Source organism: Nocardiopsis sp. KDC1DS13DA1, from assembly GCF_055632325.1.
The window spans coordinates 278975-335623 of sequence record NZ_JBVMUY010000005.1; the positions used below are offsets into that span (position 1 = coordinate 278975).

The following is a 56649-nucleotide window of genomic DNA, read 5'->3' on the forward strand; positions in this document are numbered from 1 at the left end:
GGGCGTCGGCGGGGTGGATCTCCTCGGCGAGGTAGGCGACGGCGGCCGCGGGCACACCGCCCAGGGCCGCCCCCTGGAGGGTGCGCAGGACCAGGAGGGCGGGAAGGTCGGCGGCCAAGGGCGCCAGGACGCCCAGGAGGGTGGCCGCCAGCAGGGAGAGGGCGATGACGCGCGCCCTGCCGATCCGGTCGGCGGCACCGCTCCACACCAGTGTGAACCCGGCCAGCCCGCCGGTGGCCAGGGAGGCGGCCAGGGCGGCCTGGGCCGCGGAGGCGTCGAAGCCCGCGGCGATGGCGGGCAGGATCGGCTGGACCGACCAGAGCTGGGCGAAGGTGGCCACCGCGGCGGCGACCATGGCCACGACGGTGCGCCGGTAGGCGCGGGTGCCCGCGCGCGGACGGGAGTCGTGGGCGGGCACGGAGGCGCTGGTCGGGGACATGCTCCCACGCTAGGAAGCGGCGTTTCATACGTCCAATGCATGTGTTGGGGTTGTTTCATACTGAAACGTATGGATACTTCGGAAGCCCTGGTCAGGGTGCTGGCGCCGCGGCTGCGCATGGTCGCGGCGGTGGCCGAGACCGAACACGTCACCCAGGCCGCCGAGGCCCTGGACATGCCCCAGCCGACGCTGAGCCGCGCCCTGGCCCGGCTCCAGGGGGAGTTGGGCATGGACCTGGTCGAGCGCACCGGGCGCGGGGTGCGGTTGACCCGGGCCGGTCGTCTGCTGCTGCCGCACGTGCGGCGGGCCCTGGACGACCTCCGGGCTGGTCTGGCGGAGCTGACCGACGCCGAGGAGGGCCGGGTGGCGCTGACCTTCCTGCCGACGCTCGGCGTGGAGGTGGTCCCGGCGCTGCTGCGCGGGTTCCGGGCCCGTCACCCGGGGGTGCGGTTCACGCTCACCCAGGAGGCGTGGGCGGATTCGCTGCGGCGGGTGTCCGCGGGCGGCGCGGACCTGGCGCTGACCTCTCCCCTGCCGTCGCGTCCGGGGTTGGCGTCGGCGACGCTGCACACCCAGGCGCTCCGGCTGGTGGTACCCGAGGGGCATCCGCTGGCCTCCGCCACGGGCGGGGTGGGGGTGTCGGAGGCGGCCGGTGACGAGTTCATCCTGCTCAAGCCGGGGCGCGGGGTACGGCACCTGACCGACCGGCTGTGCGACCGGGCGGGGTTGACCCCCGCGGTGGCCTTCGAGGCCGACGACATCGCGACCGCGCGCGGGCTGGTCGCGGCGGGACTGGGGGTGTCGGTCCTGCCCGCGCGTCCCCGGGGCCCGCTGGGCGGGACGGTGGAGTTGGCGCTGCGGGGGGCGGACACCACGCGGCCGATCGGGGTGGTGTGGCCGCGGGAGGGGGCCGGGGGCGGGTACGAGCCTGCGGCGGTGGCGCTGTTCCGCGACCACGTGCGCCGGGTGGGTCCCAGCCTCATCCCCGACCTGACGGGCTGAGCGGCCGGAAAACGCGTTGCGGGCCGGTCGGGGCGGGGCCAGGATGGCGGTCATGCCGACCGACGACGCACACACATCGCGCGCACGCCCGGTCGCCCTGGTCACCGGGGTGGGTCGGACCGCGGGGATCGGCGCGGGGATCGTCCGCCGCCTGGCGGAGTCGGGGTGGGACATCGCCTTCTCCTACCTGTCGGCCTACGACGACCGCATGCCCTGGGGGGCCGAGGCGGGCGCGGTGGCGGCGCACCTGGAGGCGGTGGCCGCGCGCGGGGGGACCGCCGTGGCCGTGGAGGCCGACCTGGCCGACCCCGGGGCGCCGGACCGGCTGTGGGACGAGGTGGAGCGGCGGACGGGGCCGGTGAGCGCACTGGTGATGTGCCACTGCGAGTCGGTGGACTCGGGTCTGCTCGACACCCCCGTGGACAGTTTCGACCGCCACTTCGCGGTGAACGCGCGCGCCACCTGGCTGCTGGTCCGCGGGTTCGCCGAGCGCTTCCGCGGCGGGCACGGCAGTGGCCGGATCATCGCCCTGACCAGTGACCACACCGTCGGGAACCTGCCCTACGGAGCGAGCAAGGGCGCGCTGGACCGCATCACGCTGGCCGCCGCCCGCGAGCTGGCGCACCTGGGGGTGAGCGCGAACGTCATCAACCCGGGGCCGGTCGACACCGGGTGGATGGACGGGCCGACCCGGGCGGCGTGCGTGGAGCGGACGCCGTCGGGGCGCCTGGGCACCCCGGCCGACACCGCGGATCTGGTGGAGTTCCTGTGCTCGCGTCGCGGCGGGTGGATCAACGGGCAGCTGCTGCACAGCGACGGCGGGATCTCCGCCTGAGGCGGGCCGGTGACCTCCGGTACGCGGCGCCCGCGACCTACCCGACGGTCACGGTGGCCTCCATGCCCATCGCCCTGTGGTCGCCCACCGAGCAGTAGAAGGTGTACGTGCCCGGCTCCAGGGTGAGGGTGGCGCTCTGACCGGCGCCGCCGTCGGTCACGGGGATGACCTGCTCGTCGTCGAGCTCCTCGACGACCAGGTCGTGCCGGGCCCGGCCGGCGTTCTCGAAGTCGATCCGGATGGTGCCGGCGGGCAGGGTCTCGGGGATGCCGTCGAAGGACATCTCCCGGGCCGTGACGGCGATCGTCCGCACGGCGTCGCCCTCCTGTGCGGTGCCCTCGGCGACCGTGTCCTCGGCGCCGGCGGGGTCGGACGCGCTCTCCTGGGACGCGGCCTCCTCCGGGGCGGCGGTGTCGGTGCCGTCGTCGGAGGCACAGGCACCCAGGCCGATGGCTCCGGCCGCGGCCAGGGCGATGAGGCTGAGGCGTTGCATGTCACGTCTCCTCGTGGGCTGGCGATGGGGGCGGCGGCGGGGTCCGTTGGTCGCAGTATGCTACGGGACGCTCACACGGGCGGCACGCCCGTCAGGGTTCTTCTCGGTGAACGGACGGATCCTCGGATCTCACACGGCGCGCGCCTTGACGACGTAGATCCCATCTGCCGGACGGCGGCGCCGACCGGAACCGGAGGAGAACGGGGAACGCGGGGGCCGACCGACCCCCCGTCCACGGCGTCCGGCCAGGCGCCGCGGGGGCGGGCCCGCCGTCCGGGCCAGGACGGGACCCGGACCTCGCACACGCGCCCCCGCGACGGTGCCCCATCCTGGGCGAGCGAAGATCACGATGTCAACATCCGGACAGTCCGCGCCCGCTTCCGGCTCGCCGGGCGCACGACCCCGGATCGGAGTGGGACCGAGACTCACCTGGCCCTTACTCCCGATCGTGAACGCCGTACACTTTTTCCTGTTCGCGAGCACGGTTGCGGGGTGGGGCATGCGCAGGGCACGGCGGCGCGGTTTGGCGCACGAGGCGGCCGACCGTATCCGCGAGTCCATCCTCGAAGGGCGGGTGGCGCCGGGCTCGGCCCTGCGCGAGGTGGAACTGGCCGCCTCCCTGGAGGTCAGCCGCGGATCGGTCCGCGAGGGGCTGGCCATCCTCGAACGCGAGGGCCTGGTGCGCAGCGAGTGGCACCGCGGCACCCGCGTCATCGAGTTGACCGCCGACGACGTCAACGAGGTCTACGCGGTGCGGGCCGCGCTGGAACGCCTGGCCACGGCGCTGGCCGCCCAGCGGATGACGCCCGAGCGCACCGCGGAACTGCACACCCTGGTGGACGCCATGGAACGGGCGCTGTCGGTGGACGCGGACGTGCCGACTTTGCTCGCGCTCGACCTGGCCTTCCACGACCGGATCTACGACACGGCCGCCAACAGTCGGCTGACCACCTCCTGGCGCGGCCTGCGTTCGCAGGTGCACCTGTTCCAGGTGGCCCGCACCCGGCTGGACCGCGAGCGCTACCGCAGCTCGGTCGTCGCCGAGCACCGCGCCCTGGTCCGGCACCTGGAGGGCGGCGCCACCGACGTGCTCGCCCGGACCGCCGAGGAGCACGTCCACGCGGCCCGTCGGGCGCTGTTGGAGGTCCTGCCGGGGGTGGAGCCCGCCGAGGGCGGTCCGGGGTGACACCGGCGGGGACACCCCGGGTGGATGCCGCACAACACAGTCTGGATAGGCTAACCTAACCTTTGCATGCGGGGTCTCGGGGCGTGCTGTCACGTCCCGACCCGTGCGTCCGCAGGTCCGTCGGCAGCCCAGACTCGATTGGAACGAAGAGCGTGCGTCTACCCACCGCCCCGGACGGTCGCCGTGGTTGCTCGGCCCTGGCCCGCTACACCGGTGAGCAGATCGCCGGAACCGCGGGCACCACCGGCGGTTGGCTGCTGGTCGAGCACTCCGGCCCCTGGCGCCACCCCGCGTTCGCCAGCCCGGGTCTGGACAAGGCCGTCGTCTCCCGGCTCGCCGAGCGCATCGCCGGCCGCGGCATCAAGCCCCAGCTCATCAAGCGCCCCGGGGAGGGCGGACGCGGCGGCCAGGCCGGGCGGCCGCGCCGCGCCTACTACGTCCACACCAGCCGGACCACGCCCTGGGCACGCATGGTGGAGTTCGAGGACCTGGCCGAACTGCTGGAGTACGACGTCACCGCCGTGGAGAAACCCGAGCCGCCGGAGTTCGGCGTACCGGTGGAGCACAGCCTGTACCTGGTGTGCACGCACGCCAAGAAGGACCCGTGCTGCGCCGTGCTGGGGCGGCCGGTGGCGGCGGCCCTGGCCGGGGGCTCGGCCGAGGTCTGGGAGACCACCCACGTGGGCGGTGACCGCTTCGCCGCCAACCTGGTGGCCCTGCCCCAGGGCTTCTACTTCGGCCGGCTGGACCCGGAGTCGGCGGTGCGCACGGTGACCGCCTTCGAACGCGGCGACGTGGTCCCCGGGAACTACCGCGGACGGTGCACCGACTCCTCCGCCGCACAGGCCGCCGACGCCGCGCTGCGCTCCAGGCTGGGTACGGTGGGCGTGAACGCGTTGACCCTGCTCGACGAGGAGCACGACGAGGACGGCGTGCGGATCACCCTGGGCCACGGCGGCGGCGTGTACACGGTGTCGGTGACCGTCGAAGAGGGGCCGGAGTGCCCCACGACGTGCTCCGCACTGTCCCCCAGCCGCCCCGTCCACCACCGCGTCACGGAGATCACCGAGGGCCGCGTCGGCGCCTCGTCCTCCTAGCGGGTCCACGACGGCGGACCCGGGCCCCTTCCCCGGCCCGGGTCCACCCCTTCCACGACATGAAGAGTTCTTCAATTGACCATATGATGGCACCAATCTCATCATTCTTCTCGAAGGCCCCACCATGCACAGACCTCTCTACCAAGCCAAGGCGGAGTTCTTCCGCATGCTCGGCCACCCGGTCCGTATCCGGGTCCTGGAACTGCTCCAGGACGGGCCCAAGCCCGTCCGCGACCTGCTCGCCGACATCGACGTCGAGGCCTCGAGCATGTCCCAGCAGCTGGCCGTGCTGCGGCGTTCGGGGATCGTGACGTCCACGCGCGAGGGGTCGAGCGTGATCTACGCGCTCGCCGGTGCCGACGTGGCCGACCTGCTGCGGGCCGCGCGCCGGATCCTGACCACGCTCAGCAGCGAGCGCGAGGAGCTCCTGTCGGACCTGCGCGAGTCCGATGTCTGAGCACGTCGACTCCGTTCCACCCGCCCACGCCCGCCCGGGCGTCCTCCGCACCCTGTGGACGACCACCCTCGGGTTGCTCCCCCAGCGGTCGGACTACACGGCCATGCGTCGCGGTCCGGGCCGCGACCTGCTCGCCGGGGTCACGGTGGCGATCGTGGCGCTGCCCCTGGCCCTGGGCTTCGGCATCTCCTCGGGCCTGGGCGCGCAGGCCGGGCTGGTCACCGCGATCGTCGCCGGGGCCCTGGCCGCCCTCCTGGGCGGCTCCAACCTCCAGGTGTCGGGCCCCACCGGCGCCATGACCGTGGTGCTGGTGCCCATCGTGGCCGCCCACGGACCGACCGGAGTCCTCATGGTCGGTTTCATGGCCGGTCTGTTCCTGCTCGTCCTGGCCTGGGCCCGGGGCGGCCGGTACATGCGCTATGTCCCGGCCCCCGTGATCGAGGGGTTCACCCTGGGCATCGCTGCCGTCATCGCCCTCCAGCAGGCTCCTTTCGTCCTGGGGCTGCCCCAGCCCGAGGGCCACGACGTGCTCTCCGGGGTGGTCGCGCTGGTCGCCGACTTCGCCGCCGCCCCCGACTGGACGCCACCGCTCATCGCCCTGGGCGTGGCCACCGTGATCCTCCTGGGCTCGCGGTGGCGGCCAACCGTCCCGTTCTCCCTGTTGGCGGTGGCCGTGACGACCTCCCTGATCCACCTCACCCCGTTGTCGGCGCCGGTGATCGGCGAGCTGCCCCGGGGGCTGCCCGCCCCGTCGCTGGGCTTCCTGGACCTCGCCTCCGCCGGCCCGCTGATGACCGCCGCCCTGGCCGTGGCCGCGCTGGCGGCCCTGGAGTCGTTGCTGTCCGCGAGCGTGGCGGACGGGATGCGCGTCGACGAACGGCACGACCCCGACCGCGAGCTGTTCGGCCAGGGCATCGCCAACCTGGTGGCGCCGATCTTCGGCGGCGTACCAGCCACGGCCGCGATCGCCCGCACCGCGGTCAACGTGCGCTCGGGCGCCAACAGCCGCCTGGCCGCGATCACGCACGCCGTGGTCCTGGCACTGGTCGTCCTGGCCGCGGCGCCCCTGGTGGGGCTGGTCCCCACAGCCGCGCTGGGCGGGGTCCTGCTGGCCACGTCCGTGCGGATGGTCGAGGTCGGGTCGATGCGGGCGATGATGCGCTCCACCCGCGGTGACGCCGCGGTGCTGGTGCTGACCGCCGCGGCGACCCTGGTCCTGGACCTGGTGACGGCCGTCCTGCTGGGCATGGCCGTGACCGGTGTGCTGGCGCTGCGCGCCGTCGCCCTGAACGTACGGCTGGACCAGGTGGCTCTGGAGGAGGGGTTGCCCGAGGAGCACCTGGAGGAGGAGCGGGCCCTGCTCGCCGAGCACATCGTCGCCTACCGGCTCGACGGCCCGCTGTTCTTCGCAGCCGCGCACCGGTTCCTGCTGGAGCTGAGCGAGGTGGCGGACGTGTCCGTGGTGATCCTGCGGATGTCCAGGGTGACCACGGTGGACGCCACCGGTGCCCTGGTCCTGAAGGACGCGATCGAGCGGTTGGAGCGCCGGGGCGTCACGGTGCTGATGTCCGGGGTGCGGGCCGGCCACTCCCAACCGTTGGAGGCGCTGGGGGTGGTGTCCCGGCTGAGCGCGGAGGGGCGGGTCTTCGACGCGACACCCGAGGCGATCGAGTACGCGCACGGCCTCCTGAGGGAGCGGGGGACCCTACCCGACGCCGAGGCCCCGTCCTCCTGACACGGAGGGGGAGGGGCCGCGCGGCCCCTCCCCCTCCGGTTCGGTTCCGGTGTCCCGGCCCCCGGCTCAGCCCCAGAAGCCGAAGCTGTACAGCAGCCCGTTGGTGGCCGCGATCGCGGACAGGGCGAGCACCGATCCGGTGACGAACGAGGTGCGCAGCGAGCGCACCAGGTACTCCGCGGACACCAGGTTGTTGAACAGGAAGTACCCGAGCATGGTCGCGTGCCAGAAACCGTCCATGCTCAGCGGCTCGAACGCGTAGGGCACGCCCGTCCACACCCCGGTCTCGGTGGTGAACCACGACCACGCCAGTGCCGCTCCGTAGCCGACCGGGATCTGCACGAGCGGCAGGACGAGCAGCGGGATCAGCTTGACGAAGCCCCACACGCCCGGCTGGTTGGCGGTGCGCGCCTCGGCCTGGGCCCGCTGTGCTGCGTGCCGCTCGGCGCGCACGCGCTCGCGGTGGGCGTGCTCGGCCTCCTGCTGGCGGCGTGCCTCCTGGTGGCGGCGCTGCTGCTCCTCGTACTGGCGGCGCTGTTCCTGCTGGCGGTGCTGCTCCTGTTCGCGGTACTGCTCCTGCTGGCGCTGGCGCTCCTGCTCGGCGAGCCGGCGCTCCCGCTCCGCCCGCTGCTGGGCCTGCGCGTGGTGCTGGGCGTCGGCGGTGCGGCGGCCTCCGTACAGGTCCGCGTAGGGGTCGTCCGCGCCGGGAGCGCCCTGTCCGTAGTGGGCGGTGGGCGGGCTCCCGGGCGGCTGGGCCGTCGGCGCGCCCTGTCCGTAGTGGGCGGTCGGCGGGCTCCCGGGCGGCTGGGCCGTCGGCATGTGCTGGGTGGGCTGGTACCCCTGCTGGCCGTACACGGCGGTGGCGCCGCCGCCCTCCGCCGGTTGGGCGGGCGGCGCGATCCGGGTCGCCTGGTCGTCACCGAGGGCACCCGCGGCGCCGCCCGCGAACGCGGCTCCCCCCGCGCCCAGTACCTCGGTGCGCTGGTGGCCGCCGGTGGACCCGGGGTCCCCGGGCGCGGCCAGCGCCCGGTTCACGGCCGCGGTCCTGTCCCGTACGTCCGCTGTCGCGGCCGGGGGCAGCCAGGAGGGCCCGGCGTGCACGTCGCCGAGGTGGTCGAGGATCTCGCCGGGGCCCGGGCGCCCGGCCGGGTCCTTGGACAGGCAGGCCGCGACCAGATGGCGCAGCGCCTCAGGGACCGCGGACAGGTCGGGGTCGGCGCTGACGATCCGCATGACCATGGTGGGCATGCTGCCCTCGCCGAAGGGCCCGGTACCGGTGGCCGCGAAGGCCAGTACCGCCCCGTAGGCGAACAGGTCGCTGGCGGGGGTCAGCGGCTTGCCCTCCACCTGTTCGGGGCTCATGAAGCCGGGCGTGCCGATGACCGACTGCGTGGCGGCCGTGCCGTCGGTGGCGCGGGCGATACCGAAGTCGATGACCCGGGGGCCGTCCTCGGCGAGCAGGACGTTTCCGGGCTTGAGGTCGCGGTGGATGAGGCCGACCCGGTGGATCTCGCCGAGCGCCTCGGCCAGACCGGCGGCCAGGACGCGGACGCTGGCCTCGGGGAGCGGTCCGTGGTCGCGGACCGCCTCGTCCAGGGGCAGGGAGGGGACGTAGGAGGTGACCAGCCAGGGCACCTCGTCGTCGGGTCCCGCGTCGATGACGGGTGCGGTGAAGGCACCGCTGACCTGACGCGCCGCGGTGACCTCGCGGGCGAAGCGCTGGCGGAAGGAGGCGTCGGCGGCCATGTGCGGGTGGATGCGCTTGATGGCGACGGCCCGGCCGCCGGCCGACCGGCCGAGGTAGACCTGGCCCATCCCCCCGGCGCCCAGACGGCTGACCAGCCGGTACCGGCCGACGCGCTCCGGGTCGTTGCTGTCCAAGGCGCCCAACGTCCTCATCCTCCGACTCTGCCGCTCGCGGAGGCCCCAGTCTAGGGCCGTGTCGGGGACGAAGGGGACACAACCGACCCCCGCGCGGCGGGCCCGGGAACGCGACCGGGAAGCGGGGGACGCGAACGCCGGTTTCGGCGTGTGGTGGAGCGGCAACGACCCGGACGGCGGTGGAGTTCCCCCACGTCCGCGTTCGGCCATTTCCGGGGTATGGCTGAGCGGCGCGGGTTCGCGCCCCTAGTGTCGTGTACGTCACGAGAGGACCACAGCCATGCGAATGTCCGACTCCCTCCGTTTCGACGCCCGGCTACGCACCGCCACCGCCCTGTCGTGGTTGGCGGCGCAGTCGGGTGACCACGCCAACCGTCTCCTGCACTGGCCCTGGCGGGAGAACCCCTACCCCACCTACGCGCGGTTGCGCGGCGGGGGCCCGTTCGCCACCAGCCGCCTGGGCTTTCGCGTCACGCACACGCACGCGACCGTGGGGCACGTCCTGTCCGACCGGGCGTTCGGCGTCGAACTCCGGGAGGGGTTCGGCCAGCGCGGCCAGTTCGGCGTACTGGACCTGTCCTTCCTCCAGCGGGACCCGCCCGACCACACCCGGCTGCGGAAGATGGCGCGGCCGGCGTTCGCGCCGCGCCGTGTGGCCGGATACCAGGCGGAGATCGAGAAGATCGCCGATGCGCTGCTGGACTCGGCGCTGGAGCGGCGCGACTTCGATCTCATGCGCGACTACGCCCAACCGCTGCCGATCGCCGTCATCTCACGGCTCCTGGGGGTCGCCGAGGCCGACAACGACGCGTTCGTGCGGATCGGCACCGTCATCGGCACCGCCCTGGACGGCGCCCGGTCGGCCCGCCAGCTCCGGGAGATCCGTGAGGCCGACGGCGAACTCGACGCGATGTTCGCCCGGATGGCGGCCGACCGGCGCGCCCGTCCGCGTGAGGACGTGGTGACGGCCCTGGTGGCCGAGCACGACGGCGGCGGGCTCTCGTCCGCCGAACTGGCGTCGATGTGCCGTCTGCTGCTGGTCGCCGGGTTCGAGACCACGGTGAACCTCATCGGCAACGGGATGATGGCCCTGCTGCGCCACCGGGAGCAGTGGGACCGGCTCGTGGCCGACCCCGACCTGGTCGACGGCGCCGTGGAGGAGATCCTGCGGTTCGACTCCCCGGTGCAGCTGACCTCGCGGTGGGCCCGGGAGGACACCGAGGTGTTCGGGCAACCGGTGGCGCGCGGCGAACAGGTGCTGTGCCTGCTCGGCTCGGCCAACCGCGACCCCGCCCGGTTCACCGACCCCGACCGGTTCGACATCACCCGGACCGACGCGGCCGACCACCTCTCCTTCTCCAGCGGGGCCCACTACTGCCTGGGGGCGCCGCTGGCCCGCCTGGAGGGGCGGATCGCCCTGCGCGCCTTGGCCGAACGGGTCCCGGGTCTGCGGCCGACGGCCCCGCCCACACGGCGGCCGACGATCTCGGTGCGCGCGCTGTCCGCCTTCCCCGTCACGGCCGGGGCCCGGTAGCCGTGGGCGGGGACGTGCGGCGCGGAGCCGCCGGGGGGCGGTTCCCGTCACGGGGCGGCGCGGTGGCGCTGGCGGTGCTGGCGGGCTGCGCGGTGGTGTTCGTCGTGGCGGCGGCGCTGGCCGTGACGCTGCCCGAGGACGGCGGGCCGGAGGGCCGTTCCCCGGCCCTGGCCGCCGTGCACGGAGTGGACCTGGGGGTGGCGGTCGCGGTCGAACCGCTGCTCGGCGACGGCGGGTACCGGGACGTGGTGACCGGGAACTACACGTCGGTGACCGCGGAGAACACGATGAAGTGGGACTCCGTGCAGCCTGAGCGGGGGGTGTTCGACTGGAGCGGCCCGGACGCGGTGATGGACTTCGCCGAGCGCGAGGGCCTGCGCGCGCGGGGGCACACACTGCTGTGGCACAACCAGTTGCCCGCGTGGCTGGAGCGGGGCTCGTTCGGTACGCAGGAGCTGCGCGGGATCATGCGCGAGCACGTCGGGGAGCTGGTCGGCCGCTACGAGGGCCGGGTCACGGCGTGGGACGTGGTGAACGAGCCCTTCACGGACGAGGGCCCGGACCTGCGGGAGAACCTGTGGTACGGGGTTCTGGGCGAGGACTACGTCGCCGAGGCCCTGTGGGCCGCGCACGAGGCCGATCCCGGGGCGCGGCTGTACATCAACGAGTTCGGGATCGAGGGCGGCGGGCCCAAGACCGACGCCCTGTACGCGCTGGCGGAGGACCTGGTGGACCGGGGCGTGCCCCTGCACGGCATCGGGTTCCAGGGCCACTTCGTCCACGGCCAGGTGCCCGAGGACCTGGCCTCGACCATGCGGCGCTTCACCGACCTGGGGTTGGAGGTGGCCGTCACCGAGCTGGACGTGCGGGTGCCCGAGCCGGTCACCGACGCCGAGCTGGGCGCGCAGGCCGAGGAGTACCGCCGCGTGGTCGGGGCCTGCCTGGACGTGCCCGGGTGCGTGGGGGTGACCGTGTGGGGGGTCGACGACGGGCACTCGTGGATCCCGGAGTGGTTCCCGGGGTACACGTCGGCCACCCCGTTCGACGCTGACTACCGGCCCAAGCCCGCGCTGGAGGGGATCGTCGAGGCGCTGTCGCGACGGCCGACGCCGCCGTCCTCCGGGTGAGGCCTCCGGCGTCCGCCCGGAGGGAGCCGGGCGGACGCCCGTCGGGGGTCAGCCGAGGGGGCGGACCCGCAGCTCGCGGCGGGCCGCCGAGTGGTCGCGGGGGCGGTCCAGGCTCTCCACCGCCAGGAGCCGGTCCCCGGCCAGACAGCGCACGCTGAACGGTCCGGTACCGGGGTCGCCGCTCAGCTCGGTCGTGTCGTGTCCGGCGGACAGTCCGGCGATCCGCAGCGTGTGACGGTACTGGTCCGACCAGAAGGTGGGCACCCAGTCCCCGGCGGTGTAGTCCCCGGGGTCCTCTCCCGTCAGCCGGGCGGCGACGTGGGCGGCCGAGGCCGCCGCGTGGTCGGCCGACTCCAGCCGGAGGCGACCGTCGGCTCCGCGCGCGGGGAACGCCGCCACGTCACCGACAGCGCTCACCGAGGGGTCGCGCGTGGTGCGCAGTGCGCCGTCCACCGCGACGCCGCCGGTGCCGTGGTCCAGCTCCAGGCCCGCGGCCTCGGCCAGACCGGTCTCGGGGCGCGCTCCGAGGCCGACGACGACCAGGTCCGCCGCCAGCACCGTTCCGTCGTCGAGGCGGACCAGCCGGGCCGGGCCGCCGCCGTCACCGGCCGCGACGTCGACACACCTGGTGCCGGTGAGTACGCGGACCCCGTGTTCGCGGTGCAGGCGGGCGACCGCCTCCGAGGTCACCGGCGTACACACCCGCCCCAGGACCCGGGGACCGGCCTCGACCACCGTGGTCGGGCATCCCCTGTCCCGGGCGGCCGCCGCGACTTCCAACCCCACGAAGCCGCCCCCGACCACCACGACGCGCACGCCGCGCAGGAGCGGTCGCAGTAGGGCGCCGTCGGCGACCGTGTGGACGGTGTGCACGAGTCCGGGCCGCCGCGCCCACCGCCGGGGGACCAGCGGGTGCGAGCCGGTGGCCAGCACGAGGTGGCGGTAGGACACCGTCGCTCCCCCGTCCACGGTCACCGTCCGCCGGGCGCGGTCGACGCCGCCGACCCTGGCCGAGACACGGACCCGCACACCCTGTTCGGCGAGCCAGGCGGGGGTGTGCATCGCCAGCCGATCCGCCAGCTCCGCCTCGGGGGCGGCGGTGTCCGCAGCTCCGGTGAGTGCGTCCTTGGTCAGCGGCGGGCGCTCGTAGGACGCGTGGGGCTCGGCCCCGAGGACCGTGACCCGGTGCGCCTGGCCCAGCCGGTGCATCGACGCGACCAGGTGTCCGGCGGCCATCCCTCCTCCGACCACGACGACGTCGCCTGGAGTGTGCATCGGAAGACCTCCTCGTCTCCACGGGAACGCGGCCGTGGCGGCCCGTTCCCTTGACCGGAATTTTTGTTGAGTATACGCTCAATGAGCAATCACTCAATGAGTGTTCACTCAATAAATGTTCCGGACACAGGAGGCATCGATGGCGACGAGCCGACAGCAGGCGGCCGCGGAGCGGCGCCGGCACATCCGCGAGGTGGCGTTGCGGCTGTTCGCGCGGTACGGGTTCGCGGCGACCACGACCAAGCTCATCGCGAAGGAGGCGGGGGTGGCGGAGGGACTGCTCTTCCACTACTTCGGGAACAAGGTGGAGCTGCTCCGCGCGATCGCGGACTCCCCCGAACTGGACCGGGCGGCCGTCACCGGCGCGTTGCACGACTGCGACCCCGCCAGCCCGGGCGCGGGGGTGCGCGCCTTCGGTACCGCGCTCCTGGCCCACCTTCGCGAGCACTCCGACCTCATGGCGGTACTGGCCGCCGAGGGACAGCTCGACGGCGAGCTGGCCGGCCTGTTCTGGGAGGTGGTCGGGGAGTTCCGGACGGAGTTGGCCCTCTGGCTCGCCGACGCCGCGGGCCGCGGATCCGTGGCCCCCGACGCACCCGTGGAGGCGGCGGCTTCGGCGGTGACCTCGTCCCTGTCGTTCTTCTTCCTCGAACACCGGAGCGACGACGAGCGATGGGACTGTCTGGCCGAGCAGCACGTCAGCGGCCTCGCCGCCCTCGTCGCGGACGGGATCGCCCCGCACCGTGCCCAGGGGGAGTGAAGCGGTGACCGAACGGATCCGCGAAACACACTGGCTTCCGGTCGGCACCCGCGAGGACGTCGCGGACGCGGGCGCGGTCCGCGTCGCGGGACCCGACGGGCCGATCGCCGTCTTCGACACCCCCGACGGACTGTTCGCCCTCGGTGACACGTGCACGCACGGCCAGGCCTCGCTCTGCGAGGGCTGGGTCGAGGACGGCACCGTCGAGTGCCCCGCCCACCTGGCCGTGTTCTCGATGCGCACCGGCCAGGTGCGGTCCGGCCCCGCCACCGCGCCCGCGCCCGCCTACCGCGTCGAGGTGCGCGGCGGCACCGTCGGCGTCGTTCTCGACGACTCCGGACCCACGCATCCCCACGACCGACCACCGAACCGCGACTGACCACCACACCGAGAACACGACGATCGGAGCGAACATGAACACCGCACCCCCCACCGGCCCGTCGGCCGCACCCGGGGAGCTGATCGACCTCGACACGGGCACCCTGCACCGCGAGGTCTTCGAGTCCGAACCCCTCCTGCGCACCGAGCTGGCCACGGTCTTCACCCGGAGCTGGCTGTTCCTGGGGCACGAGTCCCGACTCCGCCGCCCCGGTGACTTCGTCACCGCCGTCATGGGCCAGGACCACGTCATCGTCACGCGCGGCCGGGACGGGCGGATCCGCGCCTTCCTCAACGTGTGCCGCCACCGGGGCATGCGCGTGTGCCGTGCCGACTCGGGGTCGACCCCACGGTTCACCTGCTCCTACCACGGCTGGTCCTACGACGGCACGGGGGCACTGGTCGAGGTTCCCCACCACGACGACGGCTACGAGGGACGCCTGCCCCTGGACCGCTGGGGCCTGGTCCCGGTCACCCGGGTGGAGTCCTACCGCGGATTCGTCTTCGGCTGCTGGGACGCGGAGGCACCGTCACTGCACGAGTACCTCGACTCCTACCGGGGCGTCCTGGACTGGGCCGCGGACGGACTCGACCGGCCCGAGCTGGTCGGCCCCATCAAGTGGCGGCTCCAGGGAAACTGGAAGCTGGCCGCCGAACAGTTCGCCAACGACACCTACCACCCGCAGACCGCCCACCTGTCCGCCACCTCGCTGCTCGACGTCAACATGCCCACCGAGGGCCGGGAGATGGGCAGCCGCTACGGCCACGGGTGGACGATCATCCTGCCCGAGGACCCCAACTACACCGCCTTCACCTTCGGACGCGCCCCCGAGGACGAGGCACCCGGGCACCAGGCGCTCATCCACGGCACGGTCTTCCCCAACTTCTCCATGCTCGCGGACCGCGTCCTGCGCGTGTGGCACCCCAGGTCCGTCGACGACATGGAGATCTGGTCCTGGGTGATGGTGGACTCCGACTGGTCGGCCGAGCAGCGCCGACAGGCGATGCGGATGGCCACGCTCACCTTCTCCAGCACCGGCATCGTCGAGACCGACGACAGCGAGAACTGGTCGGAGATCCAGGCGGTGGCCGGCGGCCACGTCACCGGACGGACCGCGCTCAACTACCAGATGGGGTTGGGCACCACCACGACCGGCGACCCGGCCGTACCCGGGTTCACCGGCGACGTCGGCCACATCCTCAACGACGTCGGCGCCCGGGCCTTCTACCGGCGGTGGGTCGAACTCATGGAGGGTCCCGCCCCGGACCTGCCCCAGACCGCGCCCGCCCCCATGCCCGCCCCGAGCCGGCGCTGACGCCGCCGCGGACCGAGAGGAAGCCCCATGACGACCACGATCTCCACGCAGTCCTTCCGGCCCCGGCCTCCCGGGGCCGGGCCCGTGGAACGACCGATCCCCGTCGACGCCGACGAACAGCGCGAGATCGAGCAGTTCCTGTACTTCGAGGCCCAACTGCTGGACGAGGCACGCTACTCCGACTGGCTGGACCTGCTCGCCGAGGAGGTCAGCTACCGGATGCCCTCCCGGAGCAACCGGATGCACCGCGACCTGGCCGGGGAGGCGGGCGGCCCCGGGGACCTGGGCCACTACGACGAGGACCTGGCCACCCTGCGCCTGCGGGCGGCACGGGTGCAGCAGACGGTCGCCTGGTCGGACAACCCCCCGCCGAGGGTCGTGCGCGCGGTGACCAACGTCCAGGCCGCGCGGCGGCCCGAGCTCGGCGACGGCGTCTTCGCGGTCCGCAGCGTCGTGGACGCCCACCGCAACCGGCTCGCCGACGACACCGACCGCTTCACCGGGTTCCGGGCCGACCTCCTGCGCCGGGGCCCGGACGGGCTGTTGCTCGCGGAGCGGACCGTCTACCTCGCCGACAGCGTGCTCCTGGCCAAGAACGCGTCGCTGTTCCTCTGAAGGGGAGGGGATGGTCATGCCACTGGCCGTGACGGTCCTGTCGGTGGTGCTGGCGGTGGCGTTCGCCGTGACGGGCGGCGTGAAGGCGGTCGGGTCGCGAAGACTGCTCGACCGGGTCTCCTACCTGCCGGTGGGTGCGGGCGTCCTGCGCGCGGCCGGGCTGGTGGAGGTCGCGGGCGCGCTGGGCCTGCTCGCCGGTGTGCGCCTGCCCCACGTCGGCCTGGCCGCCGCGGTGGTGCTCACCGCGCAGTCGGTGCTCGCCGTCGCCGTGCACGCGCGGGCCCGGCGGGGGCGCGAGACCCCGGTCGCGGCCGCGGTCAGGATCCCGGCCACGTACACGGGAGCGCTCGTCCTGCTGCTGGCCTGTCTGCGCGTGTGGGCCTGACGCCCGCGCCCGCGCACCCTTCCGGGGCGCGGGCGCGAGCCCGGAGCGCGCTGGCCGGTGGGCCGTGCGGCTCAGTCGAAGGTGTAGGACGTCAGGTACTCGGGGACGACCACGCGCGACCCGGGCGACACGCGCCGCACCAGGGCGGTGAAGTCCGCGACGCTCATGCCCGACCCCGTCCCGTCGACCGGCGGGTTGGCCAGCTCGCGCTCGAAGTGGTCCCAGTGGACGGGGACCACGGTGCCGGGACGGTCCAGGGCCTCCAGGAGCCGGGGCACGTACTCGTGGGTGCTGGAGGTCGACGGCAGGGCGACCATGGCCACGTCCGGGGCCAGGCCGGTGACCGCGCGTTCGTCGAAGTCGCTGGCGCCCATGAAGAACGCGGAGGGGCCCGAGGCGGGGGTCAGGTGGAAGGCGAGGGTGTCGCCCTCGGGCAGGTCGGCGATGGTGGCCGGGGTGTCCGGGACGCCGACGCGGATACCGGCGAAGAGGACGGAGTGGCGGCTGTTGCGGCTGTGCAGGGAGCGGACCACCTCCACGACGTCGCCGCCGAAGTCGAGCACCTCCCCGCCGCGCACCGGGGAGAGCTGCGCGGCGGGCACGCCCATCGCCTGGGCCACGTGGTAGGTGGTCAGGGTGCCCAGGACGCGGGCGCCGGTGGTGGCGGCGATGTGCGGGACGTCCGAGAAGTGGTCCCAGTGGGTGTGGCTGACCAGGATGAGCCCGTCCTCGCCGATGTCGGCGGTGTGCTCGTCCACGGCGGCCGTGTCGACCGTCAGGGGGGTGGCGGGGTCGAAGCTCCGGTCCTCCTGGAAGATGCCGGTCGCGAACCGGGTGAGGTAGGGGTCGACCAGGATCGTGCGCTCGGGCAGGTCCACACGCCACCCGCTGGTGCCCAGCCAGCGGAAGGCGGGACCCTGACCGCGGCGGGCGGCGGCCGACGCCGCCGTCGTGGCCGGGGCCTGTTGCGCGTGGGCCGCGCCCGCGAGGAGGGGCGTGAGGGCGCCTCCGGCGACGGCTCCGCGCAGGAATCCGCGTCGTTCGATCGTCATGTCCGTGTCCTCGTCTCTGGCCGGGGCCGGTCGAACGGCGCACAGCCAAACACGGGCTCTGACCGGGCGTCCAATAACCGGAACGCGCCCGGTGATAGGCGTTGGCCTATCGGTCCCGGTCAGTCGGGCACCGTGGGGGGAGGTTCGGTCCGGGAGGGGTCGCGGAGGCGCTCCACGGCCTCGCGCGCGGCCCGGCCCAGCGCCAGGTCGATCTCCAGGGGCGGCGGGGCCGGGTCGGTGACGGTGGCGGAGACGGCGACCGCGTAGCGCCGTCCGTCGGGGTACTCGACCACGCCCGCCTCCTGGCGCAGTCCGGGCAGGGTGCCGGACTTGGCGCTGACGCGGACGGGAGGGGCGAAGCCCGAGGCGATGCGGGCGCGCACGAGCTGGCGGGCCATGAGGTCGCGGACGAAGGCGCACGCGTGCCGGGGGGCGGCCCGGTCGGTCCACACCAGAGTGAGCAGAAGGGTGAGGTCGGCCATGGTGGCGGAGGTGGCCCGGGTGTGGTCGTAGGCGCGTGGGAGGTGGAGGGCGGGGCCGTCCCCGGTTCCGGGACCGTCGTCCATGAGGACGTGCAGGAGATCGCGGGGGCCGCCGGTGAAGCGGGTGTGCTCCAGGCCGAGCTCCTCGGCCAGCAGCCGGACCGGTTCCACACCGATCCGGTCCACGATCAGGTCGGCGGCGGTGTTGTCGCTGACGGTCATGGCCAGGGCGGCGCAGTCGCGCAGGGAGAGCTCGACGTCGTCGGCGAAGTCGGCGATGCCGGTTCCGCCGAGGCGGTCGGCGCGGCGGGCGACCACCCGTTCGGCGGGGTCGATCCGGCCGGTGGCGGCCTGCCGGGCGAACTCCACAACGATGAGGATCTTGGCGACGGAGGCCAGGACGACGGGTTCGTCCGCGCGGTGCGCCACCTGCGCCGTGCCGTCGATCTCGCGGACGTGCAGGCGTGGCGCGGGTGTGTCGGTCGTGGTCACCGAGTCACGGTAGCGGAGGGTGAGGGGGGCGCCGGTAGGGTCGGGCCGTGGATCTTGGACGGCATCTGCGGTACTTCCTGGTGGTCGCGCGGGAGGGCCACTTCGGGGACGCGGCGCTGGAGTTGGGGATCGCCCAACCCGCGCTCAGCCAGTCGGTGCGGCGGTTGGAGGAGGAGCTGGGCGTCACCCTCTTCGACCGGTCGCGGCGGCGGGTCGAGCTGACCCGGGCCGGGCGGCTGCTGGTCGACCAGGCGCGCGAGGTGGTCGCCGGTGAGGCCCGGCTGCGGGAGACGATGCGGCGGGTGCGCGACGGGGAGGTCGGCACCCTGCGTGTGGGCGTGCCGCCGGGGACTCCGGCGGTGGCGCTGCGCGGGCTGTTGGAGGGGATGGCCGAGGCGGCCTCCGGTCTGGACGTGGACGTGTGTGAGATGACCGGTGCCGAGCTGGTGCGGTCGCTGGGTGAGGGGTCGGTGGATACGGGCCTGGCGACGGCGCCGTTCGACGGTTCGGGGCTGGTGAGCGAGCCGGTGCACCGGGTGGCGTTGGGCGCGGTGGTGCCGCGCGGGGCCCCGCTGGCGGGCACCGGTCCGGTGGCCCTGGCGGATCTGGCCGGATCGGAGCTGGTGGTGGAGCCGCGCGCGGACGCCCCGGAGTGGTTCGAGCGGATCCTGGCGGTGTGCCGGGAGCGGGGGTGGGTGCCGCCCCGGGTGCGCGAGGCCGGGGACGCGGAGTTCCTGTTGGGACTGGTGCTGGCGGGACGCGGGGTGGCCCTGGCCGCGGAGGCCACGGCGGCCCGGGAGCCGCGCCTGGCCTGGCGTCCGCTGGAGGGGGAGCCGCTGCACCGGCGGACGGAGGCGGTCCGTCCCGACCGGGGTGCCCACCCGGCGGCGCCGGTGTTCGCCGGGGTGGCGGCACGGGTGCTGGCCGGTCCCCCCGACCGGGTGGGGCCGGTGGCCGGGCGGACCGGGGGACGGCCGTGGGCCCTGGTCTACGGCGGGGGCCCGCTCACCCTTCCCGGTTAGCGGCACGCGCGGACGCCGCGCCGCCCTGCGACGGGTTCCCGTCAGGGATGTGACCTCGGGGGCGGTCTTCTCCTCCAGGGTCGGCGTCGGTCGCGTCACGTGGCGCGACGCGACGGCCTAGGATCGGGGAGAGGCCACGACGACGATCCCGAGGTGTTCGGTATGTCCTAGATTCGTGCTCCCCCGTCGCTTCTTCGTCCACGGAACCCCACGACGAAGGAGAGACACCGACATGAACGAGACCACACCGCCCGTCGCCGTGCCCGAGGCGCTCACCGAGCACCTCGACGACGTCTTCGGTCCCGCGTGGGCGTCGGCCCTTCCGGAATTGACCGCGCGCCAGTGCGACCGGTGGCGGCTGCGCGTCGACGGACCGGCGATGCACGGCGTGGTGGCGCTCGCCCTGCCCGTCCGGCGCGCCGACGGCTCCCCCGCCGTGCTCAAGATGCAGCCGGTGGACGAGGAGACCGCGGGTGAGCCCGCCGCGCTGCGCGCCTGGGCGGGTGACGGCGCGGTCCGGCTGTTGGACCACGACCCTGGCAGCGGGGCGATGCTGTTGGAGGCGCTCGACCCCACGCGTTCCCTGCTGGACGTGGGGCTGTCCGAGGCTTTGACCGTGATCGGGACGCTGCTGGCACGCCTGAACGCCCACCCGGCCCCCGCGGGCCTGCCTGGGCTGGGGCCGGTGGCCCTGGACCTGGCGGAGCGGGCCGACCGGCTGGCCGCCGTGTGCGCGGGAGGCGGCCGGGACCGGCTGGCGGACCTGGCGGCGCTGGCGCGGGAGATGGCCGCCGAGCCGGGTGACCGATTGCTGCACTGGGATCTGCACTACGGGAACGCCCTGGCCCCGTTGCCGGGTCCGGGGCGGGACGCGTGGCTGGCCATCGACCCCAAACCGCTGTCGGGCGACCCGGGGTTCGAGCTGCTGCCCGCGCTGTCCAACCGGTGGGAGGAGGCGGTGGCCACCGGTGACGTCCGCCGTGAGGCGCGCCGCCGGTTCGACCTGCTGACGGACGTGGCGGGGCTGGACCGTGCGCGGGCGCGGGCCTGGACCCTGGTGCGGGTGCTCCAGGAGTGCGTGTGGTGGGTGGAGGACGGTGAGTTCGGCCTGCCGGACGACGCCCTCGTGATCGCCGACGCCCTGACGGAGTAGTGGTGACCCGCCGTGTGGCGGATTGTCCCCGCCACACGGCGCTGTTCCCCACCGGTTCCCGGGTTCCACAATGAGTCCGCAGCAGACCACCGACATTCGGAGGCTCCATGAGTTCCCCTGCCCGCCCCCCGTTCGACCCCGAGCTGGCCGCGGCCCTGACCGTGATCAACGAGACCGTCCCCTCCAGTGTCACCCCCGAGATGATCCCCGCGCTCAAGGAGGCCGTGGCCCGGGAGGTGGCCGACAACGTTCCCGGCGACCTGACCCTGGACGGGGCCTTCACCGAGGAGGTTCACGAGGTGTCCGGTCCGGAGGGCGCGCCGGACGTGCCCCTGGTGGTGTGGCGGCCGACCGGGGCGCCCTCGCCCACCGGCGTCCTGTACTGGATCCACGGTGGCGGGATGATCCTGGGCGGCCATCGGGACGAGGGAATCCTGGTTCTGTTGGAGATGGCCCGTGAGCTGGGTGTGGCCCTGGTGTCGGTGGGCTACCGGCTGGCCCCGGAGAACCCGCACCCCGCCCCCGTGGAGGACTGCTACGCGGGCCTGGTGTGGGTGGTGGAGAACGCGGAGAAGCTGGGTGTGGACCCCGACCGGGTCGTGGTCGGCGGTGTGAGCGCGGGCGGTGGTCTGGCGGCGGCGACCGCGCTGCTGGCGCGCGACCGGGGTGGGCCGCACCTGATCGGCCAGTTCCTGATGTGCCCCATGCTGGACGACCGCAACGACACGGTGTCCGCCCACCAGATGGCCGGGGTGGGGGTGTGGGACCGGGTCGCCAACGCCACGGGGTGGGGCGCGCTGCTCGGCGCGGACGCGGGCGGACCCGACGTGTCCCCCTACGCGGCTCCCGCCCGCGCCGGGGACCTGTCCGGGCTGCCCCCGGCGTTCCTGGACGTCGGCTCGGCCGAGACGTTCCGCGACGAGGTCGTGGAGTACGCGTCACGGATCTGGAAGACGGGAGGGATGGCCGAACTGCACGTGTGGCCGGGGGGTTTCCACGCCTTCGACGGCTTCGCCCCCCAGGCGGCGTTGAGCGTCGCCGCCCGCGCCCAGCGCGTGCCGTGGCTGCGCCGGATCCTGGACTCCTGAGCGTCCGGGTCCCGGACACGGGCACAATGACGCCATGAGGGATCTTCTGGGCAGGATCACGGCGTTGGATCCCGAGGCGGGTGAGGCCGTCAGGGTGATCGACTACTTCGACTCCCTGACGGGTTCTGGTGCGGAGCCGATCGTGCGGGGCGCGGCGGTCCTGACCGGAGCGCCCGCGGGGTTCGTGGAACGGTCGCGCGGTGTGGCGCTGCGGGTGGCACCGGACGGCTCGGTGGACCGGGCCGCGGCGGACCCCTACCCGCCCTGGTGCTCGGTCCAGGTCGGGTCGGCGGGCGGCGTGTTGTGGGTGGAGCGTCCCGGTGAGCCGGGCCCGGTGGACGCGATGGTGTTGGAGCGGGCCTCGGCCGCCCTGCGCGTCCACCTGGAGCTGTCGGATCCGGTGGGCGGCGACCGCGAGGCGCTCGCGGAGATGGTGGTCGACTCCCGGGTGGCCGAGCCGGGGCGGTTGCGCGCGGCCCGACGGTTGGGCTTCGGTGCCCGGGCCCGGGTGCGCGCGGTGGCCGTGCCCGGCGGCGCGGTGCGGCTCGTGGCCGCGGCGGAGAAGGCCGTGGACGGGTCCGGGCGCGCGGGGGTCGGGCCGGCGGTGGACGTGCCGGATCTACCGGGGTCATGGGAGGACGCGGTGCGGGCACTGCGATTCACCGCCGAGGGGACGGGCGCCGACCCGGGGCCGCGCGTGGTCCGAGCGGAGGAGCTGGGCGGGCTGCTGGTGCTGGCGGACGCTGTGGGTCCGGGGGGAGGGCTGCTGCCGGACGTGGCCGCCCTGGACCGGGTGGCGCGGGACGGCGTCGCGCTGTTGGCGGAGTTGGAGGCCGTGGCGGCGGCGCCCAGTCTGCGGGCGGCCGCCGCGGCGTTGGGGGTGCACCACTCCACCCTCCAGGAGGGTGTGGGGCGGGCCGAGCGGATGCTGGGCTGGTCGGTGCGCGACGTGCCGGGGAAGCTGCGTCTGCAGGTCGCGCTGGCCCTGCGGCGGCTGCGCCGCAACACCTGAGGGTCCCCTCAGCCCTCGGCGACCGTGATGCCCAGGGCCGCCAGGATCGTCCCGGCCTGCGCGGGTCCGATGGTGGCCCCGCGCAGGAACCCCGCCTGGTCCAGAGTGGGTTCGCCCAGGTCCGCGCCGCGCAGGTCGGCCCCGTCGAGTCTGGCGCCGACCAGGTGGGCGCCGCGCAGCCGCGACTCGACCCACACCGTCCGGCGCAGGTCGGCGCCGGCCAGGTCGGCCTCGTCCAGGCGCAGCCCCTCCAGGGTCCGGCCGCGCAGGTCGATGCCCTTGCACCGGGCCAGCATCAGGTTGCAGTGCGTGAACGTGTAGCCGACTCCGCGCAGGGAGGTCAGCCCGGCGCCGGTCAGGCGGCAGCCGGTGAACACCGTGTCGGTGAGCAGCGCGCCCTGCCAGGCCGTGTTGGCCAGGTCGACCTTCTCGAAGCGGGTGTCGGGGCCGTCCGCGTGGGCGAACGAGGCCCCGGCGGCGCTGCCGCCCTCGAAGCGCGCCCCGTCCAGGAGCGCGCGGTCGAGTCGGGCGCCGTCGAGGCGGCAGTCGGTGAAGACGGCCTCGGCGAGGTCGGCGTCGCGCAGGTCGGCCTCGGTGAGGTCGCAGCGGACGAACGTCCAGCTGTCGGGCAGGGCGTTGCGGTCGATCCCGGACAGGTCGGCGTCGACGATGGCGGGGTGGGCGTGTTCGGTACTCATCGCGCGGACCCTAGCGGTGGCCGGTGACACTCGGCGCGGTGACGCGCTCAGTCGCGCAGTTTGAGGGCCAGGAAGAGGTCCACCCGGTGCTCCAGGCTGCTGAGGTCGCGTCCGGTGAGCTCCTCGATCCGGCCGATGCGGTAGCGCAGGGTGTTGACGTGGACGTGCATGGCCGCCGCGCAGCGCTGCCAGGACCCGGAGTGCTCCAGGAACTGCTCCAGGGTGGAGACGAGTTCGGAGCGGTGGTCGCGGTCGTAGGCGATGAGCGGGCCCAGCAGGCGTTCGCGGTAGGAGGACTGGACCTCCTCCGGGACCGAGGCGAGCAGGAGTTCGTGGGAGTCGATCTCGGCTCCGGCGATCACCCGCGACCGGCCGCCGCGCAGTTCGGCCAGGCGGCGGGCGTGGCGGGCCTCGACCGCGGCGCCGCGCAGTTCGGGGACCCCGTGGGCGGCGGAGCTGAGGCCCAGGGCGATCCGGTAGTCGAGCAGGCCGCCCTCCAGGACGCGGGCCCTGCGGACGAGGCGGGCGCGGATCTCCTCGCCGCCGCGCCGGGGGTCGACCCCCTCGGGCACGGGGACCACGGCCAGGGAGTCGGTGTCGCCGGTGACCACGGCGCCGGGCCAGTCGGCGACCAGTTCGGTGAGCACGCGCCGGGTGAGGTCGGGGACGCGGGGTTCGGGCATCATGACGGCCCGGACCACGACGCGGCCGCGCCCGGTGGCGTCCTCGTCGGGGCCGAGGCCGCTCATGAGCGCGCCGGCCTCGTCGAAGCGCTGGGCGGCCAGCAGTCTGGGCAGGCCCTCCAGGTGGCGGGCGTCGGTGAGGGCGCGCTCCTCCCTCCTGCTGCGGGCGAGGACGGCGACGGAGACGAGTTCGGCGACCGACTCGTGTTCCTCCTCCGTCCAGGCGGCCTGGTCGCCCGCGCACACGAGCAGCCAGGTGGCCAGGGGGTGGGCCTCCTTGGTCTGGACGGGCAGGACGGTGACCGCGGTGCCGTCGGCGCCCGGGAGGCGGACGGTGCGGGGGAAGGTCGGCCAGGTGAGCGCCTTGGCGGCGAGCCACTCGCCGGCGTCGGGTGACAGGGGGGCACCCGAGGAGGCGACCCCGCGTCCGGTGGAGGAGATCACCCAGGAGGTGATCCCGGCCTGCTCGGCGGCCCCGGCGAAGGCCTCGGGGAAGTCGGCCCCGGCGGCGACCTCGGCCATGACGCGGCGGTGCCGGTCCCGGGTCTCGGAGATGGTGGTGAACCGGTGCTGGGTCAGGGCGCGCAGCACCTCCTCGGTGACCGCGCCGAAGGAGGTCTCCGAGGGCACCTCGATGAGGGGGATGTCGTGGGCGCGGCAGGCCTCCACCAGGTCGGGCGGGATGTCGCCCAGGGCCGTCCCGGCGCCGACGGCGACCGCTCCCGCGCTGGCGATCGAGGACACGAAGGTCTCGGAGTCCTCTGGGCGGGTACGCCACATCATGCCGGTCAGGATGAACTCACCGCCGCGCAGGTAGCGGGCGGGTTCGAGCAGATCGGTGGTGTAGAACCACCGCACGGTGCGGTGGGCGTGCTCGGCTCCGGTCAGGAACCGCAGGTGCAGTCGCTTGACGGCGAGCAGCTCACTGATCTGCATGAACGTTCCTCTGTTGCTTGTGGGGCGGGTGGTCCCAGTGGACGGTACGTGATCTTTTCCGGGCAGTGGCACCGCCTGACGGCCACCCGGAGATCGGACGGTGTTCGCGCAGACGTCACTTGTAGGAAGATCCCAACGATAGTGGGCCGTTTCACTGGCAGTTCATGTCTTTACGTGCTAGTAGGGCCCGGCTCGTCGGTGGTGTACTTCACATCACTACCGGATTACCCAGGAGTTGTGCACACCTTCCGACGTCCAACCAACTCCGTGGCGAGCAACGAGGACAAGTATGGAATTCCTGAGTCCCTCCACACTGGAGGAGGCGCTCGAGGCCAAGAGCGCCCACCCTGACGGGGTGCCCATCATGGGCGGCACCGACGTCATGGTGGAACTCAACTTCGACAAGCGCCGCCCCGAGGTCCTGATCGACCTGACCCGGATCCCCGAGCTGACCGAGTGGGGCCCCGACGGCGACGCCACCCGCCTGGGCGCGGGTGTCCCCTACACCCGAATCGTCGAACAGCTCCAGGACCGGGCCCCGGCCCTGGCCAAGGCCTCGCGGACGGTCGCCTCCCCCCAGATCCGCAACCGCGGCACGGTCGGCGGCAACCTCGGAGGCGCCTCCCCCGCCGGTGACACCCACCCGCCGCTGCTCGCCACCGACGCCGTGATCGAACTGGCGTCGGTGCGCGGCCGCCGCACGGTCGCCGCACGCGACTTCTACCTGTCGTTCCGTACGACCGCCCTCCAGCCCGACGAGCTGATCACCGCGGTCCTGCTGCCCGAGCCCAGGGGCCCGCAGCAGTTCCTCAAGATCGGGACGCGCAACGCGATGGTCATCTCCGTCGCCGGCTTCTCCCTGTCCCTGGACGCGGAGAACCGGACGGTGGGCACGGGGCTGGGCTCGGTCGGTCCGACGCCGATGCGCTCCGAGGCGGCGGAGGAGTTCCTGGCCGCCGAGTTCGACTGGGAGAACGCGTCCGTGCCCTCGGAGGCCACCGTGCGGCGCTTCGGCGAGCTCGTGGCCGCGGCCGCCCGTCCCATCGACGACCAGCGGGGCAGCGCCGACTACCGCAAGCACGCGATGTCGGTCATGGCGCGGCGCGCGCTGAGCTGGTCCGTCACGCAATACCGGAAGGGAGCCACGCGATGCGCGTGAACCTCAACGTCAACGGCGAGGACATGACCGCCGAGAACGTCTGGCCGGGCGAGAGCCTGCTGTACGTGCTCCGCGAGCGGCTGGGCCTGCCGGGCAGCAAGAACGCCTGCGAGCAGGGCGAGTGCGGTTCCTGCACGGTCTACTTCGACGGTGTGACGGCGTGTTCGTGCATGATCGCCGCCGGGCAGGCCGAGGGCCGCCGGATCCGGACCGTCGAGGGCCTGGCCGAGGAGTCGGGCAAGGGTTCGGACAAGAACCTGGGCACGGTGCAGGACGCGTTCGTCGAGGCGGGCGCCGTCCAGTGCGGCTTCTGCACCCCGGGCCTGCTGGTGCAGACCGACGACCTGCTGGAGCGCACGGTGGGCGCGGGCGGGCCCGCCCCGGACGACGCCGAGATCCGCGAGGCGCTCGCGGGCAACCTGTGCCGCTGCACGGGGTACGAGAAGATCATCGACGCGGTGCACCTGGCCGCCGAGCGTCGGGCGGCCTCCGGGAGCAACGCATGAGTCGCACGACCGTCATCGAGGGAGCCCACGTCGTCACGGTGGACGGCGCGGAGTACGCCGACGGGCACGTCGTGGTCGCCGACGGCCGGATCAGCGCGGTCGGCGCGGGCCCGGCCCCGCAGACCCCGGGCGCCGAGCGGATCGACGCACGCGGGTGCCTGGTCACCCCGGGCCTGGTCAACACGCACAACCACCTGTACCAGTGGGCCACGCAGGGGCTGTTCGCCGACGGCACGCTCTTCGAGTGGCTGGTGGGTTCCTACGAGATCTGGCACCGGCTGGACGCCGAGGTGGTCTCGGGGACCACGTCCGCCGGGATGGCCCACCTGGCGCTGTCCGGGTGCACCACCGCCTCCGACCACCACTACATCTACCCCTCGGGCCGCGGTGACATCGTGGCCGCCGAGGTCGAGGCCGCCCGCGAGGTGGGCATCCGCCTGGACCTGGCACGCGGGTCGATGGACCGCGGGCACAGCGCGGGCGGGCTGCCGCCGGACAGCGTCGTGGAGACCACCGACGGCGCCCTGGCCGGGACCGCCGCCGCGATCGACGCCCACCACGACGCCTCCCCCGAGTCGATGACCCGCGTGGCCGCGGCTCCGTGCTCGCCGTTCTCGGTGAGCCGGGAGCTGATGGTCGGCGCCGCCGAGCTGGCGCGCTCCAAGGGCGTGCGGCTGCACACCCACCTGGCCGAGACGCTCGACGAGGAGGAGAAGTGCCAGGCCGAGTTCGGGTGCACCCCGGTCGAGTACGCGGAGAAGCTCGGCTGGCTCGGTGAGGACGTGTGGTTCGCCCACGCGGTGCACCTGTCCGACGCCGCGATCTCCCGGATGGCCGCCACGGGCACCGGTGTCGCGCACTGCCCGACCTCCAACGCCCGTCTGGGCGCCGGGATCTGCCGCACCACCGAACTCCTGGCGGCGGGGGTCCCCGTGGGGCTGGGTGTGGACGGTCCGGCCTCCAGCGAACTCACCCCGCTGGCCGGTGAGATGCACCAGGCGCTGCTCATGGCCCGCGCCCGGAAGGGTCCGCAGGCGCTGAGCGCGCGCCAGGCGCTGCACATGGCGACCCTGGGCGGCGCCCGTGTCCTGGGCCGCGACGCCGAACTCGGTTCGATCACCGTCGGGAAGCTCGCCGACCTCGCCCTGTGGCGGGTGGACGGCTTCGGCTACGACGTGATCGACGACCCGGTGGTGGCCGCGGTCTTCGGCCCCACCCCTCCCCTGGAGCGGCTCCTGGTCGGCGGGAACACCGTCGTCGACCGCGGCCAGCTCCGCACCCTGTCCGCCGACACCGCGGCGGCGCGTGGTCGCGCCGCGCACCGCGCCCTGGTTCAGGAGGCGAGCCTGTAGATGGCGACGACGACCACCCGGACGGTCACGGACCTGTCCAGCACCACCAAGGACGGGCTGGGTTCCAGCCCGCTGCGCCCGGACGGCACCCTGAAGGTGACCGGGGAGTTCGCCTACTCCTCGGACATGTGGATGGAGGACATGCTGTGGGGGATGACCCTGCGCAGTCCGCACCCGCACGCCAGGATCCTGGGCATCGACATCACCGAGGCGCTCAAGGTCCCCGGCGTGGAGGCCGTGCTCACGCACGAGGACGTGCCCGGCGCCAAGTGCTACGGCCTGGAGTACAAGGACCAGCCGGTGCTGGCCTTCGGCAAGGTGCGCTACAAGGGCGAGCCCGTGGCCCTCGTGGCCGCCGACCACCCGGAGACCGCCCGCCGCGCCCTGGAGCGGATCAAGGTCGACTACGAGGTCCTGCCCCCGGTCAGCGACTCGCGCCGGGCCGCCCTCGACCCCGAGTACCCCCTGGTACACGAGGAGGGCACCCTCAAGATCCACGAGGAGTACCACCAGTCCGGCAACCGGGTCCGCTACCAGCCCATCCGTACCGGTGAGTTCCGGGACGTGGCCGGGAGGCAGGAGCGGGAGCGGGCGGTCCTGGAGACCCTGCGCGCCCAGGCCGACGCGGTCGTGGAGACCGAGTACGAGGTCGGCATGCAGGACCAGGCGTTCCTGGGCCCCGAGTCCGGCCTGGCCGTCCCCGAGGAGGACGGCGGTGTCCACCTCTACGTCGCCACCCAGTGGCTGCACAACGACCTCTGGCAGATCGTGCCCTGCCTCGGCCTGCCCGAGGACAAGGTGCGGATGACCATGGCGGGGGTGGGCGGGGCCTTCGGCGGCCGCGAGGACCTGTCGATGCAGATCCACGGCGCCATGCTCGCCCTGCGCACCGGCAAGCCGGTCAAGATCGTGTACAACCGCGAGGAGTCGTTCTACGGCCACGTGCACCGGCACCCGGCCAGGATGCGCTTCGAGCACGGCGCCAGGGCCGACGGCACGCTGCTGTACGCCACGTTGGAGATCATCGTGGACGGCGGCGCCTACGCCTCGGCGACGCCCGCCGTGGTGGGTGTGGCCTCCTCGCTGGGCATCGGCCCCTACGAGGTGCCCAACGTGCTCGTGGACGCCTACGGCGTGTACACCACCAACCCGCCGTGCGGCGCCATGCGCGGCTTCGGCGCGGTCCAGGCGTGCTTCGGCTACGAGTCGCAGATGGACAAGCTCGCGGAGAAGCTGGGCATGCACCCGGTGGACCTGCGGATCAAGAACGCCATGTCGCAGGGCTCGCGGATCATCACCGGCCAGGAGCTGCACAGCCCGCTGCCGATGGCGGAGATGCTCCAGCGCGCCCGCGAGCTGCCGATGCCCGCCGACCGCTCCGAGCTGCCCGACCCCGCCGACCTGCGCACCCTCCCGGGCGGCGTGGCCGGGACCACGCACGGCGAGGGCGTCGTGCGCGGTGTGGGCTACGGCGTGGGCCTGAAGAACCTGTGCTTCTCGGAGGGCTTCGACGACTACTCCACGGCGCGCGTGCGTCTGGAGGTCGTGGCCGGTGAGCCGATCGTGCTCGTGCACACGGCGGCCGCCGAGGTCGGCCAGGGCCTGGTCACCGTCAAGGGCCAGATCGCCCGCACCGAACTGGGCGTGGAGAAGGTGGTCATCAACCCCTCCGACACCCAGGTGGGTTCGGCCGGTTCCTCCTCCGCCTCCCGTCAGTCGTACATGACCGGCGGTGCGGTGAAGCTGGCCTGTGAGGCCGTGCGCGGGTCGGTGTTCGCGCTCGCCCGGGAACGCGGTGTGATCCCGGCCGACCGGCACGAGGCGGACCTGTCCCTGGTGGGCGGCAAGCTGGTCTCGGCGACCGACGGCGTGCTGACGTCGCTGGCCGACCTGCTCGGCGATTCCGCCGGCGGCGGCACGGTGGTAGAGGAGACCCGCGAGCACCACCACCGTCCGACCGAGATGATCGACCCGGTCCTGGGCCAGGGCGACTCGCACACCCAGTTCGGCATGTGCGTGCACCGCGCCGTGGTGGACGTGGACGTGGAGCTGGGCCTGGTCAAGGTCGTGGCACTGGACGCGGTGCAGGACGTCGGCAAGGTGCTGCACCCGCAGCAGCTGGCCGGTCAGATCCAGGGTGCCTCGACCCAGGGTCTGGGTCTGGCGCTGATGGAGGAGATCCAGGTCAGGGACAGTGTGATCCGGAACCCCTCGTTCACGGACTACCTGATCCCCACCATCCTGGACACCCCGCCGATGCGGATCGACGTCCTGGAGCACCCCGACCCGCGCGCCCCGTACGGGCTGCGCGGCGCGGGTGAGCCGCCGACCCTGTCCTCGACCCCGGCGATCGTGGCCGCGGTCCGCGACGCCACGGGCCGTGCTCTCACGCACGCGCCGGTGCGTCCGGAGGACATCGTCGGCATCGAACTCTGAGGTGGCGGCGGGTGTGCGCCCGCCGCCGCCTCAGGGCGGGGTCGGCGGCCTCACGGCCGCCGGCCCCCACCCCCCAGAACCGCCCGCCCCGGATCCGCCGGCGCCCTCGGCACCGGGGCGGGTGCCCGGTAGGACAGCGCCGTCCTACGCCTCCCATTGATTGGCTACTCCGTGTAGCAATCCCCCCTCGCATGGTGATTTCCATGCTCATCTCCCTCCAGGAGGGGACATGACACAAGTCGACACCTCCGGCTCGCGCGACGCGCAGGCCGCACCGGCTCGATCCTGGCTCGACCGCTTCTTCTTCATCGGTGAGCGCGGTTCCACCGTCGGACAGGAGGTCCGCGGCGGGCTCACCACCTTCATGGCGATGGCCTACATCATCGTCCTGAACCCGATCATCCTCAGCGGCGTGGAGGACGTCGCCGGCACCACCCTGGACCCCGCGCAGCTGACCACGATGACGGCGCTGTCCGCCGGTCTGGTCACCATCATGATGGGTGTGGTGGGCCGCGCCCCGATCGCCTGCGCCGCGGCGCTGGGCGTGAGCGCCGTGGTCGCCTACGTGGCCGCGCCCGTCATGACCTGGCCCGAGGTCATGGGCCTGGTGGTCTGGCAGGGGATCGTCATCATCCTGATGGTGGTCACCGGTGTACGGACCGCGGTGATGAACGCGCTGCCGCACAACCTCAAGATCGCCATCGGCGTCGGCATCGGCATGTTCGTCTGCCTGATCGGCCTCAAGAACGCCGGTTTCGTCAGCGCTGGCGGCGCGCTGCTGACGCTGGGCGGCCCCGACTCCGGCGGCCACCTGAACGGCTGGCCGATCCTGGTGTTCGTGGCGGGCCTGGTCCTGTCCGCGGTGCTGCTGGCCCGGAACGTCACGGGCGCCATCTTCTACGGGATCGTCGGCGCGACCCTGCTGGGCATCGTCCTGCACTACGCGTTCGGCCTCGACGCCTCCGCCTGGGGCGGTCCGGGCTGGGGCGGTTCCAGCCCCGAACTGCCCGGCAACCCGGTGGCGCTGCCCGACTTCGGTCTGCTCTTCCAGGTGGACATGCTCGGCGCCTGGACCTCGGCCGGCCCGACCACGGCCGGTGTCATCCTCTTCACCCTGGTGCTGGCCGGGTTCTTCGACGCGCTCGGCACCATCCTGGCGATCGGCGCCAAGGCCAACATCGCCGACTCCGGCGGCCAGATGCCCCGGGTCAACCAGATCCTGGTCACCGACGGGTCCGGCGCCGTCGTCGGTGGTCTGACCAGCTCCTCGGCGACCCTGGTGTTCGTCGAGTCCACGGCCGGTGTGAGCGAGGGCGCGCGGTCGGGTCTGGCGAGCGTGGTCACCGGCGCCCTGTTCCTGAGCGCGGTCTTCTTCGCCCCGGTGTTCGCGATCGTCCCGACGCAGGCGGCCTCGGTGGCCATGGTCCTGGTCGGCGTCATGATGATGATGCACATCAGGGACATCGACTGGTCGGACATCTCGATCGCGATCCCCGCCTTCCTGACCATCGCGATGATGCCCTTCGCCTTCGACATCGCGACCGGCATCGGGATCGGCATCATCGCCTACACCGTGGTCCGCTCCGCCCAGGGCAAGTACAAGGAGGTCCACTGGCTGATGTGGGTCCTGTCGGCGGTGTTCGCGTTCCACTTCGCGATGCACGCCCTCGGCCTGGGGTAGCACCGCTCCTCCCCTGACGCCTCGGGCCGCCGCGCACTCCGGATGCGCGGCGGCCCGACGCCCGTGTTCGGGCGACATGCGTGGACTTCGCACCGCCCAGCCGAAAAAGGTGATGCGACTGCAACCAAAAGGTAAGGATCCAGGGCGCGTCCACCAACGTCAGAGTGGGTGATGAGACCGCGATCCGGCGGTTCCCCCATCCTCGGACAGGCGCGAACATGACGACTCCGCTCGGTTCCTCGGACCCCACCCGTATCGGCCCCTACACGCTCTCGGCCCGTATCGACGGCGGCGGCCAGGGCATGGTCTACCTCGGCCACGCCGCGGACGGCACCCCGGCGGCGGTCAAGGTCCTGACCCCGGCCTGGGGTGACGACACGCGTCAGCGCGCCCGGTTCGCCCAGGAGCTGACGGCGGCCCGCCGGGTGGCGCCCTTCTGCACGGCGGCGGTCCTGGACGCCGACATGGACGGCCCGGTGCCCTACATCGCCAGCGAGTACGTGCCCGGTCCCACCCTGCGCTCGGCGGTGCTCGACGGGGGCCCGCGCGAGGGCGCGGCGCTGGACCGGCTGGCGATCGCCACGGTCACGGCGCTGACGGCGGTGCACGAGGCCGGGGTGGTGCACCGGGACGTCAAACCGGGCAACGTCATCCTCGGTCCGGACGGGCCCCGGGTGATCGACTTCGGCATCGCCCGCATGGACGACGCCACGCGGCACACCACCGGCGTGGTGGGCACACCGGCCTACATGTCGCCCGAGCAGGTACGGGGCCAGAAGGTGGGACCGGCCAGCGACGTGTTCTCCTGGGCGTCCGTGATCGCCTTCGCGGCGACGGGCCGGCACGCCTTCCCCGGCGAGACCACGATGGAGGTGGTCGACCGGGTGCTGCGCGAGGCACCGGACCTGGAGGGCGTCCCCGACCGGCTGCGCCCGGTGCTGGAGCGGTGCCTGGACAAGGACCCCGCGGCGCGGCCCCGGGCCGTGGACGTGCTGGGCACGCTGCTCGGCACCGGCCCGGCCACGGCGCCCCTGGCCCCCACCGCCGTACTGGAGCAGGCGGCCACACTGGTCGACGAGGGGACCGCGGTCATCCGGTCGGCGTCCGCCCCCACCGAGCCGCTGTCGGGCGCGGCGGCGGCCGCGGCGGCGGACGGGGTCACCGACGACGGGCCCTGGGCGCGCGGCGCCCCGGGTCGGACGGCCTCGGCGGACGTGTCCGGGGGCGGCACCTCCTCACGTGACCGGGCCGGCGGGGCCCCGGTCGGCGTTCCCGCGGGCGGCACGGCCCCCGAGGGCTCGGCCGCGGGGAGGGGCGTCGCCCGCGCGGACGGCACGGTCCGCGAGGACGGGTCTCTCGGGGACGGGCGCGACCCGGGGGCGGGGGCACCGGCCCCCCGGCCCCTCCCCCGCCGCCCCGGCGGACGCCGCCGCAGGCACGGCGCGCACGGCGGGAGTCTGGCCCGGACCGCCGCCACCGTGCTCCTGGCCGCGCTCGCGGGTCTGCTGCTGTGGACCTACGGCCGGGGCGTGTTCCCCGAGGTGGTCCCCACCGGGTCCACGCCCTCGGCTCCGCCGGTCGAGGCCTCGGAGTCCCCCGGGGAGGGGACGGTGGGCGAGGTGGACCAGGTCGGTGACGAGGGAGGCGCGGAGCAGGACCCCGTGCAGGAGGGCGGGGGCGACCCCGTCGAGGACACCGGCACGGACTGCGCCACCGACCCCCACGCGCCGGACTGCCCCACGGAGGACCCCTGCGCCACCGGGGACTGCCCCGAGGGTGGCGAGGGGACCGAGGATCCCGGCGACGGTCCGACCGATGACGGCGGGGGCACCGACGGCGGCGGGGACCCCGGCGGCGACCCGAGCGGCGACCCCGGTGACGGGACCGGGGAGGACCCGGGGGACGGCACCGGCGGTGAGGACCCTGGGGAGGACCCCGGGGGCGAGGACCCGGGCGAGGGCGGGGGCGGTGACCCCTCGCCGCCCACGTTCGACGGACCCGTCTTCGAGCCGGTCTGGCCCCTGCCCGGCGACTGAACGGCCGGGGTTGGGTAAGGACATGACACGGCGCGCGTGTCGACCCCCGGGTCGGCGCGCGCGCCGTCTATTTCTTTGACACGGGTGAACCCGCCGACCTAAGTTGTCAATGACAACTTTACGCCTCGACCAGGGACGGCCACATGGACCTGGAAGTCAACGGCTCACCCGCCCCGCCCTCGGACACGCCGGGGGCGACCGCCGCCGAGCACATCCGCGACCGGCTCGGACTGACCGGCACCAAGATCGCGTGCGGGGACGGGGTGTGCGGCGCCTGCACCGTGCTGCTCGACGGCTCCCCCGCCGTCTCCTGCCTGCTTCCCGCGGACGCGCTGCCCGGCCGCCGCGTGACCACGGTGGAGGGCCTGGGCGGAACCCACCCGGTCCAGCGCGCCTTCGCCGCCCACGACGGCCTCCAGTGCGGCTACTGCACCCCGGGGTTCGTGGTGGAGGCGGCCGCGTTCACCGACGCCTGGCGCGCCGAGCACGGCGACACGCGCCCCGACCGCGACACCGTCGCCGACGCCCTGTCCGGTCACCTGTGCCGGTGCGGCGCCTACGAGGGGATCTTCGCCGCCGTGGCCGCCGCCTGCGCCGGGGAGTTCGACACCGAGCCCGAGCAGGACCCGCCGCGCGCCGACGCGCCGGACAAGGTCACCGGCCGCGCGAGGTTCACCGTCGACCGCGCTCCGGAGGGGTGCTGGGAGAGCGCGTTCGTCCGCTCGACCCTGCCCCACGCCCGGATCCGCTCCGTCGACCCGGCCGGGGCCCGCACGGAGCCCGGGACCGGGGCGGACACCGCGCCGGTGTTGGTCGACCTGCTGGGCGGGGAGCGCGTCGTGCGCTACGTGGGCCAGCCGATCGCCGTGGTGGCCGCGCCCACCGGGGCGGCGGCCCGGGCCGCCGCCGAGGCGGTGCGCGTGGACTACGACCCGCTGCCCGCGGTCCTGACGCGGGAGGCGGCCCTGGCGCCGGACGCGCCCGTGCTCTACCCCACCAAGGAGGAGCAGAACGCGGCTCCCTCCTACGCCGAGGGGGTGGCGCTGCCCGCGTCCTGGAACGGCAACCTCCGGGGTCCGTTCACACTCGGCTGGCGCCGCGGCACCGCGCTCAAGCGGCTGCGCACTGCCGAACGCGCGAACGACCCCCGCCTGGTCGCACAGGAGTACACCACCTCCGCGCAGCTGCACACCTCGTTGGAACCGCACGCGTGCGTGGCCGACTGGGCCGCCGACGGTCACCTGACCCTGTACATGTCGACCCAGGCGGTCAGCGAGATGGCCGCCTCGGCCGCCGAGCGCTGGGACCTGCCCCGCGACCGGGTCCGCGTGATCACCGAGTACGTCGGCGGCGGGTTCGGCGCCAAGGCGTCCCTGTCGACCGACATCGTGGCCTCGGTCGAGCTGTCCCGGCTCGCCCAGGCGCCGGTACGCGTCGCCCTCACCCGCGCCGAGGAGCTGACCGACGCCGGGTACCGGCCCGGCACCCGCACCCGCGTGGCCCTGCTCAGCGACGACAGGGGCGACCTGGCGGCGATGAGCGTGGACTCCTACGGTGACGGCGGTGTGTCCTACGGGTCGATGACCGCCACGCTCGCGGCGCTGATGTACGGGCGCACCCCCCGCCGGACCCGGGACTACGACGTGGTGACCAACCACCCGCCGGGCTCCCCGTTCCGCGGTCCGGGCGGACCGCCGATGGCCTTCGCCCTGGAGCAGGCGGTGGACGAGATGGCGCACCGCCTGGGCGAGGACCCGCTGAGCCTGCGGCGGCGCTGGGACGGCAACACACGGCGCCGGGCCCTGTACGACCGGGTCGCCGCCCTGCCGCTGTGGACCGACCGCCCCCGGGGCGAACGGACCGGCCGCTTCCGCCGCGGCGTGGGACTGGCCGCGAGCAACTGGCTGTTCATCGTCAGTCCGAAGTCCAAGGTGGAGTTGAGCGTCGAGAACGGCGTGGTCGTGGTCCGGTCGGCCACCCAGGACATCGGCACCGGGATCCGCACGGTCCTGCGCGACGTGGTCGCCGAACGGCTCGGAGCACCGCCGTCGTCGCTGCGCGTGGAGATCGGGGACAGCACGTCGGTGCACGGCGCCGGGGCCGGCGGCAGCCGGACCACCAACTCCATGGGCCCGGCCGCGGCCGAGGCGGCCGACGCGCTGCGGTCGGCGCTGCGCGAGCGCTCGACACGGATCCCGGCCACCGGTCCGGTCCCGGAGTTGGCGCTGAAGGAGGCGCTGGCCGCCGCGGACGGGGTCCGCGTGGTCGGCGGACGGTCCCTGGACCGCTGGGAGCGCATGTCCTCGCTCCTGTCCGGCGGCGGGGACATGGCGATGGGCCGGGGTCTGATCGGCGCCGTCCACGTGATGGAGGTGGAGGTCGACACCCTGCTCGGCCGGGTCCGCCCGACCACCTGCTGGGCCGGGATCGCGGCCGGTCGGATCTACTCCGAGCGGCTGGCCCGCAACCAGTGCGAGGGAGCGGTGGTCCAGGGCGTGGGCTACGCGCTGTTCGAGGAGCGGCGCGACGACCCGGTCACCGGGACCGTGCTGACCGGGAACATGGAGGACTACCGCATCCCGGGGCTGGGGGACGTGCCCGAGACCGAGGTGTACTTCCACGAGCAGGGCTACGAACACGTGCCCGGGGGCGGTGTGGGGCTGGGCGAGGTCTCCACCGTCGGCGTGTCCGCCGCCGTGGCCAACGCCGTGTACGACGCGACCGGGTGGCGCCCGCGCGACCTGCCCATCCGCCCGGACCGACTGATCGAGGGACTGCGATGACCACGACGCGACCGAGTGACCTGGACACCGCCCTGGCCGCGCTGGAGGCGGCGGGGGCCCGGCCCCGGGCCGGGGGCACGGACCTGACCGCGTGCCTGGCCCACGGGGTACTCGCCCCGGGGCCGCTGGTGGACCTGACCGGGGTCGGGGACCTGCGCGGGATCCGCTGGCGCGAGGACGGTTCGGCGCGCGTGGGCGCGCTGACCAGTGTGCACGAGGTGTCCGCCGACACCCGGCTGCGCGAGGCGTACCCGGCCCTGGCGCGCACGGCGGGGGCACTGGCCACACCCCAGATCCGCGGGTCGGCCTCCCTGGGCGGCAACCTGCTCCAGCGCAACCGGTGCTGGTACCTGCGCAACCCGGCCTTCGACTGCTTCCAGACCGGCGGCGACTCCTGTCCCGCCCGGGAGGGCGACCACCTGCACGGAGTGGTGATCGACCAGGGGCCGTGCGTGGCGCCGCACCCGTCGACGGTGGCCGTGGCCCTGCTGGCCTACGACGCCGTGGTGGAGGTCGCGGGCGAGGGGACCGGGAACGGGGAGCGGCCGGTGGCGGAGCTGTACGACGCGACCGACCCCACCCGCGACCACGTCCTGGACCCGTCGGCGGTGGCGGTGGCGGTGTCGCTGCCCGCGCCGACGCCCGGTGAGCGGGCCGCCTACCTGCGGGCGACCGGGCGGTCCCGGGCCGAGTGGCCGCTCGTGGAGGTGACGGTCCGTCTGGCGTGCGCGGACGGCGGCGAGGGTCCGGTGGAGTCGGCCGCGGTCGCGGTCGGGGGCGTGGCACGCACCCCGCTGCGGCTGCCCGGGGTCGAGGAGGCGCTGGTCGGCGCGGTCCCCGGCGCCGAACCGGGTGCCGCGGTCGCCGGGGCTCTGGAGGAACTGGCCGACCTGTGCTCCCCGCTGCCCGCCACCGGGTACAAGGTCCCCCTGCTGCGGGAGACCGTGCGTGCCGGGGTCGAGCAGGCGCTGGGGTTCGCCCGCGCCTGAGGCGGGCCCGGGTCCCGGGTCGGCTCCGCCGGGGGCCGACCCGGGACCGCCGGTCAGTACCGGGTGCCGACGGCGGCGGGAAGGCCGTCGAGTTCGCGCAGGTCCTCGGGGGTCAGGTCGAGGTCGGCGGCCCCGGCGTTGTCGTGCAGGTAGGCCGACTTCTTCGTACCGGGGATGGGGATGACGTGGTCGCCCTGGGCGAGGGTCCAGGCGATCGCGACCCGGGCGGGCGAGGTGTCGCGGCGCTCGGCGACGCGCCGCACGACGTCCACGAGGGCCTGGTTGCGTTGGACGGCCTCCTGCTGGAAGCGCGGCTGGCGGGCGCGCAGGTCGCCCTCCTCCAGGCCCTCGGCGGTGACCGTTCCGGTCAGGAAACCGCGGCCCAGCGGGGAGAAGGGGACGAAGGCCGCGCCGTGCTCGGCGCACCAGCCCACGACGTCACCGGGTCCCTGGCCGCCGTCGGCCATGCCCGCGAGGCCGCCCGCGCTGCCGCCCTCGGCGCCCTGGGCGTCGCGGGTCCACAGGGACAGCTCCGACTGGATCGCCGCCACCGGGTGGACGGCGTGCGCCTCCTCGGCCTGGGCGCGGGTGACCTCCGACAGCCCGAGGTGGCGGACCTTGCCCTGGGTGACCAGTTCGGCCATGGCGCCCCAGGTCTCGGTGAGGGGGACCTCGGGGTCGACGCGGTGGAGGTAGTACAGGTCGACGGAGTCGGTGCCCAGGCGGCGCAGGCTCTCGTCGAGGGAGCGGCGGACGTGGTCGGGGCTGCCGTCCTGGTGCATGGCCAGGGTCGCGGCGTCGTCCATGACCAGGCCGGTCTTGGTGGCCAGGACGACCCGGTCGCGGACGCCCCTGAGCGCGCGGCCCGCCAGTTCCTCGTTGTGGCCGCCGCCGTAGACCTGGGCGGTGTCGAGGAAGGTCACTCCGAGGTCGACGGCCTCGCGGATCAGCTCCACCGAGCTGGCGTCGTCGCGTTCGGAGGCCGAGTAGGCCCAGCTCATGCCCATGAGGCCGAGCCCGACCCGGCCGACCGGTGTCCCCTGGAACTCACGTGTGCGCATGCGGCTCGCCTTCCGTCGCTTCGGTGCAGCGCGGGGCCGGGCCGGTGGGCCCGTGGCGGCGGTGTCCCGGCCGTCCCGCGCGTGAGGGACTGTGCGGCGCGAACACTACCACCCGCAGCGTTAGGAACCTGAACACCATCAGTAGGCGAATGAGTAACCGTGGCCGAACCCCGGCCCCGTGGGCGCCCCGATGTCCGCAGGTGCGCAGGAGGCGAAGGGCCGAGCGAAGCCGAATTAGTCTCCGGTGGGGATGGGAAGCCCCGTCAGGTCGATGACCCCCGTCGGCTCTCCATCGCCGTGAAACATCCACAGGGAGCCCGGGATCCCCGCGTCCGTCCCGGTGCCTGCCGGGCTCGGGCGCACGATCACGTCGGCCAGACCGTCACCGTCGGCGTCGAGTGTCCGGATCCGGGTGCCGGGCCAGCGGTAGAGGTCGAACCGGTCCATCTCCGCGGGCGGGGGGACGGGTGCCCCGGCCTCCTCCGCGCCGTACCGGAGTGCGCCGTCCCCGCTGAGCCCCTCGGGGCCACCCCTGAGCAGCACGACGTCCCCGGCGTCGAAGGGCGCGTCCGGGGCGGGGCGCATCACCGCGGCCACGACGTCCGTGTAGCCGTCGCCGTCCGCGTCCCCCGCGGCGAGTGCGTTGGCGAACTGGTCACCGTCGAACGACTCCCCCGGCACGCCTTCGCTGTCCAGGTTCAGGGGGGTGCTCCGCTCACCCGGTCCGTTCTCGGAGCCGTACACGACCACGGTCTGGCCGGGTATGTGCGGCGGGTTCTCGACGCTGCCGTCGACATCCCGCAACACCAGATCGCCGTACCCGTCGCCGTTGACGTCGGCGACCACGCCCTCGTCCGCCGCCGGAAGCGTTTCGGCGCCCTCGTACCGCTCGAACCCGTCGGCCGACCCCAGCCAGACCCGGGTCGGATAGGCCATCTCCTCGAAGGAGGCGAAACCGATCAGGTCCGTCACACCGTCGCCGTTCACGTCGCCGGAGGTCAGCCTGAGCTCGTCACCGCCCTGCCCGCTGGGCACGTCGCCCACGCGATCGGGTTCCCCCTCCCGGGAGAAGGGACCGTACAGGAAACCGAACCCCCCCGCCCCCATGTCAGCGTTGGGGTCGAGGCGAGCGAGGTCGGGGTACCCGTCGCCGTCGAAGTCGCCGACGGTGTCCACGTAGCCGGACGGGACGTCCGCCCCGAGTGGGACTCCCGCACCGAGACCGTCCGCGCTCCCCCACAGCAGGATCGGCCCCCGGCTCCCGGCCTCCTCGGCCCCCTGGTCTCCGGCGTTGACGACCAGGTCGGTGAACCCGTCACCGTCCAGGTCCCCGGTGAGGGTACCGGGGCTGAGCCAGGTGCGGCCGCCGAACCGGTCGTCCTCCGCGACCGCCCCCGGCACGCCCTCGTCGGCGCGGGAGATCACCCGGGCCGACGAGAGGTCGGGGCCGTCGGCCGAACCGGGGACGACGGCGACGACCCCGGCGTTCGGCGTCCCGTCGACCTCGACACCGGGCAGACCGAGGACCAGGTCGTCGAACCCGTCGCCGTCGAAGTCCACCCGTGAGGGTCGGGACGGCCCGGGGGACGGCTGCTCCTGCGGCGGGGCTTCGTCCGGGGCCGCGCACCCGGCGGCGGCCAGGGCGATCGCGGTGGCGGCGGCGGTGAGGGGGCGGGCGGGGTACGGGCGCATCGTGCTCTTCCTCGTGGCGGGGGCGGGCGGCACCGGACTAGTCCCCGGTGAGGGCGGGGACGCCGGTCAGGTCGAGGGCCCGGGCCGGTTCCCCGTCACCGGGGAACACCCGCAGGGACCCCGGCTTCTTCGGGTGGGTCACGACGTTCCCCGGGCGCGGGCGCACGAACACGTCGCCCATCCCGTCACCGTCGGCGTCGGCGTCGAGCACCAGGGGCGCGGAGGCGCGCTGGCGCACCGACGCCCCGGCCTCCTCCGGGCCGTACCGGAGCGCGCCATCCCGGTTGAGCCCCTCGGGGCCGCCGCGGAGCACCACGACGTCCCCCGCGTTGAAGGGCTCGCCCTCGTCGGAACGCCACGGCCCGGTCACGACGTCCGCCCTCCGGTCCCGGAAGGGAACCGGCGCGGGGCCCACGCGTCCACCGGCCCGGACGATGGCTGCTCCTGCGGCGGCGGAGCGTCGTCGGGGGATCCGCATCCGGCGACGACCAGGGCGGGCACGGCGGCGGTGGCGGTGGTCCTGACGCGGGCGGAGGGGGCGGGGGGCATCGGGTCCTTTCGGATCAGCCGCGCAGGAACGCCTGGTGGGCCAGTTCCCGGCACACGACCGCGAAGTCCAGACCGGCCGAGGCCGCCGCCATCGGGAACGTCGAGGTCTCGGTGAGGCCGGGGGCGACGTTGGTCTCCAGGAAGGTGACCCCGCCGTCGTCGCCGACGATGAGGTCGGTGCGCGACAGGTCGCGCAGTCCCAGCACGCGGTGGGCGGTCAGGGCGACCTCCCTCGCGGCGGCGACGGCGTCGGCGCCCAGGCGGGCCGGGCAGAAGAACTCGGTGCGCCCGGGGGTGTAGCGGGCCGCGTAGTCGTAGACTCCGCCGTCGGGAACGATCTCCACCGGAGGCAGCGCCACGGGGCCGTCCCCGGTGTCGAGGACGCCCACGGCCAGCTCGGTGCCCTGGACCTGCTCCTCCACGAGCGCGGAGTCGCTGTAGGCGAAGCAGGACACCAGGGCGGCCGACAGGTCCTGGAGCGTGGTGACCGGCGCGGCGCCGAACGCCGATCCGCCCCGGTCCGGCTTGACGAACAGCGGCAGGCCCAGGCGGTCGGCCAACCGCGACAGCAGCGCCGGGGCGCCCAGGTCGTGGAAGGCCGACTTGGGCAGGGTGGCGCCGCGCGGGACGCGCACGCCCTCGGCCGCCAGGAGCGCCTTGGCCGTGGGCTTGGAGTAGGCCAGGCGGCAGGCGTCCGGGCGGGCGCCGACGTAGGGCACCCCCACCAGCTCCAGCACCTCGCGGAGGGCGCCGTCCTCGCCCGCCGCGCCGTGCAGCACGGGGAAGACCACCTGCGGCGGATCGGCGGAGAGCCGGTCCAGCAGGGTGGCGTCGACGTCGGTGACCTGGACCTCCACGTCCAGTCGGCGCAGCGCCTCGGCGACACCGCGTCCGGAGTGGACGCTCACCTCGTATTCGGGGGACAGTCCCCCGGCGAGAACGAGAACGCGGTCAAGGTCTGCCACGGCGCGGACCTCCTCATGTGGTGCTGACATGGTGCTGGTGCCCTTACGACGGGGGTGTCAGGGCAGGTCGGGAGCGGGGGCCTGGTGGCCTTCGCTCGGCGGTGCCAGGGTGCTGCCGAACGTATCACGCAGGTCGATTTCGCCCTCGATGGCGCCGACGAGGCGGCGCACGCCCTCGCGGATCTGTTCGGGGGTCGGGTAGCAGAAGCTCAGGCGCATGTCGGCGCGGCCGCGGCCGTCGGCGAAGAAGCCGGTGCCCGGAACGTAGGCGACACGGGCGCTCACGGCGCGGGGCAGCATGGCCTTGGCGTCGATGCCCTCGGGCAGCGTGGCCCAGACGAAGAAGCCGCCCTCGGGCCGGGTCCAGGTGCACCCGGCGGGCATCATCGCCTCCAGTGCGCCGAGCATGGCGTCGCGGCGCTCGCCGTACATGGTGTTGAACGCCTTGATCTGTTCGCGCCACGGGAAGGTGCGCAGGTACCGGCGCACGACCAGCTGGTTGAACGTGGAGTGGCTGAGCATCGCCGACTCTGCGGCCAGGACCAGTTTGGCGCGCACGGGCGCGGGGGCGAGCGCCCAGCCGATGCGCAGGCCGGGCGAGAGGGTCTTGGACAGCGACCCGAGGTAGATGACGTTGCCCGTCCCCTGGGCGTGGAGGGTCGGCTGGGGGTCGCCGTCGTAGCGGAGCAGGCCGTAGGGGTTGTCCTCGACCACGAGCACGTCGTGGCGCTCGCAGATCTCCAGGACCCGGGCGCGGCGCTCGGCGGTCATGGTGATGCCCGCCGGGTTCTGGAAGTTGGGGATGGTGTAGAAGAACTTGACCCTGCGGCCCTCGCGCGCGGCGCGGGTGAGCGCCTCGTCGAGTTCCTCGGGCACCACGCCGTTCTCGTCCAGGGCGACGTGGCGGATGTCGGCCTGGAAGGCGGCGAAGGTGTTGATGGCGGTGACGTAGGTGGGCGCCTCGCACAGGACGATGTCACCGGGGTCGACGAAGACGCGGGTGATGAGGTCCAGGGCCTGCTGGGAACCGACGGTGACGATGACGTCGTCGGGGCTGGCGGTGATGCCCTCCAGCGTCATGTAGTCGCAGATCTGCTCGCGCAGGACGGGGTCGCCCTGGGCGGATCCGTACTGGAGGGCGGCCTGGCCCTCCTCGGCGACCACGTCGCGGACGAGTTCGCCGATCTGGTCGAGCGGGAGCGCGGCGACGTTGGGCATGCCTCCGGCCAGGGAGACGACCTCGGGACGGGACGCGACGGCGAAGAGTGCGCGGACCTCCGATGCGACCATGCCCTGTGCTCGGTGTGCGTAGCGGCCGACGTGCGGGTCGATACGCGAACCCTGGACGGGCTGCTGCTCTCGGTGGTCAGCGGACACGGTCCACCTCCGGAAGGAAGGTCGGTCGGGTGGCCCCCGGGTGGAACGCGGGGCCGGTCGTGGTCCCCTGTTCGACGCCGCGGGCCGCCCCCTGGTTCACACGGCGCCTCGGGTGCCACCGGAGCGCGCGTGCGACGGTCGGGTCGGGTGGTCCGGGTGGGTACCCGGGCCGGTAAATGCACCGAGTGTAGCCCAGCGGGGTCCGGCCTCCGCCACGAGCTGCCGGTTTCGTGCCGTTCGCCACACGCGCGGTGCCCGTCCGGTCGTGGACGGGGTCGTGTTCGGTTCGAGCCGTGCCTCCGGGGTGGTACCCGCGAACGGAGGGGTCGGCCTCCTCGAATGACCAGAACATGAAGCACTTTTTCACCTTTTGCCGCGAGTCGGACATAAATCACATAGCGAATATCCGTGACATTGGTCCCGTGGGACACCTCCGGGTGCGCACGCACCCGGTCCGGCGACCCTGGGGGAAGACATGGGAGTCCGCAGCACCGGCGTCCGTACCGCCGCCGTTCTCACTCCGCTGGCCTGCCTGGCCCTGGCGGGTGTGCTCACGAGCGCCTGCTCCACCGACGACACACGTGTGGAACGGGCGGAGACGGCGAGGGAGGAGATGGCCAGGGCCGCGGGTGCGCTGTCGGTGACCGCCCTGCGTCCCGCGGCCGAACGCGCCTTCGCCCGCGCCGGACATCCGGTCGAGGGAATCCTGGTCTGCTCGAACGGACCCTCGGGCGACGCCTCCCCGGGCGGCGGAGCGGACGAGCGGTCGGCCGAGGCCGAGGAACGGTCGGAGCGCGCGGCCGACGGGGAGGGCGTGCGGGTGCACTGCACGGGCACGACCCGTGGCGGGGAGAGCGTGCGCTTCGTGGGGCACCTGAGCCCACGGGTGCTGGCCGCACGGGAGACCGGTGACGAGGGGCTGCGCGGCGCGTTCAGCGGCAGTGTCGGCGGCACCGAGGTCTTCGCGATGGACTGCTTCCAGTGCGCGCCCGCCCTGGCGGAGGACACCGCTGAGGGAACGGACCCGGAGGCGGACGGGACGGGGGCCGTCGGGGACCCCGCGTCGGCCGGGCGGCCCGGGGACTGATCCGCGCACAGGATGACGGCGCGCCCCCGAGGAGCCACCTCGGAGGCACGCCGCGCGGTCGGTGTGTCCAGGGAGCTCCCCCTGTCGCCCTGGACCACCTACGGTCCGCCCGCGCGTCCGTCTCCGTCTGGCAACCCCCCTCAAGGTCCCGATGACGGGGTGGACGCGGCGCACGCCGTGGTATCCGTGCCGCGCCCTCTCACGCCCGGCACGACCGGCTGTGCGGACCGTGCGAGAACAGTCCACACCATCCCCGCCGACCAGGCAACGGTTGCACTAGGTTGCGACACCCCCACCCGTCGCGACGAATCCTGGCAGCGTCGGATCCGCCGTCCGCAGAGCGCGCACCCCGGGGGCGAGCGACCCGGGCAGCAGGTCCGCGCGCTCGCGCGGCCACCCGACCCTGACCTGCACCTCCTCGCTGAAGCGGTAGGGACGGCTGTCCAGGATGCCGCCCAGGTGGCGCCTGAGCCGGGACAGCTCGGCGCGCACGGTCACCACGTTGCCCGCGGCCCCGAACACGTCCTCGGACAGCTGGGCCGCCGTGCACCCCTCCCGGCGCACGGCCAGGATGAGGAGGAGTTCGGCGTGGCGCGGGGTGAGCCGGTGCGTCCACTCACCGCTGGGCCCGGCGACGGTGATCACCGGGGAGGCCGCCCGGGTCAGCTCCAGCGTGACCGTCGTGGGCGCGGCCGTCTCCTTCGTACGGGGTCGGACCAGCCAGCCGCCGGGCAGCGGTTCGAGCGTGCACTCGCCCAGCGCGGGCAGCCAGGCGGTGCCGTTCTCGCGCTGGGTGGGCAGCAGCACCCGGCGGACCGGGTCCATGTGCACGGCGGCCGCGGTCCATCCGGCCTCGTCCACGACCAGCGCGGGCCCGGACATCCGGGCGAGCAGCGGCGCGGCCACCGACCGCAGGCGTTCCAGGTGCCCGTGGTGGATGCTCTGCAGGTGCGCCTCGGCCAGCTGGGCGACCGCGGTCACCAGGGCCAGGGTGGAGGGATGGACGGTCGAGACCGGCCCGGTGACGTCGATGGCGCCGAGCAGCCGCCCGTCGCGCGGGTCGTGGATCGGTGCGCAGGCGCAGGTGAGGGCGTGCAGGTTGCGGACGAAGTGCTCGGCCGAGTACACCTGCACGGGCCTGCCCACGACCAGCGCGGTTCCGATGGCGTTGGTCCCGGTGTTGCCCTCGTTCCAGTAGGCCCCCTCGACGAGGCCCACCCGGTCGCCGACCGCGCGCACGCGGTGGGATCCGTCGCGCCACAGGATCTGGCCGGAGGCGTCGGTGACGATCATGATGTGCTCGGCCTCGTCGGCGACCGAGACCAGGGACCGCCGGATGAGGGGCAGCACCTCGGCGATCGGCGAGGCCGTCCGCGTCCGGTGGAGTTCGTCGGGGAGGGCCACACGCGGCGGAGGGGCGCTGTCGGGGTCGATCCCGAAGCGCCGCATGCGCGTCCAGGAGTCCTCGATCACCGGCCGGAGGGGAGCCGGAACGGGATGGCCGTTGAGGGCCGCCTCGTGCGTCTGGCGTAGGAGGTTGGCGTGTTCACGGGCGTCGGCCCCGGCGGGAAGGGCCGTGTCCAGAGGGGGAAACGACATTGGAGCCCCAGTCCTCACGTTCTCTGCGGAATTCACCAGTGTCCAGCCTCGGCCGTGAGGGAAGTGGCCCGACCGGGAACGAGCACGCGGTTCGGAACCTGGAACCGGCCTCGACCTCCGATTCCCTCATTCCGCGATCGAGGATCCGCCGGTGGCGGACGACGGTCGGCCCAACCTGGCCACCCGGTCCACCACCGGCACCCGCTCAGTCCCCCGGTCGCCACCGCGTCAGCGCGAACCACAGGCGCATGCGCTGCTCGGCGTCGGCCAGGTCCACGTTCAGGTCGCGCTCGACGCGACCGATCCGGTACCGGACGCTGTTGCGGTGGGCGCCCAGGTCGGCGGCGGCCCGGTCCCAGTTGCCGTGGCGGACGAGCCAGGCCCGCAGCGTGCGGCGCAGGGTCCGCGCCGCGTCGGTCTCCTCCGCCAGGGGGCCCAGGATCCGGCGGGCGAGGTCGTCGGTTCCCGAGGGGGTGAGCAGCCCGGCGAAGGGATCCGCGTCCTCCTCCCACACCAGGGGGCCGCCCACGACCCGGGCCCGTTCCAGGAGGGCGGCGGCGCCGCGGTCCGCCGCGGGCAGGTCCTCCGGGGCGACGGGGCCGCTCAGGGCCGCGATCCAGCCGCGGGTGAACAGGTCGTCCAGATGCTCGTGGTGCGCCTTCCCGCCCTGGTCGGCCAGGACGGCGCGCAGCTGCGGTTCCGCCCCGGACCCGGTGTCCAGGACCTGGGTGGGCAGCGGCGGTACCGCGGGGGGCGCCTGCCGCCCGGGGTCGGCCGGGAGTGCGCGCAGCACCCGGTAGAGGGGCGCCGCCGCCCCGGCCCCGGTGAGTTCAGCGAGCAGGGGCGCGGCGGGGCCGGTGAACCCTCCGTCGACCAGCAGGGTGGTCAGGAGGCGGCCCGGGACGGGCGGAGCGCCGTCGGGGCCGCGCGAGAGCAGGTCCAGCAGGGCGGTGGCGGTGCGCAGGACCGCGCGGTCGGTGATGCCGAGCGGACGGGGACGGCCCACCAGGACGACGCCGTGGTCCTCCGGGGGTGTGCCCACGGTGTGCAGGAAGACCTCGTCGGGGCCGGAGACGGCCTTGGCGCTGCGGGGGCCGCCGACCCCGGTGAGCTTGGCGACCAGACCGCTCAGCTCCTGGCCCAGGGCGCCCGGAGCCCCCGGGCTGGTGCGCAGGCCCTCGGGGGCGGCCAGGGCCGACCACCCGCCCAGGGAGTCGGCCAGGACACCCAGGACCCGGTCGACGGGCCCCTGGTCGGTCACGGCGCGGGTGAGCCGCTGGTGGGCCTCCCCCAGGCGGCGCAGGTCGCGCATGCGCCGTTCCTCCAACTCCTCTCCCACCGCCTGGCTGACGGCGGCGAAGGGGGTGGGTCGGGGCACCTCGACCAGGGGCAGCCCCTGGTTCCGGCACTCCTCGACGAGCGCGGCGGGAATGGTGTCGTGCACGGGTGTGACGCCGAAACCGACGGCGCTGACGCGCGCCTCGGCGAGGGAGCGCACGTAGTCGCCGACCCCCTCCGCGCTCCGGGGCAGGTTGAGGCCCGCGGTCAGCACGAGCTCACCGCCGCGCAGGTAGAGGGCCGGTTCGGCCAGTTCACTGACCACCGCCCAGACGATGCCGGGGTCCCCCGCGCCGACGACGGCGGTCAGAGCCAGGTCCCGGCGCGCGAGGACGGCACTCAACGGGACGGCGTGGGTGTCGGGGCCGGCGGCGGAGACGACCACGCGTTCCCCCCTCCCCGTTTTGTTCGTTTCATCCAGTTTTTTGGACGTTGTGGTGCCTTTGAACCACTGGTAGGAAGCCTACCCGCTCCCTAGTCTGAGCGCAGCGCTGTGACCTGCGTCAACGTTGCCGCGAGACAAGGACGGACATGAACACTCCGATCGGACCCACCGACTCCAGCCGGGTGCCCCGCTTCGCCGGACCCGCGACCTTCGCCCGACTACCCCGTATCGACGAGGTCGAACGGGCGGACATCGCGGTGGTGGGCGTGCCGTTCGACACCGGTGTCTCCTACCGGCCCGGGGCGCGTTTCGGCCCCTCCGCCATCCGTGAGGCCAGCCGCCTGCTGCGCCCCTACAACCCGGGACTGGACGTGGCCCCGTTCGAGCGCCTGCAGGTGGCCGACGGCGGCGACATCCCGGTCAACCCGTTCTCGGTCGGCGACGCGGTGGAGACCCTCGACGCGGGCGCCTCGACGTTCGTCGAGGCCGGGACGCGCCTGGTCACCCTGGGCGGCGACCACACCATCGCCCTGCCCCTGCTGCGTTCGCTGTACCGCAAGCACGGCCCCATCGCCCTGCTGCACTTCGACGCCCACCTGGACACCTGGGACACCTACTTCGGCGAGCCCTACACGCACGGCACCCCGTTCCGCCGCGCCGTGGAGGAGGGCATCCTCGACACCGAGGCGATCGCGCACGTGGGCACCCGCGGCCCGCTCTACGGCAAGAAGGACCTGGAGGACGACCGCCGCTTCGGGTTCGGCATCGTCACCGCCGCCGACGTGATGCGCCGCGGCGTCGACGAGATCTCCGACATGCTGCGCCAGCGCGTGGGGAACCGCCCGCTGTACGTGTCCGTGGACATCGACGTCCTGGACCCGGCGCACGCCCCGGGCACCGGCACCCCCGAGGCGGGCGGCATCACCAGCCGCGAACTGCTGGAGATCCTGCGCGGCCTGTCCACCTGCAACCTGGTGGGCGGTGACGTCGTGGAGGTCGCCCCGGCCTACGACCACGCGCAGATCACCGCCACCGCGGCCTCGCACGTGGCCTACGACCTGGTCAGTGTGCTGGCCCTGAACCAGACGAGGTAGGACGGACGGACATGGGTGGGAGCGCGCCGCGACACGGCGGCGACCTGGTGGCCGAGACCCTGGCGGCCCTGGGCGCCACGGTGGCCTTCGGCATCCCCGGCCAGCACGCGCTGGGGCTGTTCGACGCGCTGCGCCGGGCGCCGCTGCGGTTCGTCTCCAGCCGGGTGGAGAACAACGCGGCCTTCGCCGCCGACGGGCACGCCCGGGTGACGGGCGAGGTCACGCCCCTGTTCGTGTCCACCGGGCCCGGCGCGCTGCTCACCCTGTCCTCCCTCCAGGAGTCGCGGGCCTCCAGCGCCCCGGTGCTGGTGGTCGGCTCCCAGGTACCGCGCGCGGGTCTGGGCGGCGGACGCCGCGGCTACCTGCACGAGCTGCCCGAGCAGTCCGCGAGCTTCGCCGGGGTCGTGAAGTCGGTGCACAGCGTCCGGCACACCTCGCAGATCCCCTCGGCGCTGGCCGAGGCCTGGCGCACGGCCGCGTCCGCGCCCGCGGGCCCGGTCCTGGTGGAGATCCCGCAGGACGTGCTCACCGAACCGGCCCAGGTGCCGCCGGTCACGGACGTGGACCCGGTTCCGGAGCCGCTGCGACCGCGCGCGGAGCTGGTGGCCGAGGCCGCGCGGCTGCTGGACGCGGCGGAGCGGCCCGTGATCCTGGCGGGCGGGGGCGTGAGCCGCTCCGGCGGGCGGGCGGCGCTGCTCGAGCTGGCCGAGGCGCTGCGGGCGCCGGTGGCCACCACCTTCGGCGGCAAGGACGCCTTCCCCTGGGAGCACCCGCTCTCGCTCCGGTCCTGGATCGAGGACCGGCACACGACGGAGTTCCTGGAGGGCGCGGACGTCCTCCTGGTCGTGGGCTCGGGGCTGGGCGAGCTGTCGAGCAACTACCACACCCTGGCCCCGCGCGGCCGGGTGGTCCAGATCGAGGCCGACCCGGGCAAGCTGGAGGCCAACCTGCCCGCCCTGGGCGTGCACGGCGACGCGGCGCTGACCCTGGCCGCGCTGGCCCGACGCGTCCGGCACCGCCCCGAGGCCCCTGGGACGGTCGCGGAGGTGGCCGGGGTTCTGCGGGCCGTGGCCGAGCGGCTGGACGGGCAGGGCCTGACCACCGAGCGGGCGGTGCTGGCGGCGGTGCGCGAGGCGGTGCCCGACACCGCGCCGAGCTTCTGGGACATGACCATCCTGGCGTACTGGGCCTGGTCGGGATGGGATCCCAGGAGCGCGGGGATGTACTCGGCCCAGGGGGCCGGCGGGCTGGGCTACGCGCTGCCCGCCGCCCTGGGGGCGGCGGTGGCCGCCGACGGCCCGGTGCTGGCGGTCTCCGGCGACGGCGGCGCGATGTACTCGGTCGCGGAGCTGGCCGCGGCGCGCCAGCACGACCTGGACGTGACGTGGCTGATCGTCGACGACGGCGGCTACGGCGTGCTGCGCGCGTACATGGAGGACGCGTTCGGCGAGGCGACCCACACCGAGCTGGCCCGCCCGGACTTCGCGGCCCTGGCCGCGGCCTTCGGCGTCCCGGCCACGGTCACCGCCCCGGAGCGGCTGAGCGCGGACCTGGCCGACGCCCTGGCGCGCCCCGGTCCGTCCGTGGTCGTGCTGCCCCTGGCACTGGAGCTGTTCGCGCCCACCCACCGGTGACCGCGCAACCGAACCCCGTCGCCGTCACGTTGCCACCCGGACCGCGGTGGTCGGCTCGAAGGGTCCGCGAGGGTCCCCCCGGCCGGAGGCGACGACGCGGCGGGCGCGCCCCGAGGGCGCGCCGACCCCCGCACCCATCCGCACACCACCCGACCAAGGAAAGACGAAGGACGCCATGCGCATCCACGAGTTCGACACGCTGCCCAGCCTCATCGACGGCGAGCCCGTCCTGCCCGCCGGGGGCCGTGCGCTGGACCTGGTCGACCCGGTGACCGGGCGGGTCAGCGGCCGGGCCGGGGTCTGCGGGACCGCCGAGGTGGAGTCCGCCATGGCCTCCTCGCTCAGGGCGTTCCGCTCCTGGCGCAAGGAGGCCACCCCGGCCCGCCGCCAGGACGCCCTGCTGGCCGTCGCCGACGCCCTGGCCGCCCGCGCCGAGGAGTTCGCCGACGCCGAGTGCCGCGAGACCGGCAAGCCCCGCTCCTCCGTGCTGGAGGAGGAGATCCCGTTCTGCGTGGACACGCTCCGCTTCTTCGCCGGGTCCGCCCGGCACCTGGAGGGCCGGGCCGCGGCCGAGTACGTCGACGGACGCACCTCGTGGATCCGCCGTGAGCCGGTGGGCGTGTGCGTGGGGATCACCCCGTGGAACTACCCGCTGATGATGGCGGTCTGGAAGATCGGTCCGGCCCTGGCCGCCGGGAACACGGTGGTGCTCAAGCCCGCCGAGACCACCCCGACCACCACGGTCATGCTCGCCGAGATCGCCGCCGGGGTCCTGCCCGCGGGTGTGGTGAACACGGTCGTGGGCGACCGCGACACGGGTCGGGCGCTGGTCGAGCACCCGGCCGCGCGCCTGGTGTCGGTCACCGGCTCCACCCGCGCCGGAACGCAGGTGGCGCGCTCGGCCTCCGACGACCTCAAGCTGCTGCACCTGGAACTGGGCGGCAACGCGCCGGTGCTGGTCTTCGACGACGTCGACCTGGCCGAGACCGCCTCCGGCGTGGTCGCGGGCGCCTACCTCAACGCGGGCCAGGACTGCACCGCCGCGACCCGCGTGATCGTGCACGAGCGCGTCCACGACGCGTTCGTGGCCGAGCTGTCGGCCCAGGCCGCCAAGCTGGTCACCGGCAGGCCCTCGACCGAGGCCGGCGACTTCGGTCCGCTCAACAACGCCGACCAGTTCGCCCGGGTGACGGGGCTGCTGGAGCGCCTGCCCGGGCACGCGGTCGTGGAGACCGGCGGCCACCGCGTGGGCGGAGCCGGGTTCTTCCTGGCCCCCACGGTCGTGTCGGGCCTGCGCGCCGAGGACGAGATCGTGCGCGAGGAGATCTTCGGCCCCGTGGTCACCGTGCAGAGGTTCGCCGACGAGGAGGAGGCCGTGGCGCTGGCCAACGGTGTCGACCAGGGCCTGGCGTCCTCGGTGTGGACCGCGGACCACGCCCGCGCCCTGCGGGTCAGCGCGGACCTGGACTTCGGCGCCGTGTGGATCAACGGGCACGGCGAGCTCACCTCGGAGATGCCGCACGGCGGGTTCAAGCACTCGGGCTACGGCAAGGACCTGTCCGCCTACAGCCTGGAGGACTACACCCGGGTCAAGCACGTGATGAGTTCGCTGGGCTGACGGCGGTCGGCGTCAGCGGGCGGTCACCGGATGCCGGGGCCGCAGGTGTGACCGGGTGAGCTCGCTGACGTGCCCGGCCAGGGCGTCGGGGGTCTCCTCCGGGTTCTCCAGGAGCCAGTCGGCGCAGGCGTCGGCGGTGCTGACCGCCACGCGCGCCAGGAGTCGGGCGTCCTTGGGGTCGAGGAGGCACCCGGCGCCGTCGCGTACGTCGGCGGCGCCGGTGCAGGCCGTGACGAGGGCGACGACCTCGGCCAGGACGCGGTCCCGGGCTCGGGCGACCTCGCCCGCGAAGGGTCCGGCCTGGGAGGACGTGCGCCGGTACAGGACGGTCCAGCTGTCGCGGTTGTCGGTGACGAAGGTGAAGAAGGCGTGGAGTCCCCGTTGCAGGGGGTCGGCTCCGACGGGGGATTCGGGGTCGCGGACGGCGGCGCGGATGGCCGCGACGAGGCGGTCGGCCTCGCGGCGGACGCAGGCGGTGAAGATCCCTTCCTTGGACCCCAGGTAGTGGTACACGGTGGGTTTGGAGGTACCGGCGGCCTCCGCGATCTCCTCGACGCGTACCGTGTGGTAGTCGCCTCTGGAGAACGCGGTGACGGCGGCGTCGATCATCTGCTGTTCCCGGACACGACGCGGAAGTCGGCGCTGTTTGGTCTTCACGTTTTCGACCCTATTGCTCCGGACCTCCTGGGTCAGGGGCCCTTCGGAAGGCGGCGCGCGGCGCCCGTGACCCCGCGGTCTCGGACACGGACGCTGACCTGTGACTACCGGTAAGTCCACTCTGACACAGAGTGGCATTTCCCACATCGGCGCAGGTTTGAACGGCCGGAATACGCACGTGTGTGCGCCGACACGGCCGTCTGCCCGCCCCCGCGGTCACGCACGCGCGTCGCGCAGCTCCAGGGTGCAGCACTTGGCGCCGCCTCCGGCCTTGCGCAGCTCGTCGAGCTCGACGGGGTGGACGGTGTAGCCCAGCCCGCGGAGCCGCCGGGCGAGCGCGGTCGCCTCGGCCGCGATGACCACGTCGCCGCCGGAGCACACGGCGTTGAGTCCGAGCACGGCGGCGTCCTCCTCGGTCGCGATGAGCGCGTCGGGGTGGAGCGAGCGCAGAACCCGCTGGCTCCCCGCGGAGAAGGCGCCGGGGTAGTAGGCGACGCGGTCGCCGGAGAGCGCGAACAGCGCGGTGTCCAGGTGGTAGAAGCGGGGGTCGACCAGTTGCAGTGTGACGACCGGGCGGCCCAGGAAGCGCTCGGCCTCCAGGTGTGCGGCGGCCTCGGTGCGAAAGCCCGTGGCGGCCAGGACCACGTCGTCCAGGGTGATGAAGTCGCCCTCGCCCTCGTTGACGTGCTTGGGCTCGCGGGTGTCGGTGTAGCCCGCGGCACGGAACCAGTCGAGGTAGGCCGGGCCCTCCGGGGTGCGTTCGGCGCTGGCGAACCGCGCCCCGTACACCCGGCCGTCCACCACCAGGGCGCCGTTGGCCGCGAAGACCATGTCGGGCAGCCCCTCGATGGGCGCGATCTCGCTGACCCGGTGCCCCAGGTCCCGGTAGAGGTCGCGCAGCGCCTCCCACTGGCGGACCGCCCGCTCGCGGTCGACCCCGGCGGCCGGGTCCATCCAGGGGTTGATCGCGTACTCGACGGCGAAGTACGTGGGACGGCACATCAGATAGTGCCGCCGAATCGGCGATCCGACCGGTCGCGCCATGGAACCTCCCCGCGTCGCGCACCGGCGGCCGCGCAGCCCCGGTGCTGCCTGTCCCGACCGTGGCCGGGTGGACGAAGGGGAGATACCCGGCAGCGGGGAAGCCCAATATAGGTACTTCCACAAACTCCCGCCCGGAAGGAGACGCGGACCGCGGCGCGCCGCCGGGGCGGCGCGCCCGCCCGACCCCCTCCACCGACCGACCAGACGGTATTGCTACTGTCGCGGCAGTCCGTGATTGGAGCCCTCCCATGAGTACGACCGTCAAGGCAGCCGTCTTCACCGAGACCGGAGCCCCGCCGAGCATCCGCGACCTGGTCCTGCCCGACCCCGGGCCGGGGGAGGTCCGGGTGCGCGTCGCCGCGGCCGGGGTGTGCCACTCCGACCTGTCCCTGTCCAACGGCACCCTGCCCCAGCCCTGGCCCGCCGTGCTCGGCCACGAGGGCGCGGGCACCGTCGAGGCGCTCGGCGAGGGGGTGACCGGGGTGGCGCCGGGGCAGAAGGTGATCCTCAACTGGGCCCCGCCGTGCCGGGCGTGCTGGTTCTGCGGGCAGGGCGAGCCCCACCTGTGCGAGCACGCCCTGGACCGGGCGGGGCGGCCCTACGCCGAGCTCACCGACGGCACACCGGTCTACCCCGGGCTGGGTACGGGGGCCTTCGCTGAGGCCACCGTCGTGCCCGCGGACGCCGTGGTCGCGCTGCCCGACGGGATCGACCCGGCCGTCGCCGCCGTCCTCGGCTGCGCGGTACTCACCGGGTGGGGTGCGGTGGCCAACTCGGCGCGGGTGCGCGAGGGGCAGTCGGCGGTGGTCCTGGGACTGGGCGGCGTGGGGCTGTCCGTCCTGCAGGCGGCGCGCCTGGCGGGAGCCGACCCGCTGATCGCGGTGGACGCCTCCCCCGCCAAGGAGGAGCTGGCCCGGAGGCTGGGCGCGACCGACTTCCTGGTGGCCGACGACTCCCTGACCAAGGCCGTGCGCGGCCTGACCGGGGGCCGGGGCGCGGACCACGCCTTCGAGGTGGTCGGTTCGGCGAAGGTGGTGCGCTCGGCGTGGAACGCGACGCGACGCGGCGGAACCGTCACCGTCGTGGGGGTCGGGGCGCTGGACGACGAGGTGTCGTTCAACGCACTGGAGCTGTTCCACCAGGCCAGGACCCTGCGCGGATGTGTGTACGGGTCCAGCGACCCGGCCCGTGACATCCCGGTCCTGGCCGGTCTGGTGCGCTCGGGCGAGCTGGACCTGGCCTCGATGGTCACCGACGAGATCCCGCTGTCCGGGGTGCCCGAGGCCTTCGAGCGGATGCGTCAGGGCAGGGGCGGCAGGTCGCTGGTGCGGTTCGGCGCGTAGATCCTCAGGCGCGTGCCCGCGGGGTTCCGTCGCCGTCGTCGAGCCGCCACGTCATGACCGGTTCGGCGGCGGCCGGTTCGGCGGCGTCGGATCTGCGGTAGGGAGTGGCCGCGAGCGACGCGGCCATGACCAGCCCCCACACCAGGAGTGGGGTGACCAGGGATCCCACGAAGACGAACAGGTACCACCCCGTGGCGATCGAGCCCACGAGGGCCGTGGTCGCGGCACCGCGCCAGCCCGCGCCGAGCCCGCGCCACAGGGTCAGCAGGAAGACGGACACGAGCGCGTCCCAGGCCCAGAAGCCGAACCCGTTCATGAGGAGGGGGACGACGACCCAGTGGACACTGACCGACCAGGCCAGGGTCCATGACACGGTGGACAGCACCATGACCCTGCGCTCCTGGGCGTTGCGCGGCAGCAGGGCGATGCTCCGACGCGGCATCCCCTCCTGGTCCCGCGGGGGAAGGGTCCCGCCCGGGCGCCGCCACAACGCCCAGGACCGCAGGGCCGCCGGGACGATGATCAGGGCCAGGAACGCCGCCGTGCACAGGACCAGGCTCAGCAGGCCCGGACGGTCGGCGAACCCGTGGAAGGCGGGCAGGGACAGTCCGATGTCGGCCGGGGTCACCGCCGAGGCGGTTCCGACGAACGCCATGCACACGAACACCTCGCCCAGGGACCACCACGCGATGGCACGGTGCAGGCGGGCCAGGGGTGAGCGCCCCTCCGCGGGGGCCGGCCCCCGGACCGCCGTGTAGAGGGGGCGCAGGACGAGGGGCTCGGCGACCAGGCACACGATGAGCGCGAGGCCGATCGCCGTGGCGACCGGACCGGGCTCGAAGGCCGGGGGATGGAAGTACACGGGGATTTCCTTGCGGACGGGGGATGCGACCGGAACGACCAGGGGAAACGTTCCCGCCGGACAAACCCGAACATAGTTCCACGAAACCAACTCCTTGTCACACCCTGACAAACCCTGTGGCGCGGGACACACACCTCCCTTGCCATGGCGGGCTCCCCTGGGCACAGTCGTCGTCATCGCGCCCGACCGCCGAGGGGAAGTGTCCGGATGAGCAGTGCAGCCGAGCAGGCCGACGTGATCGTGGTGGGAGCGGGGCTGGCCGGGCTGGT

General features: G+C 74.0%; 49 protein-coding genes (2 of these 49 only partly in view). 31 read left to right on the plus strand and 18 right to left on the minus strand.

The genetic code is table 11. The features are described 5' to 3' along the window. Window positions 1-439: the beginning of an MFS transporter gene (locus tag ACTVAJ_RS05010; protein ID WP_470386857.1), read on the minus strand. It extends 815 nt beyond the left edge of the window; only the first 439 of its 1254 coding nucleotides appear in the window; its start codon is at window positions 437-439; the stop codon falls past the left edge of the window. Window positions 440-508: 69 nt separating this feature from the next. Here ACTVAJ_RS05010 and ACTVAJ_RS05015 point away from each other — a divergent pair, with 69 nt between their 5' ends. Next, a complete protein-coding gene (locus ACTVAJ_RS05015; RefSeq protein ID WP_470386858.1) occupies window positions 509-1441 on the plus strand; it encodes a LysR family transcriptional regulator in 933 nt (310 codons plus the stop codon). Window positions 1442-1493: 52 nt separating this feature from the next. After that, window positions 1494-2276 (plus strand): SDR family oxidoreductase, encoded by a 783-nt coding sequence (locus ACTVAJ_RS05020; protein WP_470386859.1) that lies wholly within the window; start codon window positions 1494-1496, stop codon window positions 2274-2276. A gap of 37 nt (window positions 2277-2313) precedes the next feature. Here the strand turns inward: ACTVAJ_RS05020 and ACTVAJ_RS05025 are convergent, their stop codons facing one another. After that, window positions 2314-2769 carry a cupredoxin domain-containing protein gene (locus ACTVAJ_RS05025; protein WP_470386860.1) on the minus strand — a complete coding sequence of 152 codons (456 nt, stop codon included), beginning with the start codon at window positions 2767-2769 and terminating at the stop codon, window positions 2314-2316. 448 nt (window positions 2770-3217) lie between these two features. On the opposite strand from ACTVAJ_RS05025, the gene ACTVAJ_RS05030 reads away from it, so the two are divergent. The 4 genes from ACTVAJ_RS05030 (at window position 3218) to ACTVAJ_RS05045 (ending at window position 7244) form a co-directional block, all read left to right on the plus strand. Further along, on the plus strand, window positions 3218-3955 hold the full coding sequence (locus tag ACTVAJ_RS05030) for a GntR family transcriptional regulator (RefSeq protein WP_470386861.1): 738 nt from the start codon (window positions 3218-3220) through the stop codon (window positions 3953-3955). A 152-nt stretch (window positions 3956-4107) separates the two neighbouring features. Next, entirely contained in the window at window positions 4108-5052 is a 945-nt protein-coding gene (locus ACTVAJ_RS05035; RefSeq protein WP_470386862.1) for a sucrase ferredoxin, read from the plus strand. 124 nt (window positions 5053-5176) lie between these two features. Continuing rightward, window positions 5177-5509, plus strand: a complete 333-nt coding sequence (locus tag ACTVAJ_RS05040; protein ID WP_470386863.1) for an ArsR/SmtB family transcription factor — start codon at window positions 5177-5179, stop codon at window positions 5507-5509. After that, the gene (locus ACTVAJ_RS05045) at window positions 5502-7244 is read left to right on the plus strand and encodes a SulP family inorganic anion transporter (protein WP_470386864.1); all 1743 of its coding nucleotides are present in this window, start codon (window positions 5502-5504) and stop codon (window positions 7242-7244) included. The genes ACTVAJ_RS05040 and ACTVAJ_RS05045 overlap by 8 nt, the downstream gene beginning before the upstream one ends. A 66-nt stretch (window positions 7245-7310) precedes the next feature. On the opposite strand, the gene ACTVAJ_RS05050 is transcribed toward ACTVAJ_RS05045, so the two are convergent. After that, complete coding sequence (locus ACTVAJ_RS05050) at window positions 7311-9143, minus strand: serine/threonine-protein kinase (RefSeq protein WP_470386865.1); 1833 nt, start codon at window positions 9141-9143, stop codon at window positions 7311-7313. Window positions 9144-9405: 262 nt separating this feature from the next. Here ACTVAJ_RS05050 and ACTVAJ_RS05055 point away from each other — a divergent pair, with 262 nt between their 5' ends. Together ACTVAJ_RS05055 and ACTVAJ_RS05060 are read left to right on the plus strand one after the other, a co-directional pair. Then, window positions 9406-10659, plus strand: a complete 1254-nt coding sequence (locus tag ACTVAJ_RS05055) for a cytochrome P450 (protein WP_470386866.1) — start codon at window positions 9406-9408, stop codon at window positions 10657-10659. 14 nt (window positions 10660-10673) lie between these two features. After that, the gene (locus tag ACTVAJ_RS05060) at window positions 10674-11786 is read left to right on the plus strand and encodes an endo-1,4-beta-xylanase (RefSeq protein ID WP_470386867.1); all 1113 of its coding nucleotides are present in this window, start codon (window positions 10674-10676) and stop codon (window positions 11784-11786) included. A gap of 48 nt (window positions 11787-11834) precedes the next feature. On the opposite strand, the gene ACTVAJ_RS05065 is transcribed toward ACTVAJ_RS05060, so the two are convergent. Further along, window positions 11835-13061 (minus strand): NAD(P)/FAD-dependent oxidoreductase, encoded by a 1227-nt coding sequence (locus tag ACTVAJ_RS05065; protein ID WP_470386868.1) that lies wholly within the window; start codon window positions 13059-13061, stop codon window positions 11835-11837. 139 nt (window positions 13062-13200) lie between these two features. Between ACTVAJ_RS05065 and ACTVAJ_RS05070 the strand changes: the two genes are divergently transcribed. Genes ACTVAJ_RS05070 through ACTVAJ_RS05090 form a run of 5 tightly spaced genes read left to right on the plus strand, consistent with a single transcriptional unit; the run spans window position 13201 to window position 16515 of the window. Beyond that, window positions 13201-13821, plus strand: a complete 621-nt coding sequence (locus tag ACTVAJ_RS05070) for a TetR/AcrR family transcriptional regulator (protein WP_470386869.1) — start codon at window positions 13201-13203, stop codon at window positions 13819-13821. A gap of 4 nt (window positions 13822-13825) precedes the next feature. Next, a complete protein-coding gene (locus ACTVAJ_RS05075) occupies window positions 13826-14200 on the plus strand; it encodes a non-heme iron oxygenase ferredoxin subunit (protein ID WP_470386870.1) in 375 nt (124 codons plus the stop codon). A 34-nt stretch (window positions 14201-14234) separates the two neighbouring features. Further along, window positions 14235-15515, plus strand: coding sequence for an aromatic ring-hydroxylating oxygenase subunit alpha (locus ACTVAJ_RS05080; protein WP_470386871.1), 1281 nt, complete (start codon window positions 14235-14237; stop codon window positions 15513-15515). A 27-nt stretch (window positions 15516-15542) separates the two neighbouring features. Next, the gene (locus ACTVAJ_RS05085; RefSeq protein WP_470386872.1) at window positions 15543-16130 is read left to right on the plus strand and encodes an aromatic-ring-hydroxylating dioxygenase subunit beta; all 588 of its coding nucleotides are present in this window, start codon (window positions 15543-15545) and stop codon (window positions 16128-16130) included. A gap of 16 nt (window positions 16131-16146) precedes the next feature. Then, on the plus strand, window positions 16147-16515 hold the full coding sequence (locus tag ACTVAJ_RS05090) for a DoxX family protein (RefSeq protein WP_470386873.1): 369 nt from the start codon (window positions 16147-16149) through the stop codon (window positions 16513-16515). Between the two features lie 71 nt (window positions 16516-16586). On the opposite strand, the gene ACTVAJ_RS05095 is transcribed toward ACTVAJ_RS05090, so the two are convergent. Then, window positions 16587-17567, minus strand: coding sequence for an MBL fold metallo-hydrolase (locus ACTVAJ_RS05095; protein WP_470386874.1), 981 nt, complete (start codon window positions 17565-17567; stop codon window positions 16587-16589). A gap of 119 nt (window positions 17568-17686) precedes the next feature. Beyond that, window positions 17687-18541 carry a serine hydrolase gene (locus ACTVAJ_RS05100; protein WP_470386875.1) on the minus strand — a complete coding sequence of 285 codons (855 nt, stop codon included), beginning with the start codon at window positions 18539-18541 and terminating at the stop codon, window positions 17687-17689. Window positions 18542-18588: 47 nt separating this feature from the next. On the opposite strand from ACTVAJ_RS05100, the gene ACTVAJ_RS05105 reads away from it, so the two are divergent. The 4 genes from ACTVAJ_RS05105 to ACTVAJ_RS05120 all read left to right on the plus strand — a co-directional run bounded on the left by ACTVAJ_RS05105 (window position 18589) and on the right by ACTVAJ_RS05120 (window position 22816). Beyond that, window positions 18589-19563, plus strand: coding sequence for a LysR family transcriptional regulator (locus ACTVAJ_RS05105; RefSeq protein ID WP_470386876.1), 975 nt, complete (start codon window positions 18589-18591; stop codon window positions 19561-19563). 232 nt (window positions 19564-19795) lie between these two features. Continuing rightward, on the plus strand, window positions 19796-20716 hold the full coding sequence (locus ACTVAJ_RS05110) for an aminoglycoside phosphotransferase family protein (protein WP_470386877.1): 921 nt from the start codon (window positions 19796-19798) through the stop codon (window positions 20714-20716). Window positions 20717-20823: 107 nt separating this feature from the next. Continuing rightward, entirely contained in the window at window positions 20824-21804 is a 981-nt protein-coding gene (locus tag ACTVAJ_RS05115; protein WP_470386878.1) for an alpha/beta hydrolase, read from the plus strand. Window positions 21805-21838: 34 nt separating this feature from the next. Beyond that, window positions 21839-22816, plus strand: coding sequence for a helix-turn-helix domain-containing protein (locus ACTVAJ_RS05120; protein ID WP_470386879.1), 978 nt, complete (start codon window positions 21839-21841; stop codon window positions 22814-22816). An 8-nt stretch (window positions 22817-22824) separates the two neighbouring features. Here ACTVAJ_RS05120 and ACTVAJ_RS05125 read toward each other — a convergent pair whose 3' ends face one another. Then, complete coding sequence (locus tag ACTVAJ_RS05125; protein WP_470386880.1) at window positions 22825-23514, minus strand: pentapeptide repeat-containing protein; 690 nt, start codon at window positions 23512-23514, stop codon at window positions 22825-22827. Between the two features lie 47 nt (window positions 23515-23561). After that, on the minus strand, window positions 23562-25133 hold the full coding sequence (locus ACTVAJ_RS05130) for a PucR family transcriptional regulator (RefSeq protein WP_470386881.1): 1572 nt from the start codon (window positions 25131-25133) through the stop codon (window positions 23562-23564). A 289-nt stretch (window positions 25134-25422) separates the two neighbouring features. On the opposite strand from ACTVAJ_RS05130, the gene ACTVAJ_RS05135 reads away from it, so the two are divergent. The 8 genes from ACTVAJ_RS05135 to ACTVAJ_RS05170 all read left to right on the plus strand — a co-directional run bounded on the left by ACTVAJ_RS05135 (window position 25423) and on the right by ACTVAJ_RS05170 (window position 38075). Next, complete coding sequence (locus ACTVAJ_RS05135) at window positions 25423-26292, plus strand: FAD binding domain-containing protein (RefSeq protein ID WP_470386882.1); 870 nt, start codon at window positions 25423-25425, stop codon at window positions 26290-26292. Further along, window positions 26283-26798: a (2Fe-2S)-binding protein gene (locus ACTVAJ_RS05140; RefSeq protein ID WP_470386883.1), complete on the plus strand. Its 516-nt coding sequence runs from the start codon at window positions 26283-26285 to the stop codon at window positions 26796-26798. Before ACTVAJ_RS05135 ends, ACTVAJ_RS05140 begins: the two co-directional genes overlap by 10 nt. Next, a complete protein-coding gene (locus ACTVAJ_RS05145) occupies window positions 26795-28150 on the plus strand; it encodes an 8-oxoguanine deaminase (RefSeq protein ID WP_470386884.1) in 1356 nt (451 codons plus the stop codon). The genes ACTVAJ_RS05140 and ACTVAJ_RS05145 overlap by 4 nt, the downstream gene beginning before the upstream one ends. Then, a complete protein-coding gene (locus ACTVAJ_RS05150; protein WP_470386885.1) occupies window positions 28151-30586 on the plus strand; it encodes a xanthine dehydrogenase family protein molybdopterin-binding subunit in 2436 nt (811 codons plus the stop codon). A gap of 229 nt (window positions 30587-30815) precedes the next feature. Next, window positions 30816-32267, plus strand: a complete 1452-nt coding sequence (locus ACTVAJ_RS05155) for an NCS2 family permease (RefSeq protein WP_470386886.1) — start codon at window positions 30816-30818, stop codon at window positions 32265-32267. Between the two features lie 218 nt (window positions 32268-32485). Then, complete coding sequence (locus tag ACTVAJ_RS05160) at window positions 32486-34303, plus strand: serine/threonine protein kinase (protein ID WP_470386887.1); 1818 nt, start codon at window positions 32486-32488, stop codon at window positions 34301-34303. A 143-nt stretch (window positions 34304-34446) separates the two neighbouring features. Further along, window positions 34447-37086: a molybdopterin-dependent oxidoreductase gene (locus ACTVAJ_RS05165; RefSeq protein ID WP_470386888.1), complete on the plus strand. Its 2640-nt coding sequence runs from the start codon at window positions 34447-34449 to the stop codon at window positions 37084-37086. Then, on the plus strand, window positions 37083-38075 hold the full coding sequence (locus ACTVAJ_RS05170; protein WP_470386889.1) for an FAD binding domain-containing protein: 993 nt from the start codon (window positions 37083-37085) through the stop codon (window positions 38073-38075). The genes ACTVAJ_RS05165 and ACTVAJ_RS05170 overlap by 4 nt, the downstream gene beginning before the upstream one ends. A 53-nt stretch (window positions 38076-38128) precedes the next feature. Here the strand turns inward: ACTVAJ_RS05170 and ACTVAJ_RS05175 are convergent, their stop codons facing one another. From ACTVAJ_RS05175 to ACTVAJ_RS05195, 5 genes are all read right to left on the minus strand, one after another. Next, window positions 38129-39136 (minus strand): aldo/keto reductase, encoded by a 1008-nt coding sequence (locus ACTVAJ_RS05175; RefSeq protein ID WP_470386890.1) that lies wholly within the window; start codon window positions 39134-39136, stop codon window positions 38129-38131. A 234-nt stretch (window positions 39137-39370) separates the two neighbouring features. Then, complete coding sequence (locus tag ACTVAJ_RS05180; protein ID WP_470386891.1) at window positions 39371-40828, minus strand: FG-GAP repeat domain-containing protein; 1458 nt, start codon at window positions 40826-40828, stop codon at window positions 39371-39373. Window positions 40829-40865: 37 nt separating this feature from the next. Next, the gene (locus ACTVAJ_RS05185; RefSeq protein ID WP_470386892.1) at window positions 40866-41198 is read right to left on the minus strand and encodes a hypothetical protein; all 333 of its coding nucleotides are present in this window, start codon (window positions 41196-41198) and stop codon (window positions 40866-40868) included. A gap of 193 nt (window positions 41199-41391) precedes the next feature. Further along, the gene (locus ACTVAJ_RS05190) at window positions 41392-42342 is read right to left on the minus strand and encodes a D-alanine--D-alanine ligase family protein (protein WP_470386893.1); all 951 of its coding nucleotides are present in this window, start codon (window positions 42340-42342) and stop codon (window positions 41392-41394) included. Window positions 42343-42399: 57 nt separating this feature from the next. After that, the gene (locus ACTVAJ_RS05195) at window positions 42400-43632 is read right to left on the minus strand and encodes an aminotransferase-like domain-containing protein (protein WP_470386965.1); all 1233 of its coding nucleotides are present in this window, start codon (window positions 43630-43632) and stop codon (window positions 42400-42402) included. A 562-nt stretch (window positions 43633-44194) separates the two neighbouring features. Here ACTVAJ_RS05195 and ACTVAJ_RS05200 point away from each other — a divergent pair. Continuing rightward, on the plus strand, window positions 44195-44806 hold the full coding sequence (locus ACTVAJ_RS05200; RefSeq protein ID WP_470386894.1) for a hypothetical protein: 612 nt from the start codon (window positions 44195-44197) through the stop codon (window positions 44804-44806). 276 nt (window positions 44807-45082) lie between these two features. Here ACTVAJ_RS05200 and ACTVAJ_RS05205 read toward each other — a convergent pair whose 3' ends face one another. Together ACTVAJ_RS05205 and ACTVAJ_RS05210 are read right to left on the minus strand one after the other, a co-directional pair. Further along, window positions 45083-46405 (minus strand): helix-turn-helix domain-containing protein, encoded by a 1323-nt coding sequence (locus ACTVAJ_RS05205; RefSeq protein ID WP_470386895.1) that lies wholly within the window; start codon window positions 46403-46405, stop codon window positions 45083-45085. 205 nt (window positions 46406-46610) lie between these two features. Beyond that, complete coding sequence (locus tag ACTVAJ_RS05210; RefSeq protein ID WP_470386896.1) at window positions 46611-48128, minus strand: PucR family transcriptional regulator; 1518 nt, start codon at window positions 48126-48128, stop codon at window positions 46611-46613. 146 nt (window positions 48129-48274) lie between these two features. Here ACTVAJ_RS05210 and speB point away from each other — a divergent pair, with 146 nt between their 5' ends. The 3 genes from speB (at window position 48275) to ACTVAJ_RS05225 (ending at window position 52474) form a co-directional block, all read left to right on the plus strand. After that, window positions 48275-49222, plus strand: coding sequence for an agmatinase (gene speB, locus ACTVAJ_RS05215; RefSeq protein ID WP_470386897.1), 948 nt, complete (start codon window positions 48275-48277; stop codon window positions 49220-49222). Between the two features lie 11 nt (window positions 49223-49233). Next, window positions 49234-50856 (plus strand): thiamine pyrophosphate-binding protein, encoded by a 1623-nt coding sequence (locus tag ACTVAJ_RS05220; RefSeq protein WP_470386898.1) that lies wholly within the window; start codon window positions 49234-49236, stop codon window positions 50854-50856. Window positions 50857-51031: 175 nt separating this feature from the next. Further along, entirely contained in the window at window positions 51032-52474 is a 1443-nt protein-coding gene (locus tag ACTVAJ_RS05225; protein ID WP_470386899.1) for an aminobutyraldehyde dehydrogenase, read from the plus strand. A 12-nt stretch (window positions 52475-52486) separates the two neighbouring features. On the opposite strand, the gene ACTVAJ_RS05230 is transcribed toward ACTVAJ_RS05225, so the two are convergent. After that, window positions 52487-53131, minus strand: coding sequence for a TetR/AcrR family transcriptional regulator (locus ACTVAJ_RS05230; RefSeq protein WP_470386900.1), 645 nt, complete (start codon window positions 53129-53131; stop codon window positions 52487-52489). A gap of 216 nt (window positions 53132-53347) precedes the next feature. After that, a complete protein-coding gene (gene ddaH / locus ACTVAJ_RS05235) occupies window positions 53348-54175 on the minus strand; it encodes a dimethylargininase (RefSeq protein WP_470386901.1) in 828 nt (275 codons plus the stop codon). 248 nt (window positions 54176-54423) lie between these two features. Here ddaH and ACTVAJ_RS05240 point away from each other — a divergent pair, with 248 nt between their 5' ends. After that, on the plus strand, window positions 54424-55518 hold the full coding sequence (locus ACTVAJ_RS05240) for an alcohol dehydrogenase catalytic domain-containing protein (RefSeq protein ID WP_470386902.1): 1095 nt from the start codon (window positions 54424-54426) through the stop codon (window positions 55516-55518). Between the two features lie 4 nt (window positions 55519-55522). Here the strand turns inward: ACTVAJ_RS05240 and ACTVAJ_RS05245 are convergent, their stop codons facing one another. Further along, window positions 55523-56380, minus strand: a complete 858-nt coding sequence (locus tag ACTVAJ_RS05245) for a hypothetical protein (RefSeq protein WP_470386903.1) — start codon at window positions 56378-56380, stop codon at window positions 55523-55525. Between the two features lie 207 nt (window positions 56381-56587). Here ACTVAJ_RS05245 and ACTVAJ_RS05250 point away from each other — a divergent pair, with 207 nt between their 5' ends. Further along, window positions 56588-56649: the start of an FAD-binding dehydrogenase gene (locus ACTVAJ_RS05250; protein ID WP_470386904.1), read on the plus strand. The gene runs 1603 nt beyond the window's last position; only the first 62 of its 1665 coding nucleotides appear in the window; the start codon lies at window positions 56588-56590; its stop codon lies off the right edge, out of view.

Coding starts and splice junctions, on each gene's coding strand:
- ACTVAJ_RS05015 (WP_470386858.1), top strand. CDS start 509: ATGGATACTTCGGAAGCCCTGGTCAGGGTGCTGGCGCCGCGGCTGCGC.
- ACTVAJ_RS05020 (WP_470386859.1), top strand. CDS start 1,494: ATGCCGACCGACGACGCACACACATCGCGCGCACGCCCGGTCGCCCTG.
- ACTVAJ_RS05025 (WP_470386860.1), bottom strand. CDS start 2,769: ATGCAACGCCTCAGCCTCATCGCCCTGGCCGCGGCCGGAGCCATCGGC.
- ACTVAJ_RS05040 (WP_470386863.1), top strand. CDS start 5,177: ATGCACAGACCTCTCTACCAAGCCAAGGCGGAGTTCTTCCGCATGCTC.
- ACTVAJ_RS05045 (WP_470386864.1), top strand. CDS start 5,502: ATGTCTGAGCACGTCGACTCCGTTCCACCCGCCCACGCCCGCCCGGGC.
- ACTVAJ_RS05050 (WP_470386865.1), bottom strand. CDS start 9,143: ATGAGGACGTTGGGCGCCTTGGACAGCAACGACCCGGAGCGCGTCGGC.
- ACTVAJ_RS05055 (WP_470386866.1), top strand. CDS start 9,406: ATGCGAATGTCCGACTCCCTCCGTTTCGACGCCCGGCTACGCACCGCC.
- ACTVAJ_RS05065 (WP_470386868.1), bottom strand. CDS start 13,061: ATGCACACTCCAGGCGACGTCGTCGTGGTCGGAGGAGGGATGGCCGCC.
- ACTVAJ_RS05070 (WP_470386869.1), top strand. CDS start 13,201: ATGGCGACGAGCCGACAGCAGGCGGCCGCGGAGCGGCGCCGGCACATC.
- ACTVAJ_RS05080 (WP_470386871.1), top strand. CDS start 14,235: ATGAACACCGCACCCCCCACCGGCCCGTCGGCCGCACCCGGGGAGCTG.
- ACTVAJ_RS05085 (WP_470386872.1), top strand. CDS start 15,543: ATGACGACCACGATCTCCACGCAGTCCTTCCGGCCCCGGCCTCCCGGG.
- ACTVAJ_RS05090 (WP_470386873.1), top strand. CDS start 16,147: ATGCCACTGGCCGTGACGGTCCTGTCGGTGGTGCTGGCGGTGGCGTTC.
- ACTVAJ_RS05095 (WP_470386874.1), bottom strand. CDS start 17,567: ATGACGATCGAACGACGCGGATTCCTGCGCGGAGCCGTCGCCGGAGGC.
- ACTVAJ_RS05110 (WP_470386877.1), top strand. CDS start 19,796: ATGAACGAGACCACACCGCCCGTCGCCGTGCCCGAGGCGCTCACCGAG.
- ACTVAJ_RS05115 (WP_470386878.1), top strand. CDS start 20,824: ATGAGTTCCCCTGCCCGCCCCCCGTTCGACCCCGAGCTGGCCGCGGCC.
- ACTVAJ_RS05120 (WP_470386879.1), top strand. CDS start 21,839: ATGAGGGATCTTCTGGGCAGGATCACGGCGTTGGATCCCGAGGCGGGT.
- ACTVAJ_RS05125 (WP_470386880.1), bottom strand. CDS start 23,514: ATGAGTACCGAACACGCCCACCCCGCCATCGTCGACGCCGACCTGTCC.
- ACTVAJ_RS05130 (WP_470386881.1), bottom strand. CDS start 25,133: ATGCAGATCAGTGAGCTGCTCGCCGTCAAGCGACTGCACCTGCGGTTC.
- ACTVAJ_RS05135 (WP_470386882.1), top strand. CDS start 25,423: ATGGAATTCCTGAGTCCCTCCACACTGGAGGAGGCGCTCGAGGCCAAG.
- ACTVAJ_RS05140 (WP_470386883.1), top strand. CDS start 26,283: ATGCGCGTGAACCTCAACGTCAACGGCGAGGACATGACCGCCGAGAAC.
- ACTVAJ_RS05145 (WP_470386884.1), top strand. CDS start 26,795: ATGAGTCGCACGACCGTCATCGAGGGAGCCCACGTCGTCACGGTGGAC.
- ACTVAJ_RS05150 (WP_470386885.1), top strand. CDS start 28,151: ATGGCGACGACGACCACCCGGACGGTCACGGACCTGTCCAGCACCACC.
- ACTVAJ_RS05155 (WP_470386886.1), top strand. CDS start 30,816: ATGACACAAGTCGACACCTCCGGCTCGCGCGACGCGCAGGCCGCACCG.
- ACTVAJ_RS05160 (WP_470386887.1), top strand. CDS start 32,486: ATGACGACTCCGCTCGGTTCCTCGGACCCCACCCGTATCGGCCCCTAC.
- ACTVAJ_RS05165 (WP_470386888.1), top strand. CDS start 34,447: ATGGACCTGGAAGTCAACGGCTCACCCGCCCCGCCCTCGGACACGCCG.
- ACTVAJ_RS05170 (WP_470386889.1), top strand. CDS start 37,083: ATGACCACGACGCGACCGAGTGACCTGGACACCGCCCTGGCCGCGCTG.
- ACTVAJ_RS05175 (WP_470386890.1), bottom strand. CDS start 39,136: ATGCGCACACGTGAGTTCCAGGGGACACCGGTCGGCCGGGTCGGGCTC.
- ACTVAJ_RS05180 (WP_470386891.1), bottom strand. CDS start 40,828: ATGCGCCCGTACCCCGCCCGCCCCCTCACCGCCGCCGCCACCGCGATC.
- ACTVAJ_RS05195 (WP_470386965.1), bottom strand. CDS start 43,632: ATGGTCGCATCGGAGGTCCGCGCACTCTTCGCCGTCGCGTCCCGTCCC.
- ACTVAJ_RS05200 (WP_470386894.1), top strand. CDS start 44,195: ATGGGAGTCCGCAGCACCGGCGTCCGTACCGCCGCCGTTCTCACTCCG.
- ACTVAJ_RS05205 (WP_470386895.1), bottom strand. CDS start 46,405: ATGTCGTTTCCCCCTCTGGACACGGCCCTTCCCGCCGGGGCCGACGCC.
- speB (WP_470386897.1), top strand. CDS start 48,275: ATGAACACTCCGATCGGACCCACCGACTCCAGCCGGGTGCCCCGCTTC.
- ACTVAJ_RS05220 (WP_470386898.1), top strand. CDS start 49,234: ATGGGTGGGAGCGCGCCGCGACACGGCGGCGACCTGGTGGCCGAGACC.
- ACTVAJ_RS05225 (WP_470386899.1), top strand. CDS start 51,032: ATGCGCATCCACGAGTTCGACACGCTGCCCAGCCTCATCGACGGCGAG.
- ddaH (WP_470386901.1), bottom strand. CDS start 54,175: ATGGCGCGACCGGTCGGATCGCCGATTCGGCGGCACTATCTGATGTGC.
- ACTVAJ_RS05240 (WP_470386902.1), top strand. CDS start 54,424: ATGAGTACGACCGTCAAGGCAGCCGTCTTCACCGAGACCGGAGCCCCG.